This is a genomic window from Ruegeria sp. HKCCA5426, assembly GCF_013034585.1.
Lineage (GTDB): Bacteria > Pseudomonadota > Alphaproteobacteria > Rhodobacterales > Rhodobacteraceae > Ruegeria.
The window spans coordinates 1-57,671 of the sequence record NZ_WQGH01000006.1; the positions used below are offsets into that span (position 1 = coordinate 1).

The following is a 57,671-nucleotide window of genomic DNA, read 5'->3' on the forward strand; positions in this document are numbered from 1 at the left end:
TCCTACCACCCCAGCCAGTTCATCAGAACATGGAACGACAGCAGGCGCTTGGGCTTGAACCCTCCGAGAAATGCCCCCGTTTATGCCCCCGCTCAGATCACACATGTCTTGCTAGTCTGCAATGCTGTTTGCACGGTCAGCAGTGACCTCCCCCAGACAAAGGGAAAGGCCGATAGCGGTTATGGCCGAGTATAGTCGGGCATAGGGATAAGTAATGGAAAACGCAGGATAAAGGGGAGAAGAGAAACTCAAGCCTCTCACCCCCACCCGAGCCTCCAGTTTCCTCATCCCCCCAGAGATTCCAGATACGCTAACCGCTCGCTGAAGATACGCTGACGAACCCTATAGGCGTGGGTGCGAGGAAGATGGCGCATATCCATGTAATCATCGACCAAACTGGGAGTGCTTCGTTCCACCTCATCTAACCCCAGATAATTATTGGACAGGGCAACCGGGCAACCAAGAACCCTCTTCGCTGCAAGATTCATGGCTGTCTTGAGCCGTATTGCATACGAATAACCAATCAGGAAACTGTCGTGGATGCACAGGACAGGTATCTTCTGTCTGGTGAAATGTCTGATCACCATTGAAGCCATCAAACTGTCCAAGTTCATCAGTGTTATCCCACGATCCGCACAGAGGTCATCCTCAAGGAATGGATGTTTCTTGATAGCAGCATCTAATACCAACCGAAGTTCCGCATTCTTCATCGACTTTGCCATCGAGCCAACCGGAGAAGCGTCCCGGAACGCACTATAAGCTGACCGCTCGTTCTTGGCGTTAAGAGCCATGAGGATCAGCAGTTTCACCAACTTGCGCTGCTTCACGTTATCCAAGTCAGGCAATGGTTGTTCATCCAACTCATAGGGATCACCCTCCAGCTTAACTCCTCTCTTTGCTGCCAGAATCGCGACGTGAAGGGCTTGATAGTCCACCTCGACTGTCGGTTCGTCGTTGATGTGGATGCGCTTCCGAACCTCTGAACCCACCGATTGCCACCAGCCACCATAGAAGCGGCCACCGCATGACCAGTCGTTGCGATTGAAGACACGGTGAACGAAGTTATCGAACCCACAGATAGGAACTCGGGTTATCTCGCCCGCACGAGCACCAGACTTAATCGGACGCTCAATGAACGTGTCTTCCTGATCGGGTATGTCGATGAAAGTTCGCAGCAACAACCCGTTGTACTTCATCAGGTCTGCTCTCATCCAGTCCGTGACTGGAGTATCCTTGTATTCGATGTTTCTTTCTGACTTCTCGCTGGATCGCATTAGAATGCACTCCTTTCCCGGATGGGTCAGAATATGCTGTGGTCCAAACTTAGCGTCCCGAAACATTTGCCTAAGCGGTTCTGCGGCCCTAATCCGGGTGGTACGGTTCGAGTTGGCACCGGGAACGGTATAGCTGCCAGCCGCCAATGAGATGTAACCAACTTCATGCAGCCGATGTATTATCTTCGGTGCTAAGCGGGACATCCCTATCTTGTTATACCGGGATCCCGTGCTCCAGGCTGTGTTGCTCATCGCTACGCCAATGGACAGTTCGGGGTCGGTATCCCAAGCCACAAAAAGATCGAGCAATATAGCGCGAAGTTGAGCGAAACTGTTCGCTTTGGGTCTTACGCCACCCTTCCTTGGGTTGCTGCTTTCTGGTTCCCCATAACATATTGCCCAGATCTGCTTGGTCAGATGGGAAACGTTCGGGTGTTCTGAAAATCGGTGAACATCTAGTAGTTTGGAGTAGTGCGGATTTGTGATCGGAAAGTCGTCTAGGGTCTTTCCAGCGTATGTTTCTTCCATGAGTCAATTTGGTCCTCAATATATGCGACCACGCCCAGAGCGCATTGAGGCCCTGAAGACGTGATTAGCCGGGCGGAACCGAAGACAGCATCAAGCCATCAACGAGACGCACCTCGACTGTGGGTTATGTTGTGTTTGAGAATTGAGGCCCTTCAGGTGCCTCGATAGCGGACCAAACCGCTATAGCGCCTCTAGACGCTGATCATGGTGCCCACGGGATGCGGGCGGTTCAAGGAAGCCGAAACTATCTTTGGTTGAGTAAACAATCAAGGCTTTTTTTGTTACCCACGCCTATAGGGTTCGTCAGCGTATCTTCAGCGAGCGGTTAGCGTATCTGGAATCTCTGGGGGGATGAGGAAACTGGAGGCTCGGGTGGGGGTGAGAGGTTTGAGTTTCTCTTCTCCTCTTTATCCTGCGTTTTCCATTACTTATCCCTATGCGCGACTATACTCAGCCACAACCGCTATCGGCCTTTCCCTTTGTCTGGGGGAGGTCACTGCTGACCGTGCAAACAGCATTGCAGACTAGCAAGGTGTGTGTGATTGGTGCGGGGGCATAAACGGGGGCATTTCTCGGAGGGTTCAAGCCCAAGCGCCTGCTGTCGTTCCATGTTCTGATGAACTGGCTGGGGTGGTAGGAATCCTTGCCCTCCGATGATTGTTATCGCGTTTTCCCACTAGCCTGACCAACTGGGGCGGTTTCGGGGGCATTTTGACCGCTGGATCGACCGTTAACGGGAGCTGCCTAGACCGCTAGAGCGACCGTTCTGGACCGCTGACGAGTCGTTCCGGGGGCTGAAGACTGGTTGCTGGTGCTGGTGGGTCGGGGGTGTTGGTGGGGCATTGGCGCGGGTCGCAGGCTTTGATTAGCCGCTGAAGGTTGGTTACCGCTTTAATTTATGGAACTTACTTTTTCTTTAAATTGTTAAGCTTGGTGACAAGGTAGAAATACGCAGTTGTTCCGATAAAAGTTGGGATAGCTATAGCTTGCCCCACGAACGGCACGATGTTGACACCTACGCCTGCCACTCCGCCAGCTAGCAATGCGGTCTTTAAGTCTGCGTCGATACTATCCCAAGCTATGCCTGCCTTTTCCGCCGCAACTTTAAGATCTTCAGCGTCGACTTTCCCATCGCCATTCAAATCAGACATGTTCTTGGCGATGTTGCCAGCCATCGTCATCGCAGAAACGGTGCTTTCCTTGAGCCGCTTTGCTGTTTCACTGTCCAGTACAGCTCCAGTCTGTTTTACAGCCTTGTTAAACGCGCCATTGACTATTTTCGTTGTGTCAAGAGCGCCTTTTTGAACCCACTTAAACATATCTATCATTACCCATTACACCGACGCGAAAACTGCATCTTATCAAAATATTAGAGCCAGTATGATTCAATAAAGTACTAAAAAAGACAATAACTAATAAACCGCGCTGTCGATGTTGGATTTTAGTCATTCCTTTCAAAAAGAAAGCAAAGTGATCCCCCGGCAACCCACTAAGGGCCGCCGAGGGTTGGTCGTCAGGGTGGTCTTCGGTTGACGACATAGTCGGCCAACCACTGCCAATAGGCTTCCGCATCCCGGAACCCTTGAGCGCGAGCCGCCAGATCTTCCGCTGCTTTACGGGTGCAACCGCCATCGAACTCGGCGATAGCAGCCCGTTCCTCGAACGCATCAATGTCCGGGAAACTCATACCGGAAGTCTTATCTGATCGACGATAGACCGGCGTTGCTCGTCGCTGATGCCCGCCGAGTAGATGCCATAGGTGATCCCGTTCTCTGACCGTGCAGATTGGTGACCGACCAGTGATGCCGTGAAGTGTTCAGGAACACCTGTTCGCTCGCACTGGGTTACAAACCACTTGCGGGTCGAGTGAAACACTAGCCCCGGTCGCTCCAGTCCCAGCCGCCGTCTCAGTCGTGCAAACCCCTTGGTGACATGCGCCACGGTTAGGTCAGGAAACAGAGGGCCTTGGCTAGGCAGTTGCCGGAAAGTCTCGTCCAGCACCGGGTGAACCGGAACCAGTCTTTCAGCCGCGTCCGTCTTAAGCAGTCTTAACTCATTGGGTTGAACATGAACGAAGCATCCGAGATTGCCCTTGGTCACGAGGTCTTCCCGGAGCAACCCCACCGCTTCCCCCGCTCGCATTCCCGTCAACAGGCAGGTCAGCAGAACGGAGTGCAGTTCCCGGTCCTTGGCTTGGAGCAGTCGCACGACTTCATCGTCAGTCGGCACGGCATAGGGTTGAGGACGCACCTTGCGATCGAAGAGAACGGTCCGGAATGGGTTCTGTTCCAGATGCCCCTCGTAGACCACCCAGTCGAGGAAGTGATTGACCTGTGACCAGATACGCCGCTGGGTTCTGGCTGTTATGGTCACTGATCCCCGAGATGAGTACGCGACCAGTTGGTCCAAGGTCAGTCCACGGGTTCGTTCTGACTTGCCAATCATTGGAGACAGTTGGGCTATTGCCGTCAGGAACTCTCGTCCGTCTGCTCTGGTCAGACTGCAAACCGGCTGGTCCCCGTGTCGGCTAGAGAACAACCCGACAGAGTATCGGACCGATTTGAACCCGCTGGGTCGTAGTTCGTTACTGCGCTTGTTGAGATAGGCTCGACTCAGGTCACGAACCGGCACTTTCACTGGTGCTGTTGGCCTGATGAAGGCAGACCGCTCCAGATTGCATCCAGAGTCCTCCAGAGTGGCCCGGAGACGGACGAGAGACGACTCTGGCTGATCGACCCAATCAGGAACGTCAGCGGTGTTCTCTGGGGCAGACAGGGTCTCCTCTGCTTGGGACCGAACCTGTTCCACAAGTGTCTCGAACCGCGCATTGACTTCAGCGGCTCGGACACGGGCGGTGTTGCGGTCACTGGTCTTGAGGCTCTGCTTCAGCGCCTGAGCGCCCAGCGCGAGAGCCACGTCAACGGGATAGTTTCGTCTATAGAGCCACGTATGGCCCTTCAGATAGGCATAGCGAACGTGAGCAGACATCAATCTCCTCCTTTTCTGTTTTGAATTTTGGGATGGGTTCAGTTGATTGAGACAACCCGTAGGATCATCTCGAGGGCTGGTTCGCCGTAGGACCCAGCCAGAGGGCCGGTGACGGCAAAGCCGGTCACGCAGTCTTCGAACACCTCGTCCACGCGGAACAGATGCTCAGGGACGTCATCAAAGGCGCGAACGACCACGACGTCACCGGGGTTCAGCTCCAGTTCAGTCATCGTTGGACCTCCACGTCGAGAGGACCGCCAGCAGAACCAGCGCCGAGACAGCGGGATGAGACCGCGAAACCACCCAGAGCATCGTCGTCAGGACAGCCTTGGGCGGTGGGTGCAAAAGAAAACCCCCGACGAGAACGCCGAGGGCGGACAGGTACTTCATGGATCAAACTCCTGCAGTTGCTTCTTTATTTAGATGCAGGAGGTTGCTCGGTTTCTGGGGGCAAGGTGTGAGTGATACTCGCTGGCTTGTTTGCGATCGACACCTGCGTTAGCGTGAATGATCCAAGCCGAATACTGGGTGAGGCCAGAGCAGGTCCATTGCACAGGGTTGAGTTGTCAACGATTTCGCGGGGTATGAAAATGGCCGATACTGAATGCAACTATCAACGGATCGTCTCGGTTGAGGAAGTCAGGTGCGCCCTTGAAGAGGCGCAGTGCCAGCAATGTGGCATCACCACCAAAGAGTTAATGTCGCGCGGGGAGTTGCTCGAGATCTGCGGTGAGGAACTTTGCTCCGACATATCAACGGGCAAGAAAACTTTCATCGCGATTGCACTATGCCCAAGCTGTCATGCACGGGCTCATCAGGACGCCGAGAACAAGCATAACCCCTGCCAGATAAAGGCTCGGTGGAGTCGAGAGGGCCTAGCGTAGTAAATTGCGAGGTACGGCCCGAATTGATCTCTCGGATGGACCTCTGCCAGACATGACAAGTCATACTTCGCTGATTAATAAAGTTACATGACATTTGATCTATTGTTTGCCCGCCGCTGGCCAAAATCTTCATTAACGAAAGACGTCGCGCGAATTGACGTAGCTTCGTATTGCCAAGCCTATCAATGCCTTAAGGAAGAAGCTCCGAAACGTCCAACTGGTCGCCCCTATTTAGGAGGGAGAAGTGGCTATCCTACGACTGAAGGGAAGACGAACCGCAGGGAAGAGCATTTTGCGATTGCGATGGTTAACGCACAGGAGGGCTGGGATTTACCAGACGGGACTCGATTTGAGCTGCTTGATTATCAAGTTCCGCTAAAGGCGACACGTGCAGATCGTGAAATCGGAAAGATCGATATGTTCGGCCTGACGGAACATGGCCGAGCTGTACTAGTTGAACTCAAGGTGATTGGGCACTCGGGTGGCCCTAGTGATCCGCCCCCTGTCGCTCTGCTGGAAGGGTTACGATATGCCGCCATCGTTGAGGCCAATCTTCCGAGAATTGCGAAGGAAATTCGTGACACCTTTGGTCGTGAGATGGTCTTGGAGCGGCCTGATATCGTGGTCCTAGGAGAAGCAGATTGGTGGTCGCGATGGCTTACATCTGACAGAGCCTTTAAGTCTGTTCTCGAAGAAAAGTCGCAAGAAATCTCAAATGTCCTTGGCCTTAGTATAATCTTCGCATCCTTGCCGAACGCAAAAGTCCAATATGGCCAGCGAAGCAGAGCACCAAGATTAATCGGGCTATCCCAAATTGAGTACCAGAACTCGTTGCCCAAAAGTGCTTTGCAAAAATCAAGTGAAATGGGGGCGGAACCAAAAAAACACGAAGCGCTGCTGCAAGGGGTTTGGTGGAATTATGCCAAATCGTTCTCCAAGGGCGACCTCGACGTGCAATCGGCACCGGGAAGGCCGCCAGTCGTCTCCGTTTCAAAACCTTATCTCAATCTCATGCTGCCATCCGACGAAAGAATGGCCTCGGAGATTGAAGCTGAAATTGCAGCAACGGATCGCCATAGGCATTTTCGATCTTTCAGAAGCTCGCAGGCGATGGCTCAAAGTGTTTTTGGAGCCTTCAAAGCCGCAGGCCAGTTGGAATTACTGTCCCAAATTCCGGCCCAATGTGGGCGTTCAGCTTTTGGAAACGTTTCTCAAGAAACTGCGCTGTCCATGGAAGTCGACGTTCAAACGCTTAATGAGCCTCGACCAACGCAATTGGATGTCTGCCTAGAAAGGGACGATTACCGGGTAGCCGTTGAATGCAAGTTTAGCGAATCCGAGTTCGGAATTTGCTCGCGCGTCAAGCCGCAAAAGTCCGAGACGCCTTTGTGCGATGGGACCTATACTCGTCAGCAAAACAGGCAAACGCGCTGCGCTTTAACGGAAGTTGGCGTTTCTTATTGGGATCACATACCTGACTTATTTGATTGGAGCGACAAGCAGGATCTGTCTCCCTGCCCACTTTTACCAACTTATCAGATCGTCCGGAACGTACTCGCTGCAGTCACCAATATTGACGGAAATGTGGATCCTTCAAATGGACACGCCGTCTTCGTATATGATGGCCGAAATCCTAGGTACAAAGTTGGCGGAGCTGCGGACGTTCAAATTAGACAAGCTGCTTCCGCGTGCCGGGTACCTGGTCTTATTCGTCGCGTGACATGGCAGGAAATTGTTCGAATTTGTTTGGACTCAGAAAGCTTGATTTGGTTAGCGGAAGTAATGGAAGAAAAGCACGGGATATTTCCCTAGCCCACACAATATCAACCCCACCAAAGCCCCCGCCAGCACCAGCGACCAGTCTTCAGCAACCACGCAGTAAACGAACCGCGCAGAGGCTACCTGTCGGCCCTTGAACCGTGTTTTCGGCCGTCCCTGCGTCGAGGTAACCCAGCACCCGTTCTCATCCTCTGTGGTTTGCGATAGGACGGAGTTGGCCCTCGAAAGGGCCTCCTCGTAGTGGGTGTCCATGATGTCCTGCAGCCAGATCTCGCAGTCGTCTCTCAAGAAGAAGTGTTGACCATCCATCATATGATCTCCACTTCGGCGAACCGGGTATCACCAGCAATGTGATCGTTGATGCTCACCGGCTCAAAGTCAGGGCCATGGATTTTGCCCTGGTCGATCCAGTAACCAGACTTGACCCAGATCGCGCGTTGATAGTCCTTGCCACCCCACTTGACCTTGGTCTTCTGCCAATCCAACTCATCCATGAGATGCTTGGTTTGATTGATGTTTCCTTTGAGGTGCGTCTGGACGAACTCAACGACCCCCGCTTCAGGCAAGGCGACGAGCCCACTAGCATTCAATTCTTCCTCCAACCGATCAACGATTGTGTCTCGACTGGTCTGGTGCAGGCGTTCCATGGTCGGGGTCTGATGGTCAGCGATGTTCAAGCTCTTGGCGCTGAATCCGACCGGCAGTTGTCTCTGCATCAAGGCGTTATAAACACGGGCCACGTTCGCCGGATCATCCAGGAACTGATGAACCTGACCGACGAGGTTCGAAAACTCGTTGGCGCGAGAGCCCCCTGATCGACCGTCATGGTTCACATCCATTACGAGGTAACGCCGCTCCCCCTCACCGATCCATGATGGCCAGATGTTCGAGGTGAACAGGAAGCAGCAAGACTGCTTGGCACGCTCAGCTTCAATCCCTTTCCGCTCAATCAGAACGTAAGGGTCAGTGATGAAGGTCTTGATTGCGTTTTCCTGCGGCGACCCCGGCTTGATTTGGGTTTCCTCACACACCACAAGTTTGCTTGTCAGAACCGTGGCGTTGAACTGCTGCGTTAGCTTGCTGACGTTATTTGGAACGACGGTATTCGAAGTGCCAAAGAGTTCGGTCAGAATGCGAGCCGTTGTACTTTTCCCAGTACCTCTTCCCCGCGAATACAGGAACGGAGCCCAAGCTGGCTTTTCTCCCTCGTTCTGAAGGCTCCATGCCAGCCAGTTCATGAACTGCTCACGGTCGTGCTCGAGCTGAAAGAACTCGTCGAAGAATTGCCCGACGACGCCAAGCTCAGCTGAATTGATCTTGAGTTGGCGATATTCCGGTTCGACCCATGTATTGGCTGCGACCGCACCCCGTGACCGTATCAGTCGATTAGAGTTTCCGGCCTCACAGATTGCCGTTCCGTTCCAGACCTGAAATGACCGGTCGGCGTCAGTATGCTGCGTTTCGATCAGCAGCTTGAATAAGCCTTTGACAAGGTCTTTGCTCAGTGGGACTTCAGGATGCTCGTCTCGTACTCGGTTCAGGATCATGCGCTCGACGTCATTGCGCGACAGTGGAACACTCAGATTCTCGACGTCGAAGAACTTATTGTCCCTCCGAACGATCTGATCGCCATAGGCCTTTGCTAAACGTTGAACTTGCTCGGTTACCTCCGCTCCAGCAGTTGGATTGTTGTTGGTTTCCATTGATGGTTATCTCCCATCATTGATGCTCCCGGCTTAGCCACGCACCCCGTATGAGGAGACGGCTGATTAGACCGTTTATGGGGGGCACGCACCAGGTGCATAATCGCGTTCTTCTCTTCTATAGTGTGCCCTGGAAGAATTCATGGGGCGAAAAGTGGCCTGAAACCCCTTATTTTTATGGCAAAAATGGACTTCTAAGGTGCATTTTTCCTGCTGATGCAAAAAACGACCGAATTTGGCCGTGAAATTCACCTGAAATAAACGTCGATATCGGTCGCCAAGTGGCCTCTGCGCGGTTCGTTTACTGCGTGATTAACCGGGCGGTGATCGATGAGGCGACGGTGGTGCGTCATCGCTGTCATAACGAGCGCTGCGTCCGTCCTGAGCACCTGATTGAGGGGTCGGCGGCGGATAACAAGCGCGACGACTGGGACTTCTGGGCGAACGGGGTCGATCGAGACCTGCTATGACTGTGGCATGGGCCTTCAACGACCTCTGAGGGCCCACCTTCGGCACCCGTAACACCCGAAACCACTGGGGCATAAACTGGGGCATTTCTCGGAGGGTTTAGCCCCAAGTGCCTGCTGTCGTTCCATGTTCTGAAGGACTGGCTGGGGTGGTAGGAATCCTTGCTGTCCGATGATTGTTATCGGCTTTTCAGCGAAGCCCGAGAAACTGGGGCGGTTTCGGGGGCATTTTGGCTGCTAGAGAGGCTGCCAACTAGACCGCTAGAGGGCCGTCCACTGGCGCTGACGACCCACTGACGAGTCGTTCCGGGTGCTGAAGACTGGTTGCTGGTGCTGGCGGGTTGGGGCGGAGCGGATGTTCAATCCTAATGCAGCGAACTGCCGCTTCGAGCCCAAAGCAGTCAATCGTTCAACTTTTTTAAGCACGCCAAAAGACTCACGGTGTATCACATTTGGGTGTACTCTCGCCGATGGAATAAGAGGAGAAAGGTGATGGAAACAAAGAGCTCGGCACCGACGGCACAACATGCTCAGCGTTCAGTTTTCATTAATTCAACACTGGGAGCCTTGGCTTTTGTGCTGGTGACGGACGACGCGCAAGCTCAAAGCTCGCAAGCCTGCGTAGAATTGGGTTCTCCTCGGATAGAGTACTCTTCTGGATCTGAAAGCACTCGCGTCAATCAAACAATCTCAACGACGGAACGCACGTGTCTTCCGATCCCAAACGGGCCCATTACAGGACTAACAATTGGAAACTCCTCAATCACGTCCTCAGGTGAAATTGAGTTGTACGTTCCCGGCCAAAATACCGTTCCAAGCAATGCTTCAGTTTTAACTCTTCTGAATGTTGATGTCGCGGCGGGCAGCGGAGACTTTGTTTCCCGAGAAGCCTTGGCGACAAACATCAACGGGAAGCTCCGAGTGAACCTCATTGGAACGTCGATCGGTTCCGGCAGATCAATGACATTCGCTCCATTCAACGGGGCTAATATCGACCCCACTGAAGTCTACTTCCAGTCTGACCGACCGTTAACCTATGACAACCTGACTGTTATGGGGGCGACCGAGGTGGTTTTCGGGGCGTATTTTATCCAAACCCGGATTGCAGAGGCTTCTGACTTCACGCTGACGAATAGTTCGATTTCTTCGACCAGCGATATGGCGATAGCCGCAGGTACAACCGTTCGGCTTGATGCGGCAAGCAGTTTGAACACCGTAAATTTTGAGAACTTTGGCACGCTGGCCGGAACGGGAACCGTGAACGCATTCAACTTCACAGTTAAAAACGGCGGGGTGCTTTCGCCAGGCTTTTCAATTGGTACACTCAACAACAGTGGCGGAATCGCGTTTGAAACTGGGTCACGGCTCTTAACTGAAGTCGATCCGACGGCCGGGCAGAAAGCTGACTTGGTGTCATCCAGCGGGCCAGTTACAGGAATTAACCGCGCCACAATTCAAGTAGAGGCTGCCCAACCTGGTCTGACTGCACAAGATTATGCTGCTGGCAACAATTACACTGTTTTTCGGGCTTCCAGGTTCGATGGAGACGCACCGACGCTTGTTGCTGGAGGTTCTCTTCCTGCGTTGTCTAATTTGACGATAGCCAACACGCCGACCACAGATGGTCAGATTGATATAGCATTCACGGCACAACCGGTCGCAAGCTTACCTCAGAACCCAGCAGTTACCAATTCGCCAAATGCCAGCAATCTGACTGGCGCGGTGGCCAACACCACAAACATGTCACCCGGAACCAATCTGACCAATGGGTCAACCTTGGGTAATGCCGTAAACACGCTTACCAATTCAGGTCTGGCAGGGTTTAACCGTGTGCACGCGGAGCCTTATTCCTCCAACTTGACCATTGGGCTTGAGCAATTAGACCTGATAACCAACACAGTTTTGAGCCACGCTGACTGCCGCAAGTATCAAGCGGTCGGCTTCAGCAACAAGGATCAACCCGTTGCAGCAGGCGACATCGACACGGCCCATAGCCCGAGTGGCGCAATCGACTGTTCTGATCGGCGCTGGTGGATCGACACGGCCTATGTGAACGGGGACGTTGAGGGAAATAACGGCCTTGGCACATTCGACTATTCGCTGGGCACCATTTTGGTCGGAGCGGATGTTGCAAGTACCGATAGAGGTGTGGTCGGAGTGTATGCAGGCTTCGGGACGTCCTCCATGGATGAGCACGATCAAGTCGATCAGGACTTTTCGACCGACAGCTATCACGTGGGTGTCTATGGGCGTACAACAACCGGAACGTGGGAGTTCTCTGGGCTGATCGGTTACATGTTCGGCGAAACGGACGCCAACCGGAATAACCCTTCTGTTGATGCTTTTACGGGAGGCGAGGCAAAGTCTGATTTGGACCAAGAAGGAATTCACGCCGGTATCCAGGCACGGAAGTTGTTTAACCTGGACAGCGGTGCAAGGGTCTCTACGGTTTTTGGATTGAACTACGGGCGTATTCAACAAGGTTCAGGCACAGAGACTGGCGGTGGTGATTTCAACTACTCAATTGAAAAAGCGAACGCGGAGTCCCTGGTCGCTTCCATTGGAGTTGATTATCAACGCGACTTCTTGACAGAGAGTGGTTTGCTAACCCCAATCGCCTTTGCCCGGTATGAATATGACTTCTTTGCAAACAAAGACAGTGAGCACGAAATCACTGTAACGAGCCCGATATTTGGCACGTTCACACAAGTCGGACAAAACCGAGGGGCAAATGGCTTCGTGCTTGGTCTGGGGCTAGGGTATCAGATTTCTGATCTGGCCAGACTAACGGCAGGATATGGCTATTCAGTTCGCTCCAACGGCCAAGAGCATGGCCTCGGTGCAAACTTAAGCGTTCGGTTCTGATAAGGCAGTACGGTTGTTTTTCCTTTAGGCAGGAAACTGGTCGACCCTTCGTCTGCAAACCTGCCATCCGCGCGGAAAACCTGAACGTCCACCTCCGTCAAAACTGAGCAACCTCCTGCATCTAAATAAAGAAGCAACTGCAGGAGTTTGATTCATGAAGTACCTGTCTGCCCTCGGCGTTCTCGTCGGGGGTTTTCTTTTACACCCACCGCCCAAGGCCGTCCTGACGACGATGCTCTGGGTGGTCTCTCGGTCCCATCCCGCTGTCTCCGCGCTGGTTTTGCTGGCGGTTCTCTGGACGTGGAGGTCCGACGATGGCTGAGCTGGAGCTAAACCCCGGTGACGTCGTGGTTGTCCGCGCCTTCGATGACGTCCCTGAACATCTGTTCCGCGTGGAAGAGGTGTTTGAAGACTGCGTGACCGGCTTTGCTGTCACCGGCCCTCTGGCTGGATCCTACGGTGAACCGGCACTCGAGATGATCGTCAGACTCGTCTCAACCAACTGAACTCATCCCAATTCTAAACCTGAAAGGAGGAGACTCATGTCTGCTCACATTCGCTATGCCTATCTGAAGGGCCATACGTGGCTCTATAGACGTAACTATCCCGTTGACGTGGCTCTCGCGCTGGGCGCTCAGGCGCTGAAGCAGAGCCTCAAGACCAGTGACCGCAACACCGCCCGCGTCCGAGCCGCTGAAGTCAATGCCCGGTTCGAGACACTGGTGGACCAGGTTCGGTCGCAAGCTGAAGATGCCCTGTCTGCCCCAGAGAGCACCGCTGACGTTCCTGATTGGGTCGACCAGCCAGAGTCGTCTCTCGTCCGTCTCCGGGCCACTCTGGAGGACTCTGGATGCACTCTGGAGCGGTCCAGCTTCGCCAGACCGTCAGCGCCGGTGAAAGTGCCCGTTCGTGACCTGAGCCGAGCCTATCTGAACAAGCGGAGTAACGAGCTACGACCCAGCGGATTTAAATCGGTCCGATACTCTGTTGGGTTATTCGCCAGTCGATACGGCGACCAGTCGGTTTGCAGCCTGACCAGAGCAGATGGAAGAGAGTTTCTGTCCGCAATAGCCCAACTGTCTCCAATGATCGGCAAGTCAGAGCGAACCCGTGGGCTGACCCTGGAACAACTGGTTGAGTTCTCGTCTCGGGGATCGGTGACTATTACAGCCAGAACCCAGCGGCGTATCTGGTCTCAGGTCAATCACTTCCTCGACTGGGTGGTCTATGAGGGGCATCTGGAACAGAACCCCTTCAGAACTGTTCTCTTCGACCGGAAAGTACGTCCTCAACCCTATGCCGTCCCGACTGACGATGAGGTGGTGAGACTGCTGGGAGCCAATGACCGAGACCTGCATCCGGTTCTGCTGACCTGTTTGCTGTCAGGGATGCGAGCGGGGGAAGCGGTCGGGTTACTCCGGCAAGACCTCGTGACCAAGGGCAATCTCGGCTGCTTCGTTCATGTTCAACCTAACCAACTGAGACTTTTGAAGACGGACGCGGCGGAGAGATTGGTTCCGGTCCATCCAGCGCTGGATGAGACGTTCCGCCAGTTACCTTCGTCCGGGCCTCTGTTTCCTGACCTGACCGTGGCGCATGTCACCAAGGGGTTTGCGAGACTGAGACGACGGCTGGGCTTGGAGCGACCGGGGCTGGTGTTTCACTCGACCCGCAAATGGTTTGTGACCCAGTGCGAGCGAACAGGTGTCCCTGAACACTTCACGGCGTCTTTGGTCGGTCACCAATCGGCACGGTCGGAGAACGGGATCACCTACGGCATCTACTCGGCTGGCATTAGTGACGAGCAGCGTCGGTCGATCGTTGACCAGATAAGACTCCCGCATGGGACGGTTGCCTCATGACCTTCCCTGACATCGACGCGTTCGAGGAACGGGCTGCTATCGCTGAATACGATGGCGGGTGCACCCGAAAGGCAGCGGAAGATCTGGCTGCTCAGGCTCAGGGATTTCGGGATGCGGAAGCCTACTGGCAATGGCTGGCAGACTATGTCGTTAACCGAAGACCACCCTGACAACTAACCCTCGGCGGCCCTTAGCAGGTTGCCGGGGGGCTCACTTTGCTTTCTTTTTGTTTTAGCTGACGCTGGTTGAGGGCTGGCTGAATGACCGTTCTCAGGGCAAACCAGCCTTGGATTTCTAGCAAGTCAGTGGTAGCGCTCGGCACAACGCGAGCATATTCGAACGTTGGCACACCATTACCGATCTTGTTAGGTTCAAAAGAAGATTGCTCTTAGGACTTGCGCATGACACGCCGACTCGCAGCCATACTTGCCGTCGACATGGTCGGCTACTCACGGCTTATGGCGACCGACGAAGCGGGTACTCTCGCTCGGCTCAAAAATCTGCGACGAGATATCATCAATCCAGGCATTGAAAGTGCCGGAGGTGAGATCATCAAGCTTACCGGAGATGGTTTGCTTGCGCTGTTCAGCTCTGTCGTTGCTGCCGTAGAGGCTGCCGCGACCCTCCAAAAGGCGCTCCTCGCCGCCGAAGGCGAGAGCCCCGCCGACCGCCGGATCAGTTTCCGCATTGGGCTGCACCTTGGAGACGTGATCCTCGACGAAGGCGACATCTACGGTGAGGGCGTCAATCTCGCCGCTAGGCTCGAAAGCGTAGCAGACCCAGGCGGTGTCATTCTGTCTGACGACGCATACCGGCAGGTTCGAGGCAAAATCGAACACGACATCATAGACCTCGGCGAATTAGCGCTCAAAAACATCCCCAAGCCAGTTCGCGCCTACAAATTGGCGATGGCGGGCGAATCTAATTTCAGTCAAAACCAATCGCAACCCACTGACAAACCCTCCATCGCTGTCCTGCCCCTTCAGAACATGTCCAATGACCCAGAACAGGAATACTTCTGTGACGGCGTTTCTGAAGACATCATCACAGAGCTCTCGCGCTTTCCCGAGCTTTTCGTCATCGCCCGCAACTCCTCGTTTTCGTTCAGGGGCCGTCCCGTCACCCATATAGATGTCGCTCGTGAACTCGGTGTTCGCTACATGCTAGAGGGCAGCCTCCGCCGAGCCCAAAACCGCGTACGCATCACTGCCCAACTCATCGACTGCACAAATGGAGCCCATGTTTGGGCCGAGCGCTACGACCGCACGCTAGACGACATTTTCGCGCTGCAGGACGAAATCACACGCAGTGTGGTCGGCGCCATCGCCCCCCAGATATCCATTGCCGAAATAGATCGCGCGTCTGTGTCTCGAGATATCGACTTCAACTCCTACGACCTCTCGCTACGAGCAATGGCGATCTTCTACGCAGGAGGCTTCTACTCTCAGGATAAGTTCGATGAGGTCATCTCGGCCTCTGATCGCGCCATTGATCTCGACCCGCGCAATGTCCAGGCCCATTGGATCAAAGCGTTTGCCTACCTGATGCGTTATCTATACCAGTTCGATGAGGACCCCACCGAAAACCTGGGCCTAGCTGAGAAAAGCGTCGAACCCCTGTTTATTGGCGGTCAACTCGACCCACGCGCCTTATGCGTTCGCGGCATGGTTCGTCATTTCCGGGGCGATTTTGACGGGGCTAATGCCGACTTCAGCTTGGGCTTCACACTGAACCCGAACTTCGCTCGGAACATCTTCTTCATGGCTTGGCATGAGTCTTTGGTGGGGCGAACCACAGAGGCGCGCGAGCACGCCCAACTTGCCCTTCAGCTTTCCCCACGCGATACTGACCTCTGGGTGGGGGACGCATACCTGTCGCTCGCCCAGGCTGCCTTTGCCGACGCGGATTTCGAAGACGCTATACGTTGGGGTGAACGCGCCATTCAGATGACGCCGCGCGCCCCGATCCGCCGGGCGCTTATGATCGCCAGTGCTGCCCATCTCGGGCGCCCCGAAGTTGGCTGGCCACATGAGCGGGCGCTGGCAGAATTCGCCCCAGCCTTCCTAGGTAGCATCATCTCCGGCACCTTGGTCCTCTTTCGCCTGCCCGAACACAACGCTCTTCTGGTCGAAGGCCTGAAGAAAGCTGGTGTTAAGCCTTAGAGTTGGTCCAATGACCCAGGCCCGTCATCTTTGGATGACAAACGTGGCGGAGACAGGCCTATCCAGGCGCAATGTATTCCAAGGCCTCTCAACAGTCATTAACTGCGCTAGGATTGAACGACCACCCCACTAAAGCCCCAACCCGCCAGCACCAGCAACCAGTCTTCAGCACCCGGAACGACTCGTCAGTGGGTCGTCAGCGCCAGTGGACGGTCCTCTAGCGGTCTAGTTGGCAGCCTCTCTAGCAGCCAAAATGCCCCCGAAACCGCCCCAGTTTCTCGGGCTTCGCTGAAAAGCCGATAACAATCATCGGACAGCAAGGATTCCTACCACCCCAGCCAGACCATCAGGACATGGAACGACAGCAGGCGCTTGTTGTTAAATCTGGAGCGGTCTACCTGCATCAGGCCAGAAGTGCCGATGGCAGTCACACATTCGGTTGGAGATGAGCATGGCCGCTCGGTAAAAACGTGAGCATGGTTGCCCTTTTTTGTGGTTTGCGAAGGCGAAACCCTGGAGTTTGGGTAATATCCACTAAAAAATGGTTAACAAAAGTTTTCACCGGTGTTTTTGGAGATATGCATTTTGAAGAACTTGGACGTCCGGCATAGTTCAAACTCGTCTTCAAGTTTGGCCATCGCATCGCTCGAAAACACATTGGCTCTGTAAGGGTCCATGGATTCCAACACGATGTCTACATCATCCAAGTCAAGAGAATTAGCAGATGCTTCACGGTCCCAAGGCCAAACAGGATAGCTGACGACAGGTGGCGCTTCCAATGCGAGTGTGAAGTCATACCCTCCACCGGTGGACACGATACGTTTGGATTGAACGTCCGGCACAGATTGAAGCAATTGAATGCCGTCCGCAAAAATAACATAGGAATCAGCCCCGCGCTCTGGATCGCCGTTCTTTCTCCGAGCGGCCAAAGCTTCTGATGCATTTGAAAGTCTTTCCTCCCGCGTATCCCCGGTTTTTTCTCCCGGCGAAAAATATGGCATCACATACATAGAGACAGGACCTTTCTCGATCAGGGAATAATCCTTCAGTTCAGAAGAAATCCGGACGTAATTTATCGAAGCGACCGCGCCTTGCGCAATGATCAGCGCTGCGAGAACCAAGGCCACTAGGTCCGACGAAGCGGAAGTGTCTGCGCTGCTCGCGCGAATACGCTCCGACAAAAGCAGCAACACCACAACCAATATCGGCAGCAGTTTCAAGTAGGCATAACCATTCATAAAGAGGCTGGCGGCCAAATATCCGAGGGTGCATGTGGATAGTGCAAATATGAAATTTGACGTTCCAGTGGGGTCGTTGCGATAGAGCGTTAAACACTTTGACGCGCAAACAAGAAGTATTGGGGACGCCGCAAGAACAATGTAAATCCCGTGCAGGATGCGGCCCTGTATCCCCCCCGCAGCACTTCTAAAATCATTAGAAAATAGCAATTCAGTTGACTCGACCGTTCGGGTTAATGCGGGATCAAAGAGAAATATTGCTGATACAAATCCCAGAACAGTATAGAAAGAAATCCTCCTACCTCTGTTTACCCATACAGCCGGAAAATAGAACAGCGAAAACAGTAAGAAAGGTGTTTTCATAATCATAAGAAAAAATAAAACGCCGCCGCAGAAAAGGCTGACCAAAAATTCAAGAATTTTCGTTAATTTTGAAGTTGTTGCTGCAAAAACAGTCAGAAACATCATCAAACAGATCGCGATGTGGTTATACGCAAAGCTGTGGCTGATTTTATCTATAAAGCCATCTTCGATGCAATTAACACCGAGAATAATAGCGGCTGAGCAAGTGAGAAGAATAATGGCGTTATCTATTGAGACGCGTCCAAGCAGTACAGTTGATCCAAAAATAAATGCAAAAAGGAACAGCAATACGTATGTGTAATCGATCGCCTTTAAAGTCGGCCCAAAAGAATTAAATGCCAAAACGATGAAAGACGTGAAACCTCCACCATAATGATGAGGATAGTCAAGAACCGGTTGCAGCCCGTTGAACCCACGCCAGCCAAGATTTCCATAAAACAATGTGTCAACAATGAAGCCATCGTCCAGCAAGACCGGTACAGCGATTCTGGATAAGATAAAACCACAACAAATCAGCACGCCAACGCCAATTGTCAGAATGTTCAATTTAGTCATGCACTATACCAAAAGATGAAAATACCAGGAGATGAAATCGAGCTGAAGATGCTCAGTAAAATGTATTCGCAGCGCAATTTGATAAACAAGCTTGATCCTATAAGATGACCGTTGGTTTTTTAAGCAGTGTAGCGACCATGCCATATTTCTGCGTTTGAATTATCTCTTCTTGAAATCACGGGACAACGGAAAGACATCCACTGCTCGACGCACAAGCAATATTCAGCAGAGAGCAGGAAAACACTCACCATCATGGGCTCGGCAGCCCGTCAATCGGCATTTGTTGAGGAACTGCTGGACGACGAGGAATATGGCGTCGAAAAAGAACACGAAGCATTCGCAGAACCGCAAACCTGTGGAGATTGCCAAGGGCATCTATTCCCCGTGCCCAAGCAAGACGGCGGAATGTATTAAAGGTGTGAGCATACAAGGCTTTGCGGAAACAGTTTGCCGGCATGTGAAAGCTGTGGTGTTGGTTTTCCTGTCCGAAACTCTACAGATCCCTTCGCGACATGCTCGTGCGGTTCAGAGTACCAGGCATGCCCCAAATGTCAGGACGGTTGGCTGGTCGAGCGCAAAGGGCGGTACAGAAAGTTTCTGGGATGTGTGAAATTTCCGAGATGCTCTGGCAAAGCAAAATACGAGTAGAGAAATCACAACAGTCCTAAGCTGTTCAACCTACTTACCGCAAAAGACGATTAGGAGCATGCCAATCAGGCCGGCAGCATTTGGTAGAATTGCAACAAATTTCGAGACGAAGGCAACTGGTCAATGAAGATCGTTCCCACTGTCGCTGCCCTCAGCCAAAGTCCCTGTCATAGTTGACCATCTGTCACTGCCGATCGGGCAACCTCGCACAGATGACAATACAGTGCACTTACTGATCCAGTGCATGTGCACTGGACCAGCAAACATACAATGTTTTTCCGCAGAATTTGGATAGACATGCTCAATGAAGAGGTTCGCCTGAGGTTTTCTTTCTGTCTTTATTTCAGCCCGTGCCACTTGATGTCAGGTCGCGACTAATCTTCGGTTTGCCGTGGCAATCTTTGCAAAATTAAGATCGATAACCGTTCGCGCTTAATGTGGCATCAAGAAAAAAGAGCTCGTTGTGGACACCGGAGGCTGTGCAGCATCTGCTCAGGATCGTGTCCGCTCCCGATCGCGGACAGCCCAAACCGGCCATTGAACAAATGTCATGATTCTTAAGCGCAGCTGATTGATGCAGGCCTTAGCTGCACCGGCGAACCGCACTCCAAAATCATCCCATGTGATTCAAACTTGTCCGGGAAGCCACAGAACGATAGCAGGGAAAGCAACGAGCATCGCGATGGTTGCAGCATCCGCCAGAAAGAAAGGCGTTACACCTTTAAAAACATCCTGAACGCTTAGGTCATCACGAACGCCGGCCACGACAAAGCAATTCAGCCCAATAGGTGGCGTGATGAGGCAAAACTCGGCCATTTTGACAACCAGAATGCCGAACCAGATGGCACACATAGGCCCGGACATACCGAAGGTACTATCAGCTGCACTTACGGCTTCACCACCGTTCAACGCCATGACGGCGGGATAAACTACCGGCAACGTTAGCAGCAGCATACCTATCGCATCCATAAACATGCCCAGTACAGCGTAAGCCAGAAGAATACAGATCAGGATTAGCATCGGAGACATCTCAAGCGAGGTGATCCAGTCGGAGAATGCACTTGGCAGTTCGGCGAAACCAAGAAAACGAACGTAAACCAAAACGCCCCAGATGATCGTGAAAATCATCACGCTCAGCTTGGCGGTTTCCAAAAGTGCGTCTTTGAGTTCGGACCAGCGCATGCCCTGATTCAGCGCCATCAGGAACACCACGAATGCTCCAATTGCGCCGCCCTCAGTTGGCGTTCCCCAGGCATCGCCGCCGAACGGGTTGTAGACAAAGAAGATGATGGTGACGACGACAATCACGATGGGCAATGCGGGTGGCAAGGAGAGGAAACGTTCTTTCCATGTAAATCCGGTGACCGCGGGACCAAATCCTTTGATAACGACGGCCATGCCAATGATCAGCAAGCCATAAATTACCGCCGAGAACATGCCCGGGATGAACCCGGCCAACAGCAGTTTGCCCACGTCCTGCTCGACAATAATCGCGTATATAACCAGAATGGCCGAAGGCGGAATGAGCGAGGCGAGCGTACCGCCTGCGGCGACGACACCTGCAGCAAAACGCTTGTCGTAGCCGATCTTCAGCATCTCAGGGATGGCGATACGGGCGAACACAGCGGAAGTGGCGACCGAAGCACCGGATACGGCCGCAAACCCAGCGGTTGCGAAAACGGTCGAAACCGCCAGCCCGCCGGGAACCCAGGCCAGCCAACGCTTCGCGGCTTCGAACAGTGCTTTGGTCAGGCCCGCGTAGTAGGCGAGGTAGCCAATCAGGATGAAGGTCGGGATAAGGCTCAACGCTTGGCTCGAAATCTTGGAGTGTGGCACCTGCCCTGCTGTTTTGACGGCCACAGTCACAGCTTTGCCGAACCGCGCAGGGTCGTACCCAAACTTGGCCCAGAAGATCCAGATCAAACCAACCATGCCAGCTGTCGCGGCGGCGAAGGCCACGCGCATCCCCAGCACCACAAGAACAAGCATACCGCCCGAGACAATCAGACCAATATCAATGGGTTCCATCAGATTTAACCTCAGTTGTCGTGGCCCGAGACGTGCTCGGCTTCCATTGCAGCTTGAGTGGCTGCATCGGCTATCAGCGGGACGGCAATAGGTGCCTGACCGGGGTGCCGGATCGCGCGCCCATAGGCCCAGAGCTGTAGGGCAAGCCTTAGGCAAAGCACGCTAAAAGCGACTGGGGCCAACAGCTTTGCGGGCCACAACGGGATACCTATGTCGATCGAGCTGTCGCGGCTCCAGAGTGGAGCACCAAAGTCAAAGCTGCGTGCGAAATGCGCCCAGCTCCCCCAGATCAGCAATACGACCAGCGCCAGAATGATAGCGGTTGTGACGAACTCAACGATATAGAGCGTCCGGCCTCTAAGCGCTCCAACAACCATGTCCATTCGGATATGACCGCCATCACGCTGCGCATAGGAAATCCCCATGAAGGCGATTAACGGCATGGCTTGCTCGATCCAGTCCACGTAACCAGGAAGTGGCGCATTGGCAAAATTCCGACCACCAACAGAGACTACGGCCATGACCATCAGCGAGAAGACTGCAAGACCGCTGATCAGAGCCAGAAAGCTTTCCAGTTTGTAGAGGCGTTGATCGAGAATGCTGAGACGGCTGTCGTCAGACAGCACCAGGGATGACCCGGCCATCGTTTTACTCCGCTGTCAGGGGAAACGGCACCCGACGCCAATTAAGCTGACGCCGGGTTGTGAGTGGATTAGCTCCCGTTTGCGATCTTGCCAGTCACAAGGTCATAAAGCTCTTGTGCTGGCACGCCTCGCTCGGTGTTTTCTGCGATCCAGGCCTCGGCCGCGGGGGCGGCAGCGGCTTCTTTAAACGCTGCGATTTCTTCATCGCTGAAAGTGACTCGTTCGATGCCGCGTTGATCCAGCTCAGGGCCCCACGCTTCCATCGTTTTGGTCTGGTAGTGGCTCACGTAGTGGTCCAATGCCTCCTCCACCGATCCCAGCAGAGCTTCGCGGTGTTCGTCAGACAGATCTTCCAGCGCCAGCGTGTTCACCACGACAGGGCAGTTAACGGTGCCGGGATTGAGGTTCGTCGTCCACCACGTGCCATTTTCAATGGTGCCAAAGGACATATGCGCGTGTGGCGCAAAGCTGACCGCTTTGACGATGCCACTATCCATTGCCTGACGCACTTCAGATGCGGACATCGAGGTCGGAACTGCCCCAACCGTCTCCATCGCTTTGCCGATGCCGCCAGTCGCCCGAACGCTCAGACCTTCGAAATCGGTTAGGGACTTAGGTGCTTCACCGACGCCAACAAGGTTGTACTGCGGCAGCGGCGAAGGCATCAGCAAGGTTGCGTCCCAGCGGGCCAGATCCTCGACAACGGCCGGGTGTTGGTAGACAGCCATCGACAGGTCGACCTCTTGGTCCAGCGATGTCACACCCAGAAATGGCAGTTCCAGAACCGTGATCGAGGGGTTCTTGTCTCGGTGATACCCGGCACAGAACTGGGCCATTTCAAATGCACCGATCGAGATACCGTCGAGGTTTTCCTTGTTCTTCGACAGGCCGCCATAGCTGATGTTCAGGGTGAACTCGCCGTTGGTCTTTTCGTTTACCAATTCGGCCAGCTTTTCGACATGTTCAGTGAAAGCACGACGCTTGCCCCACAGGGAAACGTTCCATTCAACGGCCAGTGCTTCGGATGCAACGGTCAGCGACAGGGCGGCAATGGCCGCCCGGTTAAGATGTTTGCGCATAGTGGCTCCTCCCAGATCACGCAATGTGTTTGGGCAGAGTATTCAGGATGCGCAGCAGCCTGCCTATGAAGGAAAATGCGCGCGAAGTTTCGGAGTGCCTGCGGATATCCGCAGAGTGATTTCTCCTACAACAGCGCCTCTTTATCGAGACCGAGTTTGACGATCTTTTCGTTGAGTGTCCGGCGGCCGATCCCAAGCGCTTCGGCGGCGGCATCCATTCGGCCTTTGTGCGCCTTGATAGCTTTGCCGATGAGTTCACGTTCAAAAGCGGCAACCGCTTCGCGCAGCGTATCCGGCACTTCGTCGAAGTGCTGATCGCTTTGGATCGCCTGCGCCACCGACCCTCCTCCGCGTCGGGCCGCCAAAATACGCCGTTCGCAGACATGGCGCAATTCACGTACATTCCCGGGCCAGCTATGTGCAAGCAGGGCGGCCAAATCGTCCTGATCAAGTTCTGGCGCGTCTATCTCATAAACCTGCGCGTATTCGCTCAAGAAATGCGTTGCCAACAAAACAAGATCATCCCGTCTTTGACGCAAAGGAGGCAGAGACAGGACAACGGTATTCAATCGAAACAAAAGGTCCCGACGCAGGCGGCCTTCCTCGGCTGCTAGTACAACGTCTTCGTTGGTTGCCGACACGACCCTGAAGTTTACCGGCACCGGCGACACAGCCCCCACCGGCAGCACCTGCTGATCTTCGATGACTCTTAATAGCTTGGCCTGCACCGCTGGTGGGCACGAGCAGATTTCATCCAGAAACAAGGTCCCACCCGATGCTGCCACAAGCCTTCCGTCGGATTTACCCGCGACACCGAACATTTCCGTCTCAAACGTATCGGTCGACAACGCGGCGCAGTTCAGCGCAAGAAACGGTGCTTCCGGCGAACGGCCCAAATCATGTAAAGCACGGGCAACCAGCTCTTTCCCGGTGCCGGTATCCCCCTGCAACAAAACCGCAACCGAAGTATCGGCAAGGTCAAGTACGTCTTGTCGCAAGTCTGTAATGGCGTCGGTTTGTCCCAGCAGGATGCGGTCAAGGCCTGACAGTTTGAACAGCCTATCTTTAAGGCGTGCATTGCTTTTTCGCATGCGGTTTTGTTCAGCCGCGTGCCTCAGCACCGTCAGCAATCGCCGAGGTTCATATGGCTTTTCGATGAACCCGTATGCCCCGTCCTGTATGGCCTGAACCGCCATCGGGATGTCGCCATGTGCAGAAATCAATACCACCGGAGGCGCCACATGCCTGTCCAGGCTAGCCAGCAATTCAAGTCCCGACATGCCGGGCATACGCACATCGGACAGAATGACATCGGGCGAGGTGTGGGCCAGATGTTCCGTCACTTGGGTCGCGCGTGGCAAAGCGTTGACAGTCCAGCCAGCGACTTCGAGCAACTCAACAAGAGATTGTCGCATCGATTTATCATCATCAACGACCAAGACTTTGAAGGGTTGCGGTTGGGTCATTCGTTCGCTTCTTCAGTAATTGAGGCTATCGGGAAGGTGACACAGAAAATTGTTCCACCGCCATCACGATTTCGGGCCGTCATTGTGCCATCGTGATCTTTGATAATGCTGGTGGAAATGGCCAGTCCCAAGCCCATGCCTCTCCCGCTCTCTCTTGTGGTTACAAATGGCTCTTGCAACTCAGCCAGCGTTGCCTCGCCCAACCCGTGACCGTTGTCCTGAATTTCCAACACCGCTTCATCATCAGTAGCTATGACAGCGATATGGATTTCAGGTGCATCCACTTCGTCCATCGCGTCAATCGCATTGCGCAAAAGATTAGTGATGACCTGTTCGATCCGCAGGGCGCTGCCTCGGACAAAAGCCGGATCCGTCGGCGCATTAACTGAGATTTTCACCTTGCCCTGCTCGATGTTTGGCGCAACCAGAGCCAACGCGGCGTTAACCGAATTGGATAGGTCTACGTCATCGAACGCCTCACTCTCTGACCGTGCAAAAAACCGCAATTGGCGCGTGATCCCTTCCATCCTGTCAACCAGGCTTCCGATTTTTTGCGGCAGCTTGGTCTCACCGGAAGATGAGATCTCTGATGCCACCAGGTGATTGCGTATCGCAGCGATGGGCTGGCCCAGCTCATGCGTGACCGACGCCGATAGTTGCCCCAGAGCCGCCAGTCGGCTTGCGCGCTCCAACTCGCCCTGGGTGCGTTTGAGGCTTCGCTCGGCTGTCTTGCGGTCGTCGATTTCGACGGCAAGCCTTTCGTTTGCCTCGCGTAGCTTTGCTTCTTCCTCTTCGGACCGCGCCAAGGCCGCGCTTACGCGTCTTGCGCGTTGTATCTGGAAAAAGATAAATGTGAGCCCCGCAAAAAGGACAAAAACTGCAGTTACAAGCCAACTGCGCGCAACGGCCTGATCGTCACTTGAAAAATAGTGAAGCGACCAGCCATGGGGTAAATCTGTTGCTGCAAGATGCAGGCGCTTCGTCCCCGCAATTCTGGCCTGATCTCCCGGCAACTCAACCCAATCCAACGCATCTAAGTCTTGCCCCGGAAACTGCCTGGCATTTCGAATCCGTTCTTGCTGTGGTTCTGACAATGGCGTCAACGCGCGATATTGCCAATCTGAGTTCGAAGAAAGCAAAACGACGCCGTCTTCATTGGCCAAAAGAACCTGTTCGCCCGAGTGCTTCCAACTTTCCTGAAGATTAGTGAAATCGATTTTAATCGCTATGACGCCAGTTGAAGCTCCCTGGTCGTCAAGCACAGCGTTGGCGATGAAGTAGCCTGGCAGACCAGTTGTTGCCCCGATGGCATAAAAGCGGCCCTGTTCACCAGAAATGGCAGTTTGGAAATAAGGACGGAAAGCGTAGTTCTGGCCAACAAAGCTCCCTGTGTCGCGGTGGTTCGATGCGGAAATCGTGATCCCGTCTTCGTCCATCAGGTAGATCGCATCCAGTCCTGCCTGCTCCGCAAAATCCTCAAGGCGCCGGTTTAAAGTTCCGGTGCCGTCTCCTTCAGCTGTTCCAATTACAAAGGAATCCTGTGACAGCACATATGTGAGGTGGGAAAATCGTTCGAGTTCGCTGTTTACCGAGCTTTGGTAAAGAGAGAGCCGGCCCTGAGCTTTCGAAAGCTCCTCCGAAACGAAGTACTGGTAAGAAACCAAATAAAGGCCAATGCTGGCGGCAATGGCTACCAAAACACCTACGATATACGAAGCTGATCGCATTGAATGCCCATGAACTGCGACAGCATAGGATCACAGTAGGTTTTAACCGTCCATCCCAAGAATTCTAATTCGACATTTGGATGTTGAGGCCAAACAAGAATGACCGAGTAGTTTGAGAACGCGATGCCATGAACGAACATGCCGAAACAACTATGTGAATTCCGCAAGCAGATTTCGACCCGAAGCGGACCTTCGAATTTGGCGCGGGCGAAGTCCGGTCCCAGCCTCCCACCACTTCCAAAACAAGCGCAGCAATGCTCTGCAAAGCATGCCCCTGCCTCGGCCGGATCCGCTATGCGATTTATGGGGTCACGCCGTTGGAGGAAAAGATAACCCTTGGCTGGAAGCTCACGATGTTCACGCTTTAGCGCGAAACCCACGCAGTGTCCGGAAAAGTCCCCGGAAGTTGCAGGCGATGCCGTTGTAAACAGCACGGGGTCAACTCTTCCAAATATCTATCACATTGTATTTGACGCCTATTCAGGTCGGACTTTTCCCGCCATGTCAGAAGTTGTTGATTTGCGGGAATATCTAAATGATTTTACGTACTTTCCCAAGGCGATGGCGCATTACCCGTTTACTGACCTATCAGTTCCCAGCTACCTGACCGGGAAAACATACAGATCGGGCTCGGTAATAGAATTGCAGACCGAGGCCAAGATTGGTGGTTTGAGCGAAATGTTGCGCCAGGCTGGTTGTAAGACCTCGTCGTATAGCCCAAATCGCACCCGTTTCTGGTCTCATTCAAATGCTTCTCAAGTCTATGCGACAAGCGATGAATTCCAAGAACAGGTTGGTAAGACATTTATGTTGGTATCTGCCGTCCGTGCTACGCCAGAACCTCTGCGGCAAGAAGTTCATGCAATGATGAGCAGGTACCTTTGGAACGGAGAAAATGCTTATAGCCATTACAAACGCCTGTCCGTTCCATTGGTGGAAAAATTCCTTCAAGATGAACCAGATCGGGCGCCCAATGGGCACTATAACTATGTCCACCTCATTCTTCCGCATGGTCCATATGTTCGGTCAGGGGATTGTTCGATCCAAGAAGAAACAAGTTATTTTGAGCAAGCCGAATGTGCGACGCGTTTAATGGCGCGAATAGTCGAAAAACTAAAGGAAATGGAACGCTATAATTCGTCGATCATTGTCTTTCAAAGCGACCACGGTGAGATTTCAGATGCCAAGGCGGGCAATCCAATCGAAGAACTGCCACTTGCAGTGCAGGCGGAATATGATCAGTTGGGTCACAACCTGACCTCAGTGGAGTTCCTGGGGTATTAGATGCACTTCTGCTATTGAAACCTGTGGGAGACGGAACAAACCCGCTTAAGGCATCCGATTTATTGGTTCAGCTTGTGGACATTCCGTCTTCGATTGCAAATCTCGCCGGCCTAGGCATCACTCTAGGTGAAGGGCGTGCCATTTTCTCAAACTATGTTGAACGGGACGTGGACGTCTTTCTCCCAACTCGAAGTATTTCGACTATCAAAAAACGGTCGTCGACAGGTGGCGAAAACCGAACTGCCGGCGTCTTCGGGCATTTTGTATACTCATTGAAGGAAGGCTGGAAATCGCTTCCTGAAATAGACATCGTTCACGAAGGGTGGATGGATGGCGTGTTTTAGGTATCTCTCGCAGTAATCCCCTTTAATAACAACGTTTTTATCTTTCAAAGCAGCACTCCCCGAAATTGCTGCCCGGAAAAACAATGCACAGGCAGATCACTCAACAACCCATTTAAGAACGCCGCCCACTCTTTCCGACGAAGAGGCCGGGCCATGTCACTTTTCGGGTGTATGCGAAGTCTGCAGAAATTCACCACCGTTATTGCGGAGGGGCGCGAGCTTTGTTCCGTATTAGTTCACTGTTTTTGAAGAAAGCTAGGTTGGTTCGATTTCGTCTATCAACACCCGAAGGACAACTATACTGCACTTTGCGGTACTCTCGACGAGTGTGCCGGCATCACATTGAAACAGGATTCGGGAAGTACAGGGACACTGTTCCCTCAAGATCGTCATTGCCCTCAAGATGAGAATTTAAGGAATTGGTAAGGGCCAGATTTGGGAACTCTTCCTGCATGAAGCTTAAGGTTTTTCCGGAAATCGGAAAATGAAACTCTCGCAGGCAGCGCGAAAATGCATCGGCCCCCGCAATTCCAGAATTTAACATTTCGAAAGTCATCTCGTCAGCCTTACTATAGGGCATATCAATTTCACTTACGGTCGATTTATGCCTCCTATTATACGGAAAAACAGTAATCTTAACTTTGACGCTTGAAGTCTGCTTCATAATATTCTGCTTTTGATTTTTTGCACGGCAGTCGCGCCCGCTTTCAGAACCAACTGTTAGTCGTGTCGAAGCCAACCCTCTATTCGCAGACACCAACACTTTAAGCGCGACGTTGTGCAGTTCCGCAATGAGGCACAGGCACCTTCACCATCGCAGCCTTTGAGATTCCTTGCAAGAAGGCGCGGCTTGATCTAGCCATTTTGTCGAAGTACTGGGAACTCGCGTATTTGAAAAAGACAGTAACCAAATGATACAAGCACAGGCGGAACGATGGTCATTCTTGCACGAGGTTCTGCCTATTGAGCGAAACCCCGTTGTCGTTGATGTCGGCGCAAACCCTTTGGAAGACCCAGCCTATAAACCATTGATGACCCAAGGGTTATGCGATGTGGTCGGTTTCGAACCGCAAGAAAGCGCCTATCAGGAGCTGCTTAAGATCAAAGGGGACAATGAAACTTACTTCCCTTTAGCGTTGGGGAACGGAACAGAGGCTGAGCTGAATATATATTCCGGGTCCGGCTTGTCTTCCGTTTTATCATTAAGTGAAAAGACCCGTGCGTTTCTGGGCCGCTCCAAGCGTGCGGCGAAGCGGCTAGATTCTGTTAAAATGCGGACGTCGCGGCTGGACGACATCGAAGAAATTACTAATTTGGACCTGTTGAAAATCGACGTTCAAGGCGCCGAGGTCGACATTTTCGAGAATGGCCGCGAGAAGCTTCGTGATGCGGTCATGATCATTTCGGAAGTCCGGTTTTATGAGCTCTATGAGGGTGAACACCTTTTTGACGAACAAATAAGGGTGCTTCGTAGCATGGGGTTCTCAATTCACAAGTTCATGTCGCTGAAGTCCAACCCCATTCACAATTCTCATATCGGCTATCTCAGGAAAAGACGCTTTGGCAGCCAGCTTTTAGATGGCGATTGTGTCTTCCTGATGAATCTACGGGACGTCGAGGCCGTTTCAAATGAGCAGCTTTGCTGCGCTGCCATACTAGCGGACGCTGTAGTGGAAAGTTTCGATGTCACACTCAAATGCCTTGAGGCACTCCGCAAGCGCAATAGCTTGGACGCCAGCGTCTTAGACAAATACGTCGATATGCTGCCGAACCGCGTAAAGGCTGACCCCTTAAAGAAGCTTAATCATTCATGACCCTGACAGTGCAAGACATTGAACTTTCGGGGTTTTTTTTACCCTATGATGACAACCAACTAATTCGCCGGGATATCCACGAAGATATTGCTGACCCGGAAAGCTATTATAAAAGATACGACCAAAAGACACTTTTCTACGATTGTTTTCTTGATCAAACCGGAACTCAGGTCGTCCTGCTTGGGCCACGGCTTTTTAATCTGAAACGTCTCCTTGAAGACACGGATTTCCGCTTAGATGGGATACCGGTTAAGCCGCTAGCTGTTGAGAAGCTCTCAAGATGTTCCGTCGTTTCGTTGCCAACAGCAGGCGCAAAGCCTGCCGTGCTGACACTCAGCCATGACAGGTTTGGTGGTAATATTCCTGTTGGCGCGTCTTTTGTTGAGGCGTATCGCGACACCAATGCGCTGTTCGCTCTTTCCAAGAACAACGAGCTATCGTGGATTCAGGATTGGCTGTATTACAATCATAAAGTTCATGGGGCAAACGCGGTTGTTTTCGCGGACAACGTGTCGACTAAGTACAGCCGTGACGAACTGGTTCGCGCCATCTCCGCAGTCGAGGGCATAGAGCAGGCAACAGTGGTTCGGGCCCGGTACCGGTTTGGCCCCACGGAAGAAAAATATGACAATGCCTTGTTTCTGCAGCGTTCGCTGGCAGAGCTTTTTCGTCGCCGTTTTCTGGGGGCTGCGCGAGCTGTCATAAACACTGATGTCGATGAGCTTTTCCATTCGAAATCAGGCCGTTCGATCTTTGACGCAACTGCTGAAAGTGAAAGCGGTTATGTCCGAGCCGACGCTCGTTGGGTGTATGTCAGCGACACCAGAGGCGAATTTTTGCGACGGCACCGACATCATGGGTTCGTCACCAAAAGCGGCAAGCCGAAGTCCAACAGGAAATATGCTGTCGCTCCTGCAGGGTCGCAGGCGGGGCGACAGTGGCTTACCCATTTCATTCAGAGCCGCCGGGACCCGGTCGACCCAGATTTTGAACTTTGGCATTTTCGAAACTTGAATACTGGTTGGAAAGAGGATCGCAGCATCAGTAGCGGGGCGCTTGAGGAGTATTCGCCCTTGCAAGACGCGATGTCAGCCGTTTTCGGCGGTAGGGGGGGGCGGCCACCGCTGGTTCCCCTAAGCAGACACCACAATGCGGACCGACAAAAGCTGATTGTAACCGCAATGAAAAACGAGGCTTCATTTATTCTGGAGTGGATAGCGTATCATCGCGCCATCGGCTTTAATAATTTTCTCGTGTATACTAACGATTGCAGCGACCACACAGTCCAGCTTCTGGAGGCGCTGCAAGCGAGAGGATACCTGTCGCATGAGGAAAACCGCGTTTTGCGCCGGGGACCGCAGAAAAGCGCATTGAAATATGCACGCGAGCATCTGGATGCAGAACAGGCGGACTGGGTTCTGGTTTCTGACATAGACGAGTTTCTGAATATTCACATCGGCAACGGCACCGTAGATGAATTGATTGACAGTCTTCCGGGTGCTGATGCCATTCCTGTGACCTGGAAGCTTTTTGGGTGCGGCGATGTAATCGAATATGCCGATCAGCTGGTTACCAACACATTCTTTGATAGTGAACGCTCCATCGGCGACGGCGGCATGGAAAACAGATTTGCAAAAACGCTGTTCCGGCCAACTAATGATATCGAGCGGTTCGGCACCCACGGCCCTATTGTCGTGGAGGGTGCCGATTTCGTCTGGATGTCACCCGACGGGCGGATATTAGGGGAGGACGACAACCTGACGCGCCCAGTCAGCAGCTTTTCCTATGAGGTGGCCCAGATAAACCATTACGCTGTTGGGTCTGTCGACGCGTTCCTCGTTAAGCGTGACCGCGGACGAGTCAACCACTATAGGCAGACAATGGACATGGACTACTGGGCAAAAATGAATAGATCAGGCGCCAAGGACTCCAGTATCTTGCGCCACCGTGACCGCATGCTGGCGGAAATGGATGCGCTGCTCGCGGATCCAGAGATCAAAGCTCTTCATGACAAAGGGGTGGAATGGCGGCGGAAAAAAATCGAAGAATTGAAAGGGAATCTGGTTTTTGCAGAAATGCGGGCCTCTATCCTGGCTAAATTGGGTACAGGAGACTGAACTGGTTTATCCACCAGGGTTCGACCAAGCCTCGGTTCGATGCAGACGCCGCGAACTTAAGCGGTACAAAGCCTTCATCACCCAATAGAAACATCGGTGCGTGTCGACTCAAGCGTAACCCGTGAGTGGTGTTTGGTCTTGACCGCTGCCACTTTGAGCATTCTCACTTATCATTCTTTTTCAATTACTTAACCCTATATCCGACTTTACTCAGCCATGACTGCTATCGGCCTCTCACTCTGTCTGGGGGAGGTCACCGCTGACGTGCAGACAGCAAGACAAACTAGCAAGACGCGTGTGATCTGAACGGGGGCATTTCTCGGAGGGTTTAGCCCGAAGTGCCTAGTCTCTTTCCATGTCCTGATGAACTGACTGGGGTGGTAGGAATCCTTGCCGTGCGAGGATTAGACACAGCTTTTTGGCGAAGCCCGAGAAATTGGTTCGGTTTCGGGGGCACTTCTGACCGCTAGGTCGACCGCTGGTGGGCGGATTACGAGACCGCTATGTCGTCAACCGAAGACCACCCTCGTAGACATAACACTCGGCGGCGCCTAGCGGGTTGCCGGCGGAGTTCCGCTTTGTTTTCTTTTTCCTGAAAGCCGCCATTCGCTTCGCCAGGCATGAATGACTGCCCTGCGGACATAGTTGCCATTCAACAATTTCCGTTGAAAGTCCGCTGTCAAAAAAAGTACCAAAGCCAAGGAATTCGTTCGCGCAGCGAAATTTATGCGCCGTCACGGTAACACTTGCTACTCTATTCTGCCAAGAAATCAATCATTGCACGGGTCTTAGCCGGCAAATTTGAGCGGCTTGCATAGATGACATTCACTCCGGCGGGTGGCGAGCTGTACTCTTCCGGGATCGGAACTAAAAAGCCTCTCGAATTCTCCTTTTGGCAAGCAAGTTCTGGTAGGCGCGTAATGCCGCGACCCGCCAGCGCAAATGCTTTCTCGGTTTGCGCGTCATTGCAGCGAACCTTGGGAGCGATTGGAACATTAATCGTTTCAGAATTTTGCCCGGGATATGTCCAGCTCTGCGAAGATCCATGTGCTGTGAAATCTATCAAATCGTGGTTGGTCAGATCACTGGGATGGATCGGCAGCCCCTTGCGCTCCAAGTACGACGGTGCGGCGACAGTAAGACGTCCGGTCTTGAACAACTCGCGGGTGATGAAGCCCGACGGTCGCAATGCTCCGATCCGCACCAATAGATCAATGCCTTCGGAAATCATGTCGGCGCGTCGCTCGGAGACGTCGATGTTCAAAGTGACATCGGGATAGCGCTCAAGAAATTCGGGAAACCAGTGGTTCAGGCATCCATGGGCGAAGACGACTGGAACGCTCATGCGCAATTCGCCGTAAGGTCTGTCCCCGATGGCATGAAGTCGGCCTTCGATCGGGCGGGTTTATTCTATCATCCTGCGGGCGTTTTCAAAATACGTCTGGCCAGGTTCCGTCAGGCTAATCTTTCGGGTTGTCCGATTCAGCAAACGGGCACCCAGTCAGGTTTAAAGGCGCGCAAGGCACGTGCACGGCTAATGCCCCACCTTGAAGGAAAACACTACCCATGAAGCCTTTGTTCAAATGCGTGCTAACGGCAAACGTACGATTTCGAATTTGGTTTAATCAAAACTCTCACGGCGGCCATCGGTTGAGCGGGTGAAAAAGTCCATTTCCTGTGATTGACACATTCTCTTTCAAACGCAGTTTACGGACTATACATCCGCACCAAATACCACTATCGCCAGGTCTTTCCCGGCATTTGGTGACCCATGCAAGATTTCTCTGACCTTCCGCAAACCTTATCCATAGCACTTTCCCAAAAAGGCTACAGCGGCTTGACGCCTGTACAAAAGGCTGTGTCAGACGAAGCGCTGGCGGGAAAAGATCTGCTTGTCTCTGCGCAAACCGGGTCTGGCAAAACCGTAGGCTTCGGGCTGGCGATGGCGAAAGAGCTTCTCGACAAGCACGGTCGGTTGGACCGACCAGCCGTGCCGCTGGCCATGGTCATCGCACCCACGCGCGAACTGGCCTTGCAAGTCCGGCGAGAGTTCGACTGGCTGTTTGCTGAGGCCGGAATAGTCACTGCGTCAGCCGTCGGTGGCACGGATGCCCGCACCGAGCGCCGGACGATTGAGCGCGGCGCGCATGTCGTGATCGGCACACCCGGACGGCTGCGTGATCATATCTCACGTGGCGTCATCGATCTGAGCGATTTGCGGACTGTCGTTCTCGACGAAGCCGACGAGATGTTGGACATGGGGTTCGCCGAAGACCTTCAATACATCCTTGACCAAACGCCTGAAAACCGCCGCACCTTGATGTTCTCGGCCACTGTTCCGCGAGGAATCGCCAAGCTTGCCCAGACTTACCAGAAGGAAGACGCGCAGCGGATCAAGGTCGGAAACGCAGAAGCACAGCATTCGGACATTACCTATAGCGCCTTGAACGTAGCCCCGTCAGATATCGAAAAAGCGATCATCAATTTGCTGTGCTATCACGACGCACAAACCGCGATCGTGTTTGCAAATACCCGATCCATGGTTGCGCGTCTGACCGCAAAATTCTCCAATCGGGGTTTTTCTGTCGTCTCACTGTCAGGGGAACTCAGCCAGACAGAGCGCACCAATGCACTGCAAGCCTTGCGTGACAGGCGCGCGCAGGTCTGCGTTGCGACAGACGTGGCCGCCCGTGGCATTGATCTTCCAGGGTTGGAGTTGGTGATCCATGCAGATCTCCCATCGAATGCGGAAACTTTACTGCATCGCTCGGGGCGCACGGGCCGCGCCGGGCGCAAAGGAATGTCCATCTTGATCGCACCAGGACGGCACCGCTCGAAGGCGCAACGATTGCTGAAAACGGCCAAGTTGGAGGCCGAATGGGGCGTCCCTCCCTCAGCGGATGAGGTGCTCGCTCGGGAAGAGGAGCGCATCATTTCCAATCCTGCCTTAGATGAGCTGCCAAGCGTCGAGGAAACGGCTTTTGCAGAACGGCTGCTTAAGGGAAGGACACCAGAGCAGGTCGCGGCAGCCTATTTGCGCCTCTACCGAGAGCGCCACTCAGCGCCGGAGATTCTGGGAACGGTGTCAGAGACTAAAAAAAGCAAATCTGAAACGCGCGCGGCGTTTGGGCCAAGCACTTGGTTCTCACTTTCCTTGGGGCGCAAACAGCGTGCAGAGCCGCGTTGGTTGTTGCCAATGCTGTGCCGCAATGCGGGTCTCTCCAAAGACGCCATCGGCGCAATCCGCGTTCAATACCAAGAGACTTTTGTCGAGATTGCCAATGATGCAGTGCCTGCAATGAAAAAAGAATTGGGTGCCGAGCTCACCATAGAGCAAGGTGCGACGCTGACTGAGCTGGCGGGCACACCAGATTTCGATGCCTCGCCTAAGGGGCCGCCTGCGGCACCACATTCATCAGACGACGCTGTCATGAACAAAAGGCCTCGTTCAGGCAAACCGTCAAATGCTGCGCGCACCTCCAAACGCTCAGAGCAAAATGCCCAGATTGCGTCCGAACGCCCAAAGGACAGAAGAAAGCCCGCGGCAAGCACATCGGATAGGCAAGCTAGAGAAGACAAACCAAAGCAGGCAAATGCTTTGCGCTCGCAGCGGACAAGCGAGAACGGAACGGCAAAATCACAGCCCACCGCGAAGGGAAAGAAGGGGCAAAAACGTGACAAGAACGCCTCTGACTCATCTAAATCTCTGAGAGCACGAAAAGCGCTTCACAAGGCTAAAAACAAAGGTTCCAACGCATCTCGTTCAAAACACAGAAACGACAAGGGCGGAGAAGCAAGACCCTTCCGCAAGCCTTCAAAGAGAAGCTGAGCGTTCAGACACCTGTCGGTAGGTGTTGGGAAAAGATATCGAATGTGTCTCTTCGCACAGGCAAACCACAATAGTATGCCCATGCGGCACGTCCACGTCTTTTGGCAGCAATTTAAGGTAAAAATTGAATCCAATGCGACCCCAACTGGCTTTCTGGAGATCACCGATATCGCCGGTATGCGGTTATTTATCTAGAGCCCATCTGGCAGGCGGCGCTCAACCTGCGCGCCGCCGGGTACCGCGATCCAAACCCCGCCTTCGGTATCGACGCTTGCACCGTCAGGAATGCCGTCTTCGTCCTTGTCGAATGCAAAGAGCTCGGACTTTGCCGGGCTGAGTGGTCTCAACACTGCACCCGGTGACTTCGCTAGGAGGCCAGTGGCGCCATCATATTACCTCAGGCAGCGGGGTCGGTTTCAAGCCCGACCTGTCCGGGCAACGTGAACTAGCGGTCGAGGTCCGACACGCACCGCTGAGTTTTACGCGAATGCTTGGCGCGAGGTCAGACGCTTAACTTAAGTTCTGATGACTTCAACACTCTGCATCGAATTTCACATCAGAACCATCGTTGGCTCCTGTGCGTCCAAGGCCGCTCAATACTGAACCAATTCGCAATTCTTCCCTAGATCGATTGCCACGTACAATGCCTTGAGCTAGCTACAAGACGATTACGGGAATTTCTGCCCTTATCGGCAAGCTGGCACAAATTTTCAGGAATCCAGAACATTCGAAGGAAAACGGTACCAGCAAGAATCTTTCTTTGAAGACTCCAGCGCGCCGGAAATAAACGCCATGCCCAGTAACCCGCTTTGCAGGTCGGGCAGCAAGTCGACTCTTTGGTCTCCTCTTATCAAAGCGGCGGCCTCGGCATAAAGCGTTGCAAAACCTTCCAGATAGCCTTCAGGGTGGCCGCCCGGCACGCGCGTGACTGCGTTGGCGGCATCAGAGGCTCCGGCTCCGCCGCGTGTCAGGGTTTGAGTGGGCTGTCCAAAGCGGGTGAAGTGCATATGGTTTGGGTGTTCCTGCGACCATTCCAGCCCACCGCGATCACCGTAGACCCTCAGGCGCAAGCCGTTTTCGTTGCCGACGGCAACTTGACTGGCCCATAGCATTCCCCGCGCGCCGCTGGAATAGCGCAGCAGAATATGGGCGTTGTCATCCACCTGCCGGTCTGGAACCATGCTGGACAGGTCTGCTGCCAGATGCGAGGGGACCTCACCCGTCACGAAATGGGCCAGATTGAAGGCATGGGTGCCGATATCCCCGATGGCCCCTGCCCCGGATCGCGCGGGATCGGTGCGCCAGTCGGCCTGTTTGTTGTCAGACGCGGCGGGTTCCGTCAGCCAGTCCTGCGCGTACTCCACCTGCACCAGCCGCAGTTTGCCTAGATCGCCCGTCTGCACCATCTCACGCGCCTGACGGATCATCGGATAACCGGTGTAATTGTGGGTCAGGATGAAATGCGCAGACGACGCTTCGGCTGCAGTTTTGATCCGTGCGGCATCCTCAGCTGTGGCCGCCAATGGTTTGTCGCAAATGACGTGAATCCCGGCCTCAAGAAACGCGATGGTCGGGTCCGCGTGCATGTGGTTGGGCGTTACGATGGCCACCGCGTCGATGCCGTCGTCACGGGCAGCTTCGGCCTGCGCCATCTGGCGGAAATCAGAATAAGACCGTTCGATGCCCAACTCCTGCGCCGAGGTTTCCGCACGCTGCGGGTCGGATGACAGTGCCCCCGCCACCAGGTCCCATTGTCCATCCAGTCGGGCGGCGATGCGGTGGACGCCACCAATAAAGGCACCCTGCCCGCCCCCGACCATACCCAGTTTCAACGTTTTCATTGGCCCAACCCCAACATGGATCGGATCATGGCCTGATCGACCTCGCCCCCTGCGAAATCGTCAAAGGCCTTGTCCGTGGTTTCGATGATGTGGCGCGCGATGAAAGGCGCGCCCTCGGCGGCCCCCTGTTCGGGGGATTTCAGGCAGCATTCCCATTCCAGCACCGCCCAACTGTCATAGCCGTACTGCGTCAGTTTCGAAAAAATCGCGCTGAAATCCACCTGTCCGTCGCCAAGTGAGCGGAAGCGGCCGGCCCGATTGGTCCAGCCCTGATAGCCAGAATAGACACCTTGCCGCCCAGTCGGGTTGAACTCGGCATCCTTGACGTGAAAGGCGCAGATGCGCTCGTGATAGAGGTCGATGAATTCCAGATAATCCATCTGCTGCAGCAGGAAATGCGAGGGATCATAGTTGATCTGGCAGGCCTCGTGCCCGTCTACGGCGTCGAGGAACATCTCGAAGGTGGCACCATCAAACACGTCCTCCCCGGGGTGGATTTCAAAGCCAATGGCAACGCCCTGATCGGTATAGGCATCGAAGATCGGACGCCAGCGGCGGGCAAGCTCGGCAAAAGCTTCCTCAATCAGACCCTGCGGGCGTTGCGGCCACGGATAAAGATAGGGGAAGGCCAGCGATCCGGTAAAGCTGACGGTCGTATCCAGCCCCATGCGCCGTGCAGCGACGGCGGCTTTCTTGACCTGGTCCACAGCCCAGTCCTGCCGCGCCCGAGGGTCTCCATGCACGGTCTCGGGCGCGAAGGCGTCAAAGGACTGATCGTAAGCGGGATGAACGGCGACCAATTGGCCTTGAAGGTGGGTCGACAGTTCACTGACCTCAACGCCCGCATCGCGGCAGGTGCCCAGCACGTCGTCGCAATAGGTCTGGCTGTCTGCGGCCTTGTCCAGATCGAACAGCCGCCCGTCAAATGTCGGGATCTGAACGGCTTTGTACCCCAGACCCGCTGCCCATTCCGCAATCGATCCCAGCGAATTGAACGGAGCAACATTATCCGCAAACTGCGCCAGAAATAACCCCGGTCCTTTGATCGTACCCGGCATATCAGCCTCCCATGAAAATCCTGTGTGTCAGGCCCCGACCGGGGCCTGACGAGTTAAGGCGATTACTTGCCGCCCCAGCGTTCCGGATAGCCCGGCATGCCTTCGCAGCCACAGGCCGCATAGTGCAGCGGAGGCATGGATGCGTTTACGAAATCACCCAGGTTGTCATTGGTGATCGCCGGCTGCGGCAGGTTCCATTCCGGTCCGGGGATAGCTTCACCATCCAAAATTTTCAAAGCTGCCAGAATGGGCGTGCGCCACTGATAGGTCGGGTAGGTCGGCGCGATGGTGTTCATGCCAATCTCCTGCCATTTCTGCAAAAAGTCCTGCTGGTCCTCGCCAGTGACGATCGGCACGTCCAGACCCATATCCTCGAACGCTTCGATCGCCGCGACCGAGGTTGCGCCCGCGTCCATCCAGACCGCGCCCAACTGGTTGCCGCGCTGGATATAGTCCTCGACAATCGCCTTAGTCTTGGCGCGGTCGCCATCAGTGAACTCGGCACCGACGATGTTCAGACCGGCTTCTTCCAGAATGCGCTTGGCGGCAGAGTAGCGGGTTTCCAGAACGTCCACGCCGGGCAGGATGCGTAGCATCAATACGTCCGAGCCTTCGGGCGCATTGGCGGCGATGAATTCACCGGACTGGATGCCAAAGCCATAGCCGCCGACTGGCTTGATGAACGTGACCGGGCAATCGGTATTCACGCCACGGTCAAACACGATCACTGGCAGTTGCTCGCAGGCTTTTTCAACAGCAGGGGTCAAGGCAGCCGTTGTGTTGGGGGACACGATCAGCGCGTCACAGGTGCCACCGGCCAGCAGGTCCTCGATATCGGCGATCTGTTTGTCGTCCGAGCCTTCGGCATCGGTTACAACGAACTCGGCGATGTTGTCATGTTGTTCGACCTCGGCCTGCATGGTGTTCCAACCAACCACGCGCCAAGGGTTGTTCACGCCTGCGTTCGAGAAACAGATCGTGTGCGGGCCATCTTTCTTGAAGCCCGAAGTATCCGCCATCACGTCGCCATAGTACTGCAGCCAAGGGGTTGTCGCATCGCCATTGGCTGCCGCGCCCAGCATGTCTTTTTGTTTTGCGAATTCGACCGGGTCGTCGAAGTTCTGCGCTTGGGCGGGCAAAGCCAACGCCAGCGTTGTCAGGGCTGTTGCCGTGAATTTGTTGATCATTCTTGTTTCCTCCTCTGAATTGCTTGGGGCGCCTATCCCCCGGATCGGCGTCGTCGGTATCCGGCGATCACAACCGCCGAGATCAAAATCAGCCCTTGCACCACGTCACGGATGGGTTTGGGAAAGCCCAAAATGTTGAGCAGCGTGAACATCGCCTGCAACACCAGCGCGCCTGCGATGGTGGCCCCCACGGTGCCGCGCCCGCCAAGTAACTGCGCCCCGCCAATGACGGCAGCGGTGATGGCCTGCAATTCCAGCCCGACCCCCACATCGGTGGACACGCCCGCGAACCCGCCCAGCAATATTCCTGCGAGTACAGCCGAGACCGAAGACATGACAAAGGCGACAATTCGGGTTTCCGTGAGTGGGACTCCGGCTAACAATGCGGCCTTTGGGTTGTCGCCCATGGCGATCAGCCGCTTGCCATAGTTGGTGCGGTGCATCAGCCACCACATCGCGACGCAGACCACGACCATCACGATCACCGCAACGGGCAGGATTTTGATCAGCGGCAAGTCCTTAATCAGATAACGGCCGAAGAACCGGAAATTTTCGGGCAGGTATCCGCGCGGCGCTCCGCCCGACCATGTCAGGGCAATCCCGCTGAGGGTGATCATCATCCCCAGCGTAGCAATGATCGACGGCACCTTGAGCCACGACACCACCAGCGCGTTCACCGTGCCGACGATCACACCAACCCCCAGCATGGCCAGGATAACCCACCACGTCGCGCTGGCATCCCCGTCCAGCAGGATCGAGCTTCCGATCACCGTCAGCGTCACCAATGCCCCCGCCGACAGGTCGAACCCGCCCGAGTTGATGACATAAAGCTGCCCCACCGCCAAAATCGCAATTGGCGCGGCCCGTTTCAGGAAATTCATGTACCCGGCCGGTTGCAGGAAATACGGCGAAAGGACTGCGATCGCCACGAATAGCAGAGCCAGAACCAGAAAGACCGGGTTGATCTGTTTCAGTCGGGCCATCATGCCTCGATCCTCCGGCTGCGCACGGCGTAGACGGCGACCGCGGCCACGATTATGACCCCGCGCAGGATTTGTTTGGCAAAGGCATCAACGCCCGCAATGTTGAAGATCGAGTCGATCAGAGAAAAGATCATCACGCCCATCAGCGTGCCCCAAACCCCGCCGCGACCGCCGGACAGAGCCGTTCCGCCAATCACCACCACAGCGATGGATTCCAGATCATAAACCCCGTCCCGACCGATCCACGGCGCGCCCGAGCGTAAGCGGCTTGCCAGATAGAGCCCCGCGATGGTGGCGCAGACCGAGCAGATCACATGCGCCATGATAACGACGCGCGTCGTCCGAATCCCCGCAAGCTTGGATGCGTCAGGGTTGCCACCGACCGAATAGATATTGGAGCCTGCGCGGGTAAAGCGCAGAAAAACCCACGCGGCCACGGTCAGCGCGATCAGGAAAATCAGACTGATCGAGATGCCGCCAACCTGCCCATAGGCAAAGACCTGAAACTCTTCCGGAACCTCTCCGGCAAAGTTGTTGAAGGTCGCGCTCAGCAGCCCTTGCAGGATCAGCGCCATGCCCAACGTGGCGATCAGCGGATTGACCTCAAACTGGGTGATCACAAGACCGTTGATCAGGCCGACCACAACGCCCACGGCCAACACCGCCGCAATTGCAGGCAGCATCATGGATGGATCACCCGACATGATAGAGGACGCAAGCACCGCCGAAACCGAGATCAGGTTAGCCACGCTAAGGTCGATCGAGGCGATCAGGATGGCAAAGGTCTGCCCAATCGCTGTGATCCCCAACGCGATGGAGCGCCCCAGCAGGCCCAGAAGATTCTCGGCCGTCAGATATTGGGTCTGCCGGGTTGCAATCGCGACAGAGACATAGACCGCGATAGCCGCCAAAAGCAGCAGGAATGGGGCCAGCGCGGCAAGATTTTTAGGTCTTGGGATATTCATGAGGCTTCCAATTCCAGATGCGCCTCTGTCGCGGCGTGCATGACTTCGGTTTCGCTGGCGCCATGTCCGAACTCGGCCACGATCTTGCCGTCGCTCATAACCAGCACCCGGTCCGAGATGCCCAACACCTCGGGCAGGTCGGATGAGATCGCCATGACTGCCGCCCCCTGTTGCGCCAGTTTGCGCATCTGAGCGTAAATCCCCGCCTTGGTGTTGACGTCGATGCCTCGGGTTGGTTCGACAAAGATCAAAACCTTAGGGGCCAAGGACAGCCAGCGCGCAACGATGGCCTTTTGTTGATTGCCACCGGACAGAGACTGAATCTCGACCTCGTAATTCGCAGCGCGCAGATCGAACGCATCAAAAAGCGCGTCCATCTGATCGAGCGTTGTGATCGGCGTTTTATCCGGCGCGCCCAAGGTGCCGGAAAAGGCCCGGGCCGAAATCATGCCGTTGTCACGGACCGATTGCATCAGCATCAACCCCTCGGCCTTGCGGTCGCCGGGCAGCATCGCAATCCCGGCCTTGGCGGCGCTGCGCGGGCTGGTAAGAGAGACAGATTTCCCATCGACTGTCACGGTGCCGGTTTCAAACGACTCTGCCCCGAACAAAGCCAGCGCCAGCGCTGTGCGACCTGCCCCCTGAACGCCTGCAAACCCGGTGATCTGGCCTGCGCGCAGCTCAAGATCAATGTCGAACAACCGGTCATTACCGCCACCACGCACTGTCAGAACCGCATCGCCGATTTCTTCCGGTGTCGCAGGTTCGGGATAGAAGTGCCCAATATCGCGCCCGACCATGGCTTCGACGATCCGGCCGGTTTCGGGCACATGGTCAAAGGCAGCAGCGACTTTGCCATCCTTGATCACTGTGACACGGTCCGCCAGACGACGGATTTCGCGCATACGGTGGGTAATGTAGACAATCGAGCGGCCCTGACCGCGCAGATCATCAACCAGTTGGAATAGCAGATCACACTCGGTATCGTTGAGGGCCGCAGTCGGCTCGTCCATGACGATCACTTGCGCATTCAGCGACAAAGCCTTGGCAATCTCGACCATTTGCTGTTGCGCGACATCCAGATCGCTAACCAAAGTTTCCGGGCCGAAACGATGACGGTCGCCAAACAGCGCCAGCACGTCCTGCGTTTCGCGCCGCATCTTCTCGGTATCCAGCAGGCCCCAACTGCGTGTGGGTTCACGTCCCAGAAAGATATTCTGGGCAACCGTTCGGTCGGGCAGCAGCGAGAATTCCTGATAAATCACGCTGACGCCTTGCGCGAGCGATTCAAGCGGGTGCTGGAACCGGACCTTCTGACCGCGCAGGAAAATATCGCCCTCTTCAGCCTGATAGACGCCCGACAGCACCTTCATCAAAGTGGACTTGCCCGCGCCATTTTCGCCGACCAGAGCGTGAACCTCGCCCGCACGGGCGGAAAAACTGACCCCGTCCAGTGCCTTGATGCCGGGAAACACCTTGGTGATCCCCTTCATCTCAAAGATGATATCGCCGCTCATGCCTGCGCCCACCCATTGCGAATGAACATGGCACTGTCGCGAAACAACTGCGGATGATCCTCGAACATCGGCCGCCAGATCCGGGTGGCTGCAGCAAGTTCAGGGACGCCTGCGCCAAAGGCCTCCATCACCACCCATCCGTCAAATCCGGTCTTCTTGACAGCAGAGAACACCGCACCAAAGTCGATCTGTCCCGTGCCGGGCGTGCCCCGGTCGTTTTCCGAGGCATGCAGAACGTTGATATGACCGGACAGGGAGGCAATCGCCTGTGCCTGATCCTTTTCCTCAATATGCGCATGGAAGGTGTCGTACATGATCCCAAAAGCCGGGTGTCCGACCAGCTCACAATACTGCGCGGCCTGTTCGGCAGTATTCAGGAAATGGGTTTCGAACCGGTTCAAAGGCTCCAAAGCCAGCAGCATGCCGCGCTTGGCCGCTGTGTCTGCCATGTCGCGATGGGCTTCTGCGCCGCGCTGCCATTCGTCAGCCGTCGGGCCGCTGCCGGTAAAGTGTCCGATGGGCGCATGAAAAGGCCCGCCGATCGTTTGCGCGCCAAGTGCCGTCGCACAATCCAGTAACCAATTCAGATGCGCGACACCTCTGGCCCGAACCTGAGGATCTGGGCTGGTTGGATCTGCTTTGGGGTCAGGAACAATCGCGGTGCAGGTCCTCTCAAGCCCGAGCGCATCGAGTTGAGCGCCCAGCCAGGCGTAGTGGTCTGGCTGCCCTTCCAAGACGGGAATTTCGACACCGTCATACCCGGCCTCAGCAGCAAGCTGACAGAAATCCAGTTGCGCTTCGCCGATCAGCCCTCCAACGCATAGAAGATTAACTCCCAGCTTCATTTCCCCTCCCAAGGCCAAAAAAGCATCTTTGCCGCGAATCTATGTAATCGTTTTCATGATGAATGTAAACCATTACATTTTTTGTTTCACGCTGCTATAAGCTTTCAACATGACAAGAAGTTCGACCAAAAGGCCCACAGTTCGGGATGTTGCCAGAGTTGCCGGTGTCTCAACCGCAACGGTCAGCCGGGCATTACAATCTCCTGATATCGTGTCCAAAAAAACTCGGGATGCGGTTTTTGCGGCAGTCTCCGAGACAGGATACAGCGTCAATACAGCAGCACAGATGCTGCGGCGCAACCGGTCGGGTACGGTTTTGGTTATCCTTCCGGATATTGCCAACCCATTCTTTTCCAAGATCCTGTCGGGCATTGAAGAGGTCGCGACCCGCGCCAGTCTGACGATCCTGATCGGCAACACCAATGGGGACGACGCGCGCTATGAAAATATCCTCGAAAACCTGCGCAACGGGCGCGCGGACGGGGCCTTGATTCTGAACGGAACTGCCCCCCCTGACGGAATGCTGCCCGAGGGCACTCCGATCGTGTCAATCTCGGAACGTCCAGAGGGCGCAGGCTACGCGCATGTCGGGACCGACAACCAGAAGGCCGCGTTTGATGCCACGCAATATCTGCTTGCCCAGGGGCATCAGAGGATCGCGCATGTCACCGGACCTGAAGGCAATGCACTGACAAAAGACCGGCGCGCCGGATATATTCAGGCGATGACGGAAACCGGCCTAACGGATCAAATCTGCACCATTCCCGGCGGCTTCACTTACGGCGATGGAGAGCGGGCAGCGGATCACCTGTTCGCGCAGCATCCAGATACCACCGCTGCGTTCTGCGCAAATGACGAATCCGCGATGGGCGTCATCCGGGGCCTTCAGAAACATGGATACTCGGTCCCCGGCGAAATTTCCGTCATGGGCTTCGACGACGTGCCGTTTTCACGGATTTTTCAGCCTGAACTGACGACGGTGCATCAGGCGCGGAATCTCATCGGACAACGTGCGATGGAGATCCTTCTGGACCTACTCGAAGACAATACAGCACCTGCAGAATTGATGTACTTGGACCACACCATCGTGACACGAAACAGCGTTGCCAGACCGCGTTCATAAGGGTCAAGAGTAGCTGAGGGCCAAACCCTCTTTGAGTGTTTTCCGCCCCATCCGTCGCCTCCTGTATTCGCCAGCGAGTAAGATACGCGCCCATCCGAACACGGCAATGTTGATGAACTCGGTGCCATTGTCCGAAACGATGGTTATTGGAGCACCCTGCTGACCAATCAGTCGGTCCAATTCCCTCGTGACCCGCAAGCCAGATAGCAATTTGCCGCCAACCAGCACCAGGTTCTCTCTCCCGCGGCCATCCACCAGAGTCACGATAAGGAAGCGACGGCTGTCAATCTGCGCATCAGATCCGAATTCGAGGCCTCAGAGCTCGTTAGCTCTATCCAGCACGACCACCGGCCTTATGGTAACCAGAACCCGATGGAGTATGAGAAATGAACAGAAACGGGAAAATAGAGAGACCCCAGTGTCTACGTTCCTGATCAATTATATTAGACGACGAAGAGGGTTTGGGGGAAAGAGGACCCAATGCACTCGCTACCAATCACACGCGACCTTATGAGCGACTGATTTTCAACCCCAGAGAGATCACGCGATGGCGTACAACACCCATTCACCCTGAATTCCCTTGAAACGGTGGGTCCCAACTTGCTCAAACTCCAGACCCGAACCAGCCGTCAGTTCTCGAACAATGGATGACACGCGGCACGAACCTCCGGGCGTTACATCTAGGATTCGGGCGGCCATGTTGACCGCGATGCCTGAAACATCCTGACCGCGAAGCTCGCATTCTCCGGTGTGAACACCAGCGCGCAGAGTAAGCCCCAGTTTTGACATTTCGGACTGAAGCTCGCGCGCGCAACAGACGGCTCGGCTCGGCCCAGAGAATGTGGCCAAAACACCGTCGCCCAATGTCTTCACGAGGTTGCCTCCATGACGGGCGATAATTCGAGCCGCTGTGGTGTCATGGGCATCAATCAACTCTCTCCGGCGAGTATCCCCCATTTGTTCCGCAGCTTTGGTCGATCCTTCAATGTCGGTCATCACAATCGTTGCCAGGATACGGTCGCCAAACTCAGCGCTTTCCGGGGCGCCTACGAACTTTGCAATCTCGTCTGCAACTTCATCTACGTCGCCGACCCATGGCAGGTGATCTTCACGCTCAAGTATCTTCAGGCTTCCATACGGAAGGGTGTCGGAAATGTACTCTGCCTCGTCGAGCGAGACTGAACGGTCGCCGCGCGAATGGAGCACCAGCGCAGGGACATGCACGGCGGATAGGATTGGCCGAATATCGAGTTCATAATTTAATCGGGTGATGTTTACCGCAGTTCCAGGGCTGCCAGACTGGACCAATAGCCGACTCATAAACGCTTGTTCGGCGGGATCTTCCCAGACGCTTGGGGCACGCTCGGACAGAAACTCGGCAGTATCGCCCCAGTTCTGTTGCATATTCTCAAGAAACTTTTCGAAATCGCCCCGCCGCACCCCGAAGGGCCAGTCAGGTTTCCAAGCGCGGCATGCCTAGGAACCGACGAGAACGACATTGCTGACCCTTTCTGGATAGCTGGCAGCGAACATTGTCGTCATGTTGCCGCCTTCGCTAACACCAAATATTGATGCTTTTTCCGAGCCCGTCGCGTCCAGAACAGCACGTATGTCATCGGTGCGCTCTTCCAGCGTTGGGGCACCCACCTCACGATCGGACATCCCAGTTCCGCGCTTATCGAACAAGATAAGTCTGCTACGCCCAGCCAACTTTGAAAGGAAACGGTTGTACCCAGGGTGTTCCCAAACAACATCTATGTTGTGAAGCCACCCGGATGCGTAAACTAAATCCACAGGACCATCACCTACGACCTGGTAGGCTACCGCGACGTTACCGGCCGATGTGAACTTAGTCTGTGGTTTATCCATCTCCTGCGCCCCAAGACGTTCATTTGTTGAAAATGGACCAATGCCGTTTCTGCGACAAGTGCCGGGTGTTTAACGACCGATTGCAATGGCTGGTTTCAGGCTTAAGCCAGCTATTGCAATCGTCAAAGTCAGACTTTCTGTTGATGTACCCTGGCCATTGCCGCATAGAGGCGGGGTGCAGGGTGCTTGTCGGGCCGTGCGCCCAGAGGGCAGGCAGCAAATGCCAGACGTAGAAACCTCTAGAACCTCTCCCGGCAGTCATCACACCGGACGGGAACCTATGTCACTCCAGCCTCAAAAGGAAAGGTCTGCACTAGCGGCCATTGACCCGGCTCGCCTGCGGGTCATAAAACGCGCCGCGTTGTTCCTGCTGGGTCCATTCTATTTCCTGTACATCGCCTTTGTGCCCTTGCTTTGCGGTAAACGACAAGGTTTTCGCGGCTGGTACTGGCCGCTGGTCAAACGTGCCTGTTCGCGGCTTCTGTGGCTGCTGAGTATCCGAACAGAGATGACACAAGCGGATAGGGCCGCACTGACCGCCGACACCAACAGCATCATCGTGATCAACCACCGCAGCCATCTGGATGGGTTCGCTTTGATGGACGTCATGCCCGACGCCAAGTGGATCACCTTCGCCGCCAAAAAGGAGCTGTGCGATGCGGCTCTGCTACGCCGTGGATTCAAGGGCGCAGGGCTGGTAGAGATTGACCGGAAAAGTGGCGCGGTGGCGCTTGAGACGCTTACCGAGGCCGTCCGAGCTATGCCTGAACGCCGCTCTGTCGTGTTGTTCCCAGAGGGCACGCGCACCAGTTCCGAAAGCCTCGGCACGTTCAAAGCCGGAGCCGTCATAGTCGCGCGCGCCACCGGCCGCACGATACGGCCCATTGTAATTCACGCATCCGACGCGCTTATGCCGCGCGACAAACACTTGCCCAAAAGCGGGACGATCCGGGTCGAGGTACTGCCGTCATTCACCTGCGATCACTCCGTTTCAGTGGACGAAGACGTGGATCGCCTTAGAAACGAAATGGTGACCGTTTTCGACGCAGGGTTAAGTAAGTAGGTCTGTGATCCTTCGCTGCCCCGGCATTTCCAACAGCCTGACTAAGGTCCGCCTTGGGCACGCATCGATTTCGCGCTGCATTAGGCTTGACCGACAGCTCCACCCCAACCCACCGGCACCTGTGGCGACCCGTGTCGCCAACTGTGCCCCCGCTAGCAAGTTGGTGGCGCGGGTTTAACTTTTTCAGTCAGCTAATCGCCAGAACTCCAATAAAATGACTTAAATTCACAATTCAATTCAGGTGTCTACCCCTACCTGAGGGGCAAGTCATACACCCCATCTATGATTTGCCCTCCAAAAGGAGTTGACGCCATGACCGAGGCTGATCGGCAGCAGATTTTGAACGAAGTGCGCAATGACCTCATGCAATGCCAGCTCAAGATGCGTCGCATTGCAGAGGCAGATATGCGCCATCATTCAGCCAAACGCGGGTCGATCAAAACCCGGGACCGGGTCGGTGTGGTTCGTCTAGCCTACGCTCAGGAATTGAAGCTTTTGGCTCGGCAAATCGGCAGCATGAAAATCTGATGAACCTGAATGCACAGTCGTGAAATTTGGAGCCTGCATCAGTCGACCTCGTGCTCAATCTCGAAATGCACCTGAAACGGCCACAGTTTCTCTGGCTAGCGGGAAAGTCTCTTGGGACTTATCGGGCGTTAAGAGTTGAGCAGCAAGTTACGCAAGCCACTCGCATCATCAAACTAAACGCACGAGGCCGGAAATTGGTCCTTCCCGGCCGGAATGTTCTGATGGGAACCGCTTATACATGAACGAAAGCAACGAACGACTTAGGCCGTTCTGATCCATGTTCTTTTGACAGTACCCGGTTGCTGTTTTTCTTGGCTACACAAACCTGTTCACATAATTTTCCAGAATTTCCTGACGCCCGGATCGCGGTTCAGGGTTGGTATTCTCCCGCAGAACACGAGCGGAGATTTCTTCCAGACTGCTGTCCAACATGGACGCCGCTTCTGGTGTACTCCAACCGGAATACCGTTCTGACAACGCGTCCTCCAAACCGCCGTCATCAATCATGGCGGCCGCAGCTTTCAAGCCTCGGGCACAGATGTCCATTCCACCAACATGGGCTGCAACAAGATCTTCTGCGTCAATGGATTGGCGCCGTACCTTTGCGTCAAAGTTTGTGCCCCCGGTCGTAAAACCACCGGCCTTCAGAATGTAGTAATAAGCCAAGGCAACCTCTGGCGTGTTATTCGGGAACTGGTCCGTGTCCCACCCGGACTGGTAATCGTTTCGATTCATGTCGATCGAACCAAGCATCCCTTCGGCAGCAGCGACCGCAATTTCATGCTCGAAACTGTGCCCGGCCAGGATCGCATGCCCCTGCTCGAGGTTCAATTTGACCTCGCCCTCCAAACCGTACTTCCTGAGAAATCCGATACACGTCGCCGCGTCGTAGTCGTACTGGTGTTTGGACGGCTCCTGCGGTTTGGGCTCCACGAGAATAGTGCCCTTGAACCCAATTTTGTGCTTGTACTCAACGACCATGTTCAAAAACCGGCCCATATGGTCCAACTCGGCCTTCAAATCCGTGTTCAAAAGGGTTTCATAGCCTTCCCGGCCACCCCAAAGAACATAGTTTTCACCGCCCAGCTTGTGGGTCGCATCCATGCACGATTTCACTGTTGCTGCGGCAAATGCAAACACTTCAGGATCAGGGTTTGTGCTGGCACCAGCCATCCAACGGCGGTGGCTGAACATATTGGCCGTACCCCAAAGCAGCTTGGTGCCAGACGCCTGCATTTTTTCGCCAATGTAATCGGTGATTTCCTCAAGGGTTCTCAGATTATCGGCAAAATTGCCCTGCTCTGGCCGAATATCAGCATCGTGCCAGCAAAAGAATGGCTGGCCCAGAAGATCAAACAGTTCAAAAGCAATGTCCGCCTTTAGGCGCGCGCGACCCATGTCATCTTGTGGATACCACGGGCGTTCGAATGTAGGCCCGCCAAAGGGGTCGCCCCCCTCCCATGCGAATGAGTGCCACCACGCCACAGCAAACCGCAGATGGTCTTCCATCCGTTTGCCCATGACAATTTCGTCCGGATTGTAGTGCCGGAACGCCAATGGGTTCTTGCTGTCTGCGCCTTCAAACTGGATCTGCTCAATCCCGTCAAAAAATCCACTTGGCATGTCTGCCCCCTATTCTGCTTTTTGTGCTGGCTGCTTGCCCAGAATGATCATTGACAAAAGGTCGTCATCCGTGACGTCCGCAATATCGACCGTCCCAACCAGTTTGCCGTTCTTCATGACCGAGGCGCGGTCACACAGCTCCATAACGGCATGCACGTCGTGGTCGATCAAGAATATGCCGATGCCCTGCGCCTTTAGCTGGTGGATCAGATCAGCCACCATCTGAGTTTCATGCGGCCCAAGCGCTGCTGTCGGCTCATCCATGATCAGAATGCGCGCGTTGAAATAGACGGCTCGCGCGATCGCCACAGATTGTCTTTGACCACCCGACAACGCAGAGACAGGATCATTGAACTTCTGAAAGTTCGGGTTGAGTTGTGCCATGATCTTGCGGCATTCGGCCTCCATGGCTGCGTCGTTGACCAAACCAAAAGGCGTGGTCATTTCACGCCCCAGGAAGAGGTTTGAGGTCGCGTCCAGATTGTCTGCCAAGGCAAGTGTCTGATAGATGGTTTCGATGTTATTTGCGCGCGCATCGCGAGGGTTCGCGATCTCGACCGGCTTGCCATCAATCAAAATCTCGCCGTGATCCATTTGATAAGCGCCCGACAGGACCTTGATCAGCGTGGACTTACCGGCCCCGTTATGCCCCAGCAGCCCCACGACTTCACCCGGATAAAGATCGACCGACACATGGTCGACGGCCTTGATCCCGCCGAAGGAGATCGAAATATCGCGCATCTCGACCAATGGCGCTTCGCCAGAGCCGCGTCCAGACTTCACAGAGGTTTCATGCGTATCCTGAGCTTGCATCACTTGGCCCCCAATCGCTTGCGGTAGACGATGTCGATATAGACGGCCAGCACCAGAACGCTGCCGACCACAATATTCTGAAACGGCGCGTCGACGCCAACCATTGCCATACCAGATTGCAGCGCCTGCATGATCAATGCGCCAAGGATCGCACCATAAATGGTGCCGATGCCACCAGACAACGCGGTCCCACCAATAACAGCGGCCGCGATGACCCGTAATTCATCCAGCGTGCCAATATCGTTCGAGTGGTTTGCAAGGCGCGCCGAGGCGACCACAGCAGAAACGGCGCACAAAAAGCCCATCAGCGCAAAAATCTTAACGGTCAGCAGTCGCGTATTGATGCCGGAAAGCTCTGCCGCATCCGGGTTTCCACCGGTGGCAAAGATATAGCGTCCAAAACGAGTTTTCCGCGCTACGATCGTCAGGGTTACCGCGACGATGATCAGGATGAGGACAGAAATTGGTATGCCGTACCCGACGACCAGCCCCTCCGGCATAGTTTCGCCGCGTGCTTCGAACATACGTTGCAGCCGACGTGTCGGAATGGCGTAGCTGTTTACGATGTAGACATACCCAAGTATTGCGAGTGCGATGATCCCGGCCAGAGTGGCCTCGGCCCAAACAGGTTTGACGGGGAAGCCATGTGACGCTTTTGCACGTCGACCGCTCCACAAAGCCCAAATGGCGACCGCCGTAGCGAACAAACCAAATAGCCAGCTTGTTGTGGTTCCAAGCGTTCCGTTGGTTCCGCCGAACATCAGGAATGTACTGTCCAGCGGACCAATCGTTTGGCCGCTGGTCAGATACCACGCCACGTTTCTCCAAACCAGGAATCCACCAAGCGTGACAATGAATGCTGGTATCGTCAGATAACCGACCAACCAGCCATGAAACGCACCAATCAGCGTGCCCACTAACAGCCCGACGACAATGGTGATCGCCCAGGTTGCAGGATTGTTCAAACCCATCCCAAGTACCTGCGGCAACAGCTCGGTTTGCGTCATTGCCATCACTGCCGACGTTGTCGCCAGCAATGCTCCGACCGACAAATCTATGTGCCGCGTGACGATTATGAACACCATCCCGCACGCCATAATGGCAACCGAAACCGTCTGGATGGACAGGTTGAACAGGTTCCGAGGCGTCAGGAACCGGCCATCCGTAAAGATGTTGAACCCGATGCACAGGATGACAAACGCGCCGATCATTCCCAAAAGCCGCATGTCCAGTTCCAACTGCTGGAACAGGCTGGGTTTCGCTTTTTCAGGTACCGGCTGAGACGAAGTTTCGGTCATTTCCGATCTTTCATATTCAGCAATGGTCCCTGGCCCCGAAAGGGCCAGGGACTTTGAAGCTTAGTTACAAGGGGCCGGTCCGTTTTCAACGCCCTGGCACAGATCTTCCAACGGAATCCATCCGGCATCCACAACAACGGAAAGATTGTCCTTGGTAATCGGAACAGGCGCAAGGAAGACCGAACTCATCTCGGTGCCACCCGGTGATGTCCAACTAATCGCACCTTCGACGTCAGCGGGGCTTGTACCGCCCGTCAAAGCCACGGCGATTTCGCCAGCGGCCTTGCCGAGCTCACGGGCGTCTTTCCATACGGAAACAGTCTGAGTACCCAGCGCGACACGGTTCAGCGCCGCGTGATCACCATCCTGACCAGAGACCGGAATGCCTTCCATACCCTGCGCTGTCAAAGCAGCGACAACGCCGCCTGCGGTGCCGTCATTCGACGCAACCACTGCATCCACGTTGTTCTCATTTGCAGTCAGGATTTGTTCCATGTTCCGCTGCGCATTCGCGGGCAGCCAGCCGTCCGTGTAGGCTTCTCCAACGATTACGATGTCACCGCTGTCGACTGCCGCGCCGATAATCTCTTGCTGTCCACCCCGCAGGAAGTCAGCGTTCGGATCCGTAGGAGAGCCTTTGATCATCACGTAGTTGCCCTTGGGCATTGCCTCAAAAACAGCGCGGGCCTGCATTCTGCCGACTTCTACATTGTCAAAGGTCAGATAGAACGCACGGTCGTCTTCGATCAGGCGATCGTAAGCGATGACCGGAATGCCTTCGTCTGCCGCAGCCTGAACAGCCGGCCCGATTGCCTGCGCGTCCTGCGCCAAAATGATAAGCGCGTCTACACCTTGGGCGATCAGGCTTTCAATGTCCGAAAGCTGCTTTGCGGAAGACGATTGCGCGTCTGCCGAAATATACTCGGCGCCTCCTGCTTCAAGCGCAGACTTGATGGCTGCTTCATCCGTTTTCCAACGCTCTTCCTGAAAGTTCGACCAGCTTACGCCGACCACTGGCTCTGCGAATGCGGTCGAAGCCAACAAAGTGGCCACAGCCGAAAAGCTGAGAATTCGTTTCATGATTTCCTCCCATTTGCGGAGCCATCGCATTTCGATTCGCGGCTCTCACGAATTTGAATACCATATTTATTTCAGTCGGTAAAATATTTAGTCTATTAGAAGCGGTGAAATCCAAATAGATTGGGGACAAGACCAGATTCGCGAGGCCAAGATGCTGAAAAGCAAAGCTTCTCAAAATGCCGCAGACCAGCGAAACATTACCCGCCTGCGGGTGCTGGAACATATCCGGACCAGAGGCTCGATTTCACGGATAGATATCGCCAGCGCATTGCAGACCAGCCCGGCGACGGTTACCGCCGCCACGGCCGACCTCATTTCTGCGGGGCTGATCAAAGAGATCGAAACCGAACAACAATCCAAGTCTGCCAAAAGGGGGCGGCCCAGAGTCCTGCTTCAGTTGAATGGCGGCTCATACCTTGTTGCGGGCCTTAAGGTGGCGCGCCACATGATCTCGGTCATTCTTGTGGATTTCGAAGGCAATGAGGTTACGTCATACAAACATCCGCTGGACGACGCCCGAATGACCCCAACCGCTTTTGTGGCGACCATTCGCAAAGCCATGGATCAGGCTTGCGCTCAGATTAACGAAACCATCGACACCCTGTCCGGCGTGTCAATTGGGATTGCCGGTCTGGTGGATGCAGAAAGGAACTTTGTCCACTGGTCCTCTTCCCTGACCGAAAGAAACGTCGATTTCAGTCAATTTCTGGAAACTGAATTGCCCTGCCCCGCCTTCATTGAAAACGACGCCAATCTGGTGGCAAAGGCGGAACAACTTTTTGGATTAGGTAAGGGGTTAAAGAACTTTCTTGTCGTCACGATCGAACACGGCGTTGGGCTTGGTATTGTGCTGGACGGCAAGCTGTATCGCGGGGAACGTGGCTGCGGAGCAGAGTTTGGCCATACAAAAGTTCAACTGGACGGCGCGCTTTGCCAATGCGGCCAGCGGGGCTGCCTTGAGGCCTATGTCGGTGACTATGCGCTCATCCGGGAAGCAACCGTTGCCGATCAAAGCACTGGAACGGAAACCGTAACGGAAATCCACAAAAACGCGCGTTCCGGAGACCAAAGGGCCAAGTCCGTTCTGGCCCGCGCGGGACAGATGTTTGGTCTGGGGATATCCAACCTGATTAACCTGTTTGACCCGGAACGCATTATATTGTCAGGCGCTCAGATGGACTTGGAACACCTGTATTCCGACGAGGTGATGACCCGAATTCGAAGTGGCGTAGTGAATGTCGATACCCCCTTGCCGGAAATCAAAGTCCATCACTGGGGCGACCTGATGTGGGCCAAGGGTGCTGCGGCTTACGGGATTGAGCAGGTCTCGATCTTGAAGGTGAAGGAACTGGCGACACATGCGTCCTGAGCTTTGTATCCTGTTCGCTTTTGCATCTGCGTCCACCGCAGAAGCCCAAGCTCCGCAATTCCAGAAGATTGACATAGGCGCCCATACCTATGATGGCGGATGGGAGCACTTTGTGGGCGGTGGGGTCGCCGTTTTCGATTGCGACGGGGACGGGCTGCCCGAGCTTTTCGCCGCGGGTGGGACCAATCCTGCCCAACTGTTTAAGAACACATCGCTCGACAGCGTTTCATTTCGTGCTGATACGCCCAAGCAATTGTCACTGACCAGCGTAACCGGGGCTTACCCATTGGACGTCGACAATGATGGTGTTCTGGATCTGGCCGTTTTACGCGTTGGCCCTGATCTGCTTTTGAAGGGCGAATCCGATTGCAATTTCCGCCCTTTCGACACCCTTGGTTTCCAATCAGAGGACCATTGGACAACCGGGTTCTCTGCCACCTGGGAAGTTGATCAGACCCTTCCAACACTGGCCTTTGGCACCTATGTTGATCGCCGGAATCCCGATGGCCCGTTTGAGGCCTGCGGACCCACGGTCCTATACCGCCCCAACGGCCGCAGCTATCAGCCGCCGGAATATCTCGAGCCGGGTTACTGCGCGCTGTCGGTCCTGTTTTCGGACTGGTCCCGCTCAGGACAAGCGGATTTGCGGGTCAGTAACGATCGCCATTACTATGTGCGCGGTGGGCAAGAGCAGTTATGGGCTATGGAGGCCACCCCACGCACCTATTCGCAAAAAGACGGATGGTTGCCATATTCGATCTGGGGAATGGGCATCGCTTCGCGGGATCTGACAGGCGATGGCTTTCCCGAAGTTTATCTGACTTCGATGGGCGATCAGAAATTGCAGATCTTCGACCCCAAAACTGGCGGCCCGACTTGGCGTGACGCCACCTACGACAAAGGCACAACCGCCCACAGGCCACACACTGGAGGCGACGGTCGCCCATCGACCGGATGGCATGCGCAGTTTGGCGACGTCAACAACGACGGTCTGGACGATATTTTCGTCACCAAAGGAAATGTCGAGCAGATGCCGGACGCGGCGCTAAATGACCCCAACAACCTGCTGTTACAACAGCAGAATGGTCAATTCCACGAAGCTTCGGCCAAGGCTGGCATTGCTTCTATGGCCAAGTCGCGCGGTGCGGCATTGGCTGACTTCAACAATGACGGCTGGCTTGATCTGGTGGTGGTCAATAGGGGCTCGGAACTTGAGGTCTATCAAAACCACCCTCGCACTGGGAATTGGGTGATGATGGACATAGCGCAGGATCAGCCAAACCGTTTCGCCGTCGGCGGCTTTATCGAGATGAGGACTGCGGCGGGTATGCAGACCCGGGAAATCACCATCGGCGGAGGGCACGCCAGCGGCATCGTGGGTCTACATCATTTTGGGCTGACGGATGCGAAGACGATCGAAGTTCGGGTCATTTGGCCCGATGGCGAAGCGGGGGATTGGCAGGAATACCACCCCAATCAGATCATTCGAATTGAACGATGATCATTGGTCGACATGCAACCCACTTGGAACTTTTTCCGGAACACCAAGACGTTCTGCGGGGTCTTCCAGACTACCCAAAAAGCTCAGAAGGGCGCTGATCTCTTGATCCGTCAGACTTATCTTCGGCAGGTCGCTGCTTTTGGCAATCGCATCCATAATCTCGGGGTCGGAAAACGCCTGATGATCCTTTGCACCCGGAAAGTCAGGCAACACCGCCAGTTCCAAGGTATACGTGTGCAATGAGCCTTCCGGGTCGAGATGATGACGCACGACGTCTTCAAGCCGCGCATAAGCACCGCTATGCCCGTAGGGGGCCGTCAGCGTTACATTGCGCAACGAAGGCGTGCGAAACGCAAATGAATCCTCTGCGTCACCAGTCACGCGCAGGCGCCCATCATCCCGGACATGGCTTTCAAACCTTGCTGCTTTGCCGGGCCCTATCTGCGGCATCGCGATAGAGTGAAACTTGTGGTCCGTTTGAAACCAGCCCGAATGACAGGTGCTGCACCCTGCCATTCCATAGAACAGTTGCATTCCGCGCGCTGCCTCTTCCGGCAGGTCGGCTTCCCCCCGCATCGCAAGGTCAAACGGGCTGTTGTCGGCGCGCCATTCAAAGGCAATGAAATCGGCAATTACATTCGCAATAGCAGAAAAGGTGATCGCATCCCCCGGTGCGATCAAGGAAAATCGCTGTTCGTATTCCGGGATGGCCGCGATGCGAGCAGCAATCAGGTCCCACGCCCCGCCTTCCTGCGTTAGCAACCCAAGGCGCACGGCCTGGCTGACGTCATTCTCGGAGTAATGGCCTGCCATCTCATCAGGGGACAGCACCGGAAACATTGCCTGAGCGGCCAGAGCGGAATTGAAACCTGACCGCATATGCGTGCCCAGTGGCGTCCTGATACCGTTCTCGCGTGTCGGATCGGCTTCAAGGCGGCCATCGTGAAAGAAGGTTGTGAACTCGGTCGCGCCAAGATTCCAAAGACCCGGCGAATTGCGCGGGATTCGTTGCTCTGGCGGGTTTTCCGCATCGAGTTTCCGCTTCTCCCCCAAACCCGCGCCACCCTCACCGATCCCCAGCGAAAGCCCATCGGACGTGCCGAGTTTGGGGTGATGACACGTTGCGCAGCTTATGTTCTTGTTCCCCGACAAGATCGGATCGTAGAAAAGCAGCCGCCCAAGTTCGACCTCGTCCAGATCAGGCTCAACAAACTCTGGTTTTGGCCCGAGGTCCTGAGCCGCTGCGGGCATAATGGACACGACCACCACGCCGAAAGCAACAATCGGTGCAACGAACCTCATGTCTCACCCTCGGAAATCTCAAGTATCAATGTCTGCGCGTATGGCCCTTCAGGAGAGT

At 54.6% G+C, this 57,671-nt stretch carries 50 protein-coding genes (1 of these 50 running past the window's edge); 18 read left to right on the forward strand and 32 right to left on the reverse strand.

All coding sequences use genetic code 11. From position 1 onward, the window contains the following. Positions 1-284: 284 nt before the first annotated feature. From GOV87_RS11570 to GOV87_RS11595, 6 genes are all read right to left on the reverse strand, one after another. The gene (locus GOV87_RS11570) at positions 285-1,802 is read right to left on the reverse strand and encodes a hypothetical protein (protein ID WP_171211866.1); all 1,518 of its coding nucleotides are present in this window, start codon (positions 1,800-1,802) and stop codon (positions 285-287) included. A gap of 905 nt (positions 1,803-2,707) precedes the next feature. Further along, a complete protein-coding gene (locus GOV87_RS11575; RefSeq protein WP_170484291.1) occupies positions 2,708-3,130 on the reverse strand; it encodes a hypothetical protein in 423 nt (140 codons plus the stop codon). Between the two features lie 185 nt (positions 3,131-3,315). Continuing rightward, positions 3,316-3,489 (reverse strand): hypothetical protein, encoded by a 174-nt coding sequence (locus tag GOV87_RS11580; protein WP_170502247.1) that lies wholly within the window; start codon positions 3,487-3,489, stop codon positions 3,316-3,318. Beyond that, positions 3,486-4,790 carry a DUF6538 domain-containing protein gene (locus GOV87_RS11585; RefSeq protein WP_170797844.1) on the reverse strand — a complete coding sequence of 435 codons (1,305 nt, stop codon included), beginning with the start codon at positions 4,788-4,790 and terminating at the stop codon, positions 3,486-3,488. Before GOV87_RS11585 ends, GOV87_RS11580 begins: the two co-directional genes overlap by 4 nt. Before the next feature lie 38 nt (positions 4,791-4,828). Next, on the reverse strand, positions 4,829-5,020 hold the full coding sequence (locus GOV87_RS11590; RefSeq protein ID WP_170797846.1) for a hypothetical protein: 192 nt from the start codon (positions 5,018-5,020) through the stop codon (positions 4,829-4,831). Continuing rightward, positions 5,013-5,180 carry a hypothetical protein gene (locus GOV87_RS11595; protein WP_170797848.1) on the reverse strand — a complete coding sequence of 56 codons (168 nt, stop codon included), beginning with the start codon at positions 5,178-5,180 and terminating at the stop codon, positions 5,013-5,015. The genes GOV87_RS11590 and GOV87_RS11595 overlap by 8 nt, the downstream gene beginning before the upstream one ends. 581 nt (positions 5,181-5,761) lie before the next feature. On the opposite strand from GOV87_RS11595, the gene GOV87_RS11600 reads away from it, so the two are divergent. Then, positions 5,762-7,486 (forward strand): hypothetical protein, encoded by a 1,725-nt coding sequence (locus GOV87_RS11600; RefSeq protein WP_171211867.1) that lies wholly within the window; start codon positions 5,762-5,764, stop codon positions 7,484-7,486. A 275-nt stretch (positions 7,487-7,761) separates the two neighbouring features. On the opposite strand, the gene GOV87_RS11605 is transcribed toward GOV87_RS11600, so the two are convergent. Further along, positions 7,762-9,156, reverse strand: coding sequence for a primase-helicase family protein (locus GOV87_RS11605; protein WP_171211868.1), 1,395 nt, complete (start codon positions 9,154-9,156; stop codon positions 7,762-7,764). Between the two features lie 323 nt (positions 9,157-9,479). Here GOV87_RS11605 and GOV87_RS20670 point away from each other — a divergent pair, with 323 nt between their 5' ends. The 6 genes from GOV87_RS20670 (at position 9,480) to GOV87_RS11635 (ending at position 16,512) form a co-directional block, all read left to right on the forward strand. After that, entirely contained in the window at positions 9,480-9,626 is a 147-nt protein-coding gene (locus tag GOV87_RS20670) for an HNH endonuclease (protein WP_170778175.1), read from the forward strand. A 489-nt stretch (positions 9,627-10,115) separates the two neighbouring features. Further along, on the forward strand, positions 10,116-12,488 hold the full coding sequence (locus tag GOV87_RS11615; RefSeq protein WP_254447363.1) for an autotransporter outer membrane beta-barrel domain-containing protein: 2,373 nt from the start codon (positions 10,116-10,118) through the stop codon (positions 12,486-12,488). 314 nt (positions 12,489-12,802) lie between these two features. After that, positions 12,803-12,994, forward strand: coding sequence for a hypothetical protein (locus GOV87_RS11620; RefSeq protein ID WP_170756173.1), 192 nt, complete (start codon positions 12,803-12,805; stop codon positions 12,992-12,994). A gap of 36 nt (positions 12,995-13,030) precedes the next feature. After that, positions 13,031-14,350, forward strand: a complete 1,320-nt coding sequence (locus tag GOV87_RS11625; RefSeq protein WP_171211870.1) for a DUF6538 domain-containing protein — start codon at positions 13,031-13,033, stop codon at positions 14,348-14,350. Beyond that, positions 14,347-14,520 (forward strand): hypothetical protein, encoded by a 174-nt coding sequence (locus tag GOV87_RS11630; protein WP_171211871.1) that lies wholly within the window; start codon positions 14,347-14,349, stop codon positions 14,518-14,520. The genes GOV87_RS11625 and GOV87_RS11630 overlap by 4 nt, the downstream gene beginning before the upstream one ends. A 231-nt stretch (positions 14,521-14,751) precedes the next feature. Beyond that, positions 14,752-16,512: an adenylate/guanylate cyclase domain-containing protein gene (locus GOV87_RS11635; protein WP_171211872.1), complete on the forward strand. Its 1,761-nt coding sequence runs from the start codon at positions 14,752-14,754 to the stop codon at positions 16,510-16,512. A 545-nt stretch (positions 16,513-17,057) separates the two neighbouring features. Here GOV87_RS11635 and GOV87_RS11640 read toward each other — a convergent pair. Beyond that, on the reverse strand, positions 17,058-18,668 hold the full coding sequence (locus GOV87_RS11640) for a hypothetical protein (protein ID WP_171211873.1): 1,611 nt from the start codon (positions 18,666-18,668) through the stop codon (positions 17,058-17,060). A gap of 252 nt (positions 18,669-18,920) precedes the next feature. On the opposite strand from GOV87_RS11640, the gene GOV87_RS11645 reads away from it, so the two are divergent. Continuing rightward, positions 18,921-19,082: a hypothetical protein gene (locus GOV87_RS11645; RefSeq protein ID WP_171211874.1), complete on the forward strand. Its 162-nt coding sequence runs from the start codon at positions 18,921-18,923 to the stop codon at positions 19,080-19,082. A 33-nt stretch (positions 19,083-19,115) separates the two neighbouring features. Then, positions 19,116-19,316, forward strand: a complete 201-nt coding sequence (locus GOV87_RS11650) for a topoisomerase DNA-binding C4 zinc finger domain-containing protein (protein ID WP_171211875.1) — start codon at positions 19,116-19,118, stop codon at positions 19,314-19,316. A gap of 627 nt (positions 19,317-19,943) precedes the next feature. On the opposite strand, the gene GOV87_RS11655 is transcribed toward GOV87_RS11650, so the two are convergent. The 5 genes from GOV87_RS11655 to GOV87_RS11675 all read right to left on the reverse strand — a co-directional run bounded on the left by GOV87_RS11655 (position 19,944) and on the right by GOV87_RS11675 (position 26,230). Further along, positions 19,944-21,344, reverse strand: a complete 1,401-nt coding sequence (locus GOV87_RS11655; RefSeq protein ID WP_171211876.1) for a TRAP transporter large permease — start codon at positions 21,342-21,344, stop codon at positions 19,944-19,946. 11 nt (positions 21,345-21,355) lie between these two features. Further along, positions 21,356-21,988, reverse strand: coding sequence for a TRAP transporter small permease subunit (locus tag GOV87_RS11660; RefSeq protein ID WP_171211877.1), 633 nt, complete (start codon positions 21,986-21,988; stop codon positions 21,356-21,358). Positions 21,989-22,056: 68 nt separating this feature from the next. Continuing rightward, on the reverse strand, positions 22,057-23,067 hold the full coding sequence (gene dctP / locus GOV87_RS11665) for a TRAP transporter substrate-binding protein DctP (protein ID WP_171211878.1): 1,011 nt from the start codon (positions 23,065-23,067) through the stop codon (positions 22,057-22,059). A gap of 125 nt (positions 23,068-23,192) precedes the next feature. After that, positions 23,193-24,533, reverse strand: coding sequence for a sigma-54 dependent transcriptional regulator (locus tag GOV87_RS11670; protein WP_171211879.1), 1,341 nt, complete (start codon positions 24,531-24,533; stop codon positions 23,193-23,195). Further along, on the reverse strand, positions 24,530-26,230 hold the full coding sequence (locus GOV87_RS11675) for an ATP-binding protein (RefSeq protein ID WP_371813499.1): 1,701 nt from the start codon (positions 26,228-26,230) through the stop codon (positions 24,530-24,532). Before GOV87_RS11675 ends, GOV87_RS11670 begins: the two co-directional genes overlap by 4 nt. Positions 26,231-26,596: 366 nt before the next feature. Between GOV87_RS11675 and GOV87_RS11680 the strand changes: the two genes are divergently transcribed. Beyond that, positions 26,597-27,544 carry a sulfatase-like hydrolase/transferase gene (locus tag GOV87_RS11680; RefSeq protein WP_371813500.1) on the forward strand — a complete coding sequence of 316 codons (948 nt, stop codon included), beginning with the start codon at positions 26,597-26,599 and terminating at the stop codon, positions 27,542-27,544. 681 nt (positions 27,545-28,225) lie between these two features. Here the strand turns inward: GOV87_RS11680 and GOV87_RS11685 are convergent. After that, positions 28,226-28,552, reverse strand: a complete 327-nt coding sequence (locus GOV87_RS11685) for a hypothetical protein (protein WP_171123310.1) — start codon at positions 28,550-28,552, stop codon at positions 28,226-28,228. Between the two features lie 247 nt (positions 28,553-28,799). On the opposite strand from GOV87_RS11685, the gene GOV87_RS11690 reads away from it, so the two are divergent. Beyond that, positions 28,800-29,702, forward strand: a complete 903-nt coding sequence (locus GOV87_RS11690) for an FkbM family methyltransferase (RefSeq protein WP_171123312.1) — start codon at positions 28,800-28,802, stop codon at positions 29,700-29,702. Further along, positions 29,699-31,819, forward strand: coding sequence for a glycosyltransferase family 2 protein (locus GOV87_RS11695; RefSeq protein WP_171211882.1), 2,121 nt, complete (start codon positions 29,699-29,701; stop codon positions 31,817-31,819). The genes GOV87_RS11690 and GOV87_RS11695 overlap by 4 nt, the downstream gene beginning before the upstream one ends. Positions 31,820-32,573: 754 nt before the next feature. Here GOV87_RS11695 and GOV87_RS11700 read toward each other — a convergent pair. Beyond that, a complete protein-coding gene (locus tag GOV87_RS11700; RefSeq protein ID WP_371813507.1) occupies positions 32,574-33,215 on the reverse strand; it encodes a substrate binding domain-containing protein in 642 nt (213 codons plus the stop codon). Positions 33,216-33,656: 441 nt separating this feature from the next. Between GOV87_RS11700 and GOV87_RS11705 the strand changes: the two genes are divergently transcribed. After that, positions 33,657-35,648 carry a DEAD/DEAH box helicase gene (locus GOV87_RS11705; RefSeq protein ID WP_371813501.1) on the forward strand — a complete coding sequence of 664 codons (1,992 nt, stop codon included), beginning with the start codon at positions 33,657-33,659 and terminating at the stop codon, positions 35,646-35,648. A gap of 191 nt (positions 35,649-35,839) precedes the next feature. Here the strand turns inward: GOV87_RS11705 and GOV87_RS11710 are convergent, their stop codons facing one another. The 8 genes from GOV87_RS11710 to GOV87_RS11745 all read right to left on the reverse strand — a co-directional run bounded on the left by GOV87_RS11710 (position 35,840) and on the right by GOV87_RS11745 (position 44,044). Then, positions 35,840-35,995, reverse strand: coding sequence for an SMP-30/gluconolactonase/LRE family protein (locus GOV87_RS11710; RefSeq protein WP_217360839.1), 156 nt, complete (start codon positions 35,993-35,995; stop codon positions 35,840-35,842). A 363-nt stretch (positions 35,996-36,358) separates the two neighbouring features. Further along, entirely contained in the window at positions 36,359-37,489 is a 1,131-nt protein-coding gene (locus GOV87_RS11715; protein ID WP_254447364.1) for a Gfo/Idh/MocA family protein, read from the reverse strand. Beyond that, positions 37,486-38,547, reverse strand: a complete 1,062-nt coding sequence (locus GOV87_RS11720) for a sugar phosphate isomerase/epimerase (RefSeq protein ID WP_171211886.1) — start codon at positions 38,545-38,547, stop codon at positions 37,486-37,488. Before GOV87_RS11720 ends, GOV87_RS11715 begins: the two co-directional genes overlap by 4 nt. Before the next feature lie 62 nt (positions 38,548-38,609). Beyond that, on the reverse strand, positions 38,610-39,734 hold the full coding sequence (locus GOV87_RS11725) for a substrate-binding domain-containing protein (protein ID WP_171211887.1): 1,125 nt from the start codon (positions 39,732-39,734) through the stop codon (positions 38,610-38,612). 32 nt (positions 39,735-39,766) lie between these two features. After that, on the reverse strand, positions 39,767-40,720 hold the full coding sequence (locus GOV87_RS11730; RefSeq protein ID WP_171211888.1) for an ABC transporter permease: 954 nt from the start codon (positions 40,718-40,720) through the stop codon (positions 39,767-39,769). After that, positions 40,717-41,682 (reverse strand): ABC transporter permease, encoded by a 966-nt coding sequence (locus GOV87_RS11735; protein ID WP_171211889.1) that lies wholly within the window; start codon positions 41,680-41,682, stop codon positions 40,717-40,719. The genes GOV87_RS11730 and GOV87_RS11735 overlap by 4 nt, the downstream gene beginning before the upstream one ends. Beyond that, the gene (locus GOV87_RS11740; protein ID WP_171211890.1) at positions 41,679-43,199 is read right to left on the reverse strand and encodes a sugar ABC transporter ATP-binding protein; all 1,521 of its coding nucleotides are present in this window, start codon (positions 43,197-43,199) and stop codon (positions 41,679-41,681) included. The genes GOV87_RS11735 and GOV87_RS11740 overlap by 4 nt, the downstream gene beginning before the upstream one ends. Then, positions 43,196-44,044, reverse strand: coding sequence for a sugar phosphate isomerase/epimerase (locus GOV87_RS11745; protein ID WP_171211891.1), 849 nt, complete (start codon positions 44,042-44,044; stop codon positions 43,196-43,198). Before GOV87_RS11745 ends, GOV87_RS11740 begins: the two co-directional genes overlap by 4 nt. Positions 44,045-44,153: 109 nt before the next feature. Here GOV87_RS11745 and GOV87_RS11750 point away from each other — a divergent pair, with 109 nt between their 5' ends. Further along, positions 44,154-45,167 (forward strand): LacI family DNA-binding transcriptional regulator, encoded by a 1,014-nt coding sequence (locus tag GOV87_RS11750; RefSeq protein WP_171211892.1) that lies wholly within the window; start codon positions 44,154-44,156, stop codon positions 45,165-45,167. Positions 45,168-45,170: 3 nt separating this feature from the next. Here GOV87_RS11750 and GOV87_RS11755 read toward each other — a convergent pair whose 3' ends face one another. The 3 genes from GOV87_RS11755 to GOV87_RS11765 all read right to left on the reverse strand — a co-directional run bounded on the left by GOV87_RS11755 (position 45,171) and on the right by GOV87_RS11765 (position 47,036). Next, positions 45,171-45,347, reverse strand: coding sequence for a hypothetical protein (locus GOV87_RS11755; RefSeq protein ID WP_171211893.1), 177 nt, complete (start codon positions 45,345-45,347; stop codon positions 45,171-45,173). Between the two features lie 360 nt (positions 45,348-45,707). Then, positions 45,708-46,571, reverse strand: coding sequence for an adenylate/guanylate cyclase domain-containing protein (locus GOV87_RS11760; protein WP_171211894.1), 864 nt, complete (start codon positions 46,569-46,571; stop codon positions 45,708-45,710). A 72-nt stretch (positions 46,572-46,643) separates the two neighbouring features. Continuing rightward, positions 46,644-47,036: an alpha/beta fold hydrolase gene (locus tag GOV87_RS11765; protein WP_171211895.1), complete on the reverse strand. Its 393-nt coding sequence runs from the start codon at positions 47,034-47,036 to the stop codon at positions 46,644-46,646. Positions 47,037-47,316: 280 nt separating this feature from the next. Here GOV87_RS11765 and GOV87_RS11770 point away from each other — a divergent pair, with 280 nt between their 5' ends. Together GOV87_RS11770 and GOV87_RS11775 are read left to right on the forward strand one after the other, a co-directional pair. Beyond that, the gene (locus GOV87_RS11770; RefSeq protein WP_171211896.1) at positions 47,317-48,099 is read left to right on the forward strand and encodes a lysophospholipid acyltransferase family protein; all 783 of its coding nucleotides are present in this window, start codon (positions 47,317-47,319) and stop codon (positions 48,097-48,099) included. A 312-nt stretch (positions 48,100-48,411) separates the two neighbouring features. Beyond that, the gene (locus GOV87_RS11775; protein ID WP_171211897.1) at positions 48,412-48,627 is read left to right on the forward strand and encodes a hypothetical protein; all 216 of its coding nucleotides are present in this window, start codon (positions 48,412-48,414) and stop codon (positions 48,625-48,627) included. Between the two features lie 315 nt (positions 48,628-48,942). Here the strand turns inward: GOV87_RS11775 and xylA are convergent, their stop codons facing one another. Genes xylA through xylF form a run of 4 tightly spaced genes read right to left on the reverse strand, consistent with a single transcriptional unit; the run spans position 48,943 to position 53,441 of the window. Then, a complete protein-coding gene (gene xylA / locus GOV87_RS11780) occupies positions 48,943-50,250 on the reverse strand; it encodes a xylose isomerase (protein ID WP_171211898.1) in 1,308 nt (435 codons plus the stop codon). Between the two features lie 9 nt (positions 50,251-50,259). Continuing rightward, positions 50,260-51,063 carry an ATP-binding cassette domain-containing protein gene (locus GOV87_RS11785; RefSeq protein ID WP_171123344.1) on the reverse strand — a complete coding sequence of 268 codons (804 nt, stop codon included), beginning with the start codon at positions 51,061-51,063 and terminating at the stop codon, positions 50,260-50,262. Beyond that, complete coding sequence (locus GOV87_RS11790; protein ID WP_171211899.1) at positions 51,063-52,361, reverse strand: sugar ABC transporter permease; 1,299 nt, start codon at positions 52,359-52,361, stop codon at positions 51,063-51,065. Before GOV87_RS11790 ends, GOV87_RS11785 begins: the two co-directional genes overlap by 1 nt. 60 nt (positions 52,362-52,421) lie before the next feature. Further along, positions 52,422-53,441, reverse strand: a complete 1,020-nt coding sequence (gene xylF / locus GOV87_RS11795; protein ID WP_171123347.1) for a D-xylose ABC transporter substrate-binding protein — start codon at positions 53,439-53,441, stop codon at positions 52,422-52,424. 151 nt (positions 53,442-53,592) lie between these two features. On the opposite strand from xylF, the gene GOV87_RS11800 reads away from it, so the two are divergent. Then, the gene (locus tag GOV87_RS11800; RefSeq protein ID WP_171211900.1) at positions 53,593-54,810 is read left to right on the forward strand and encodes an ROK family transcriptional regulator; all 1,218 of its coding nucleotides are present in this window, start codon (positions 53,593-53,595) and stop codon (positions 54,808-54,810) included. Next, a complete protein-coding gene (locus tag GOV87_RS11805; RefSeq protein ID WP_171211901.1) occupies positions 54,800-56,311 on the forward strand; it encodes a CRTAC1 family protein in 1,512 nt (503 codons plus the stop codon). Before GOV87_RS11800 ends, GOV87_RS11805 begins: the two co-directional genes overlap by 11 nt. Here the strand turns inward: GOV87_RS11805 and GOV87_RS11810 are convergent, their stop codons facing one another. Further along, a complete protein-coding gene (locus GOV87_RS11810) occupies positions 56,312-57,613 on the reverse strand; it encodes a cytochrome-c peroxidase (RefSeq protein WP_171211902.1) in 1,302 nt (433 codons plus the stop codon). It abuts the gene before it with no gap. Beyond that, positions 57,610-57,671: the 3' portion of an aldose epimerase family protein gene (locus GOV87_RS11815; RefSeq protein ID WP_171211903.1), read on the reverse strand. It continues 892 nt past the right edge of the window; only the last 62 of its 954 coding nucleotides appear in the window; its start codon lies off the right edge, out of view; its stop codon occupies positions 57,610-57,612. The genes GOV87_RS11810 and GOV87_RS11815 overlap by 4 nt, the downstream gene beginning before the upstream one ends.

What these genes read in the sequence shown, in the direction of transcription:
- GOV87_RS11775 (WP_171211897.1), top strand. Translation starts at nt 48,412, where the DNA reads ATGACCGAGGCTGATCGGCAGCAGATTTTGAACGAAGTGCGCAATGAC.
- GOV87_RS11760 (WP_171211894.1), bottom strand. Translation starts at nt 46,571, where the DNA reads ATGCAACAGAACTGGGGCGATACTGCCGAGTTTCTGTCCGAGCGTGCC.
- GOV87_RS11725 (WP_171211887.1), bottom strand. Translation starts at nt 39,734, where the DNA reads ATGATCAACAAATTCACGGCAACAGCCCTGACAACGCTGGCGTTGGCT.
- GOV87_RS11740 (WP_171211890.1), bottom strand. Translation starts at nt 43,199, where the DNA reads ATGAGCGGCGATATCATCTTTGAGATGAAGGGGATCACCAAGGTGTTT.
- xylA (WP_171211898.1), bottom strand. Translation starts at nt 50,250, where the DNA reads ATGCCAAGTGGATTTTTTGACGGGATTGAGCAGATCCAGTTTGAAGGC.
- GOV87_RS11570 (WP_171211866.1), bottom strand. Translation starts at nt 1,802, where the DNA reads ATGGAAGAAACATACGCTGGAAAGACCCTAGACGACTTTCCGATCACA.
- GOV87_RS11645 (WP_171211874.1), top strand. Translation starts at nt 18,921, where the DNA reads ATGGGCTCGGCAGCCCGTCAATCGGCATTTGTTGAGGAACTGCTGGAC.
- GOV87_RS11720 (WP_171211886.1), bottom strand. Translation starts at nt 38,547, where the DNA reads ATGCCGGGTACGATCAAAGGACCGGGGTTATTTCTGGCGCAGTTTGCG.
- GOV87_RS11625 (WP_171211870.1), top strand. Translation starts at nt 13,031, where the DNA reads ATGTCTGCTCACATTCGCTATGCCTATCTGAAGGGCCATACGTGGCTC.
- GOV87_RS11580 (WP_170502247.1), bottom strand. Translation starts at nt 3,489, where the DNA reads ATGAGTTTCCCGGACATTGATGCGTTCGAGGAACGGGCTGCTATCGCC.
- GOV87_RS11595 (WP_170797848.1), bottom strand. Translation starts at nt 5,180, where the DNA reads ATGAAGTACCTGTCCGCCCTCGGCGTTCTCGTCGGGGGTTTTCTTTTG.
- GOV87_RS11695 (WP_171211882.1), top strand. Translation starts at nt 29,699, where the DNA reads ATGACCCTGACAGTGCAAGACATTGAACTTTCGGGGTTTTTTTTACCC.
- xylF (WP_171123347.1), bottom strand. Translation starts at nt 53,441, where the DNA reads ATGAAACGAATTCTCAGCTTTTCGGCTGTGGCCACTTTGTTGGCTTCG.
- GOV87_RS11790 (WP_171211899.1), bottom strand. Translation starts at nt 52,361, where the DNA reads ATGACCGAAACTTCGTCTCAGCCGGTACCTGAAAAAGCGAAACCCAGC.
- GOV87_RS11715 (WP_254447364.1), bottom strand. Translation starts at nt 37,489, where the DNA reads ATGAAAACGTTGAAACTGGGTATGGTCGGGGGCGGGCAGGGTGCCTTT.
- GOV87_RS11605 (WP_171211868.1), bottom strand. Translation starts at nt 9,156, where the DNA reads ATGGAAACCAACAACAATCCAACTGCTGGAGCGGAGGTAACCGAGCAA.
- GOV87_RS11630 (WP_171211871.1), top strand. Translation starts at nt 14,347, where the DNA reads ATGACCTTCCCTGACATCGACGCGTTCGAGGAACGGGCTGCTATCGCT.
- GOV87_RS11640 (WP_171211873.1), bottom strand. Translation starts at nt 18,668, where the DNA reads ATGACTAAATTGAACATTCTGACAATTGGCGTTGGCGTGCTGATTTGT.
- GOV87_RS11810 (WP_171211902.1), bottom strand. Translation starts at nt 57,613, where the DNA reads ATGAGGTTCGTTGCACCGATTGTTGCTTTCGGCGTGGTGGTCGTGTCC.
- GOV87_RS11620 (WP_170756173.1), top strand. Translation starts at nt 12,803, where the DNA reads ATGGCTGAGCTGGAGCTAAACCCCGGTGACGTCGTGGTTGTCCGCGCC.
- GOV87_RS11670 (WP_171211879.1), bottom strand. Translation starts at nt 24,533, where the DNA reads ATGACCCAACCGCAACCCTTCAAAGTCTTGGTCGTTGATGATGATAAA.
- GOV87_RS11615 (WP_254447363.1), top strand. Translation starts at nt 10,116, where the DNA reads ATGGAAACAAAGAGCTCGGCACCGACGGCACAACATGCTCAGCGTTCA.
- GOV87_RS11590 (WP_170797846.1), bottom strand. Translation starts at nt 5,020, where the DNA reads ATGACTGAACTGGAGCTGAACCCCGGTGACGTCGTGGTCGTTCGCGCC.
- GOV87_RS11585 (WP_170797844.1), bottom strand. Translation starts at nt 4,790, where the DNA reads ATGTCTGCTCACGTTCGCTATGCCTATCTGAAGGGCCATACGTGGCTC.
- GOV87_RS11765 (WP_171211895.1), bottom strand. Translation starts at nt 47,036, where the DNA reads ATGGATAAACCACAGACTAAGTTCACATCGGCCGGTAACGTCGCGGTA.
- GOV87_RS11805 (WP_171211901.1), top strand. Translation starts at nt 54,800, where the DNA reads ATGCGTCCTGAGCTTTGTATCCTGTTCGCTTTTGCATCTGCGTCCACC.
- GOV87_RS11635 (WP_171211872.1), top strand. Translation starts at nt 14,752, where the DNA reads ATGACACGCCGACTCGCAGCCATACTTGCCGTCGACATGGTCGGCTAC.
- GOV87_RS11600 (WP_171211867.1), top strand. Translation starts at nt 5,762, where the DNA reads ATGACATTTGATCTATTGTTTGCCCGCCGCTGGCCAAAATCTTCATTA.
- GOV87_RS11770 (WP_171211896.1), top strand. Translation starts at nt 47,317, where the DNA reads ATGTCACTCCAGCCTCAAAAGGAAAGGTCTGCACTAGCGGCCATTGAC.
- GOV87_RS11800 (WP_171211900.1), top strand. Translation starts at nt 53,593, where the DNA reads ATGCTGAAAAGCAAAGCTTCTCAAAATGCCGCAGACCAGCGAAACATT.
- GOV87_RS11735 (WP_171211889.1), bottom strand. Translation starts at nt 41,682, where the DNA reads ATGAATATCCCAAGACCTAAAAATCTTGCCGCGCTGGCCCCATTCCTG.
- GOV87_RS11575 (WP_170484291.1), bottom strand. Translation starts at nt 3,130, where the DNA reads ATGATAGATATGTTTAAGTGGGTTCAAAAAGGCGCTCTTGACACAACG.
- GOV87_RS11690 (WP_171123312.1), top strand. Translation starts at nt 28,800, where the DNA reads ATGATACAAGCACAGGCGGAACGATGGTCATTCTTGCACGAGGTTCTG.
- GOV87_RS11685 (WP_171123310.1), bottom strand. Translation starts at nt 28,552, where the DNA reads ATGAAGCAGACTTCAAGCGTCAAAGTTAAGATTACTGTTTTTCCGTAT.
- GOV87_RS11785 (WP_171123344.1), bottom strand. Translation starts at nt 51,063, where the DNA reads ATGCAAGCTCAGGATACGCATGAAACCTCTGTGAAGTCTGGACGCGGC.
- GOV87_RS11730 (WP_171211888.1), bottom strand. Translation starts at nt 40,720, where the DNA reads ATGATGGCCCGACTGAAACAGATCAACCCGGTCTTTCTGGTTCTGGCT.
- GOV87_RS11750 (WP_171211892.1), top strand. Translation starts at nt 44,154, where the DNA reads ATGACAAGAAGTTCGACCAAAAGGCCCACAGTTCGGGATGTTGCCAGA.
- GOV87_RS11655 (WP_171211876.1), bottom strand. Translation starts at nt 21,344, where the DNA reads ATGGAACCCATTGATATTGGTCTGATTGTCTCGGGCGGTATGCTTGTT.
- GOV87_RS11745 (WP_171211891.1), bottom strand. Translation starts at nt 44,044, where the DNA reads ATGAAGCTGGGAGTTAATCTTCTATGCGTTGGAGGGCTGATCGGCGAA.
- dctP (WP_171211878.1), bottom strand. Translation starts at nt 23,067, where the DNA reads ATGCGCAAACATCTTAACCGGGCGGCCATTGCCGCCCTGTCGCTGACC.
- GOV87_RS11660 (WP_171211877.1), bottom strand. Translation starts at nt 21,988, where the DNA reads ATGGCCGGGTCATCCCTGGTGCTGTCTGACGACAGCCGTCTCAGCATT.